General features: G+C 63.4%; 52 protein-coding genes and 1 tRNA gene (2 of these 53 cut by a window edge). 37 read left to right on the top strand and 16 right to left on the bottom strand.

Features of this window, described 5'->3' with window-relative positions; translation table 11 throughout:
- From ACFVHU_RS02895 to pyk, 9 genes are all read left to right on the top strand, one after another.
- A protein-coding gene (locus ACFVHU_RS02895) for an HGxxPAAW family protein (protein ID WP_105656709.1) crosses the window boundary here: on the top strand, window positions 1-192 show its 3' portion. It extends 57 nt beyond the left edge of the window; only the last 192 of its 249 coding nucleotides appear in the window; the start codon falls outside the window, past its left edge; its stop codon occupies window positions 190-192.
- A gap of 1 nt (window position 193) precedes the next feature.
- Window positions 194-1018, top strand: coding sequence for an indole-3-glycerol phosphate synthase TrpC (trpC, locus tag ACFVHU_RS02890; RefSeq protein ID WP_105656708.1), 825 nt, complete (start codon window positions 194-196; stop codon window positions 1016-1018).
- Window positions 1019-1128: 110 nt separating this feature from the next.
- Window positions 1129-2460: a tryptophan synthase subunit beta gene (gene trpB / locus ACFVHU_RS02885; protein ID WP_105656707.1), complete on the top strand. Its 1332-nt coding sequence runs from the start codon at window positions 1129-1131 to the stop codon at window positions 2458-2460.
- The gene (gene trpA, locus ACFVHU_RS02880) at window positions 2461-3243 is read left to right on the top strand and encodes a tryptophan synthase subunit alpha (protein ID WP_388022350.1); all 783 of its coding nucleotides are present in this window, start codon (window positions 2461-2463) and stop codon (window positions 3241-3243) included.
- Window positions 3243-4259: a prolipoprotein diacylglyceryl transferase gene (gene lgt / locus ACFVHU_RS02875; RefSeq protein ID WP_286134569.1), complete on the top strand. Its 1017-nt coding sequence runs from the start codon at window positions 3243-3245 to the stop codon at window positions 4257-4259. Before trpA ends, lgt begins: the two co-directional genes overlap by 1 nt.
- 92 nt (window positions 4260-4351) lie before the next feature.
- Entirely contained in the window at window positions 4352-4516 is a 165-nt protein-coding gene (locus tag ACFVHU_RS02870; protein ID WP_181149008.1) for a hypothetical protein, read from the top strand.
- A 305-nt stretch (window positions 4517-4821) separates the two neighbouring features.
- Window positions 4822-9441, top strand: a complete 4620-nt coding sequence (gene gltB, locus ACFVHU_RS02865; protein WP_388022346.1) for a glutamate synthase large subunit — start codon at window positions 4822-4824, stop codon at window positions 9439-9441.
- Complete coding sequence (locus tag ACFVHU_RS02860) at window positions 9434-10903, top strand: glutamate synthase subunit beta (RefSeq protein WP_105656705.1); 1470 nt, start codon at window positions 9434-9436, stop codon at window positions 10901-10903. Before gltB ends, ACFVHU_RS02860 begins: the two co-directional genes overlap by 8 nt.
- A gap of 86 nt (window positions 10904-10989) precedes the next feature.
- Complete coding sequence (gene pyk / locus ACFVHU_RS02855; RefSeq protein WP_133834232.1) at window positions 10990-12501, top strand: pyruvate kinase; 1512 nt, start codon at window positions 10990-10992, stop codon at window positions 12499-12501.
- A gap of 182 nt (window positions 12502-12683) precedes the next feature.
- Here pyk and ACFVHU_RS02850 read toward each other — a convergent pair.
- A tRNA-Leu gene (locus ACFVHU_RS02850) sits at window positions 12684-12768 on the bottom strand.
- A 189-nt stretch (window positions 12769-12957) separates the two neighbouring features.
- Here ACFVHU_RS02850 and ACFVHU_RS02845 point away from each other — a divergent pair.
- The 4 genes from ACFVHU_RS02845 to ACFVHU_RS02830 all read left to right on the top strand — a co-directional run bounded on the left by ACFVHU_RS02845 (window position 12958) and on the right by ACFVHU_RS02830 (window position 15983).
- Window positions 12958-13575, top strand: a complete 618-nt coding sequence (locus tag ACFVHU_RS02845) for an ANTAR domain-containing response regulator (RefSeq protein WP_105656703.1) — start codon at window positions 12958-12960, stop codon at window positions 13573-13575.
- Between the two features lie 290 nt (window positions 13576-13865).
- Window positions 13866-15098 carry an inorganic phosphate transporter gene (locus ACFVHU_RS02840; RefSeq protein ID WP_105656702.1) on the top strand — a complete coding sequence of 411 codons (1233 nt, stop codon included), beginning with the start codon at window positions 13866-13868 and terminating at the stop codon, window positions 15096-15098.
- The gene (locus tag ACFVHU_RS02835) at window positions 15095-15343 is read left to right on the top strand and encodes a hypothetical protein (RefSeq protein ID WP_105656701.1); all 249 of its coding nucleotides are present in this window, start codon (window positions 15095-15097) and stop codon (window positions 15341-15343) included. Before ACFVHU_RS02840 ends, ACFVHU_RS02835 begins: the two co-directional genes overlap by 4 nt.
- Window positions 15344-15437: 94 nt before the next feature.
- On the top strand, window positions 15438-15983 hold the full coding sequence (locus tag ACFVHU_RS02830; protein ID WP_105656700.1) for a dihydrofolate reductase family protein: 546 nt from the start codon (window positions 15438-15440) through the stop codon (window positions 15981-15983).
- Between the two features lie 84 nt (window positions 15984-16067).
- Here ACFVHU_RS02830 and ACFVHU_RS02825 read toward each other — a convergent pair whose 3' ends face one another.
- Window positions 16068-16553 carry a hotdog fold thioesterase gene (locus ACFVHU_RS02825; RefSeq protein ID WP_105656699.1) on the bottom strand — a complete coding sequence of 162 codons (486 nt, stop codon included), beginning with the start codon at window positions 16551-16553 and terminating at the stop codon, window positions 16068-16070.
- Window positions 16554-16638: 85 nt separating this feature from the next.
- Here ACFVHU_RS02825 and polA point away from each other — a divergent pair, with 85 nt between their 5' ends.
- Complete coding sequence (polA, locus tag ACFVHU_RS02820; protein WP_388022960.1) at window positions 16639-19251, top strand: DNA polymerase I; 2613 nt, start codon at window positions 16639-16641, stop codon at window positions 19249-19251.
- A gap of 93 nt (window positions 19252-19344) precedes the next feature.
- Here the strand turns inward: polA and ACFVHU_RS02815 are convergent, their stop codons facing one another.
- Entirely contained in the window at window positions 19345-19566 is a 222-nt protein-coding gene (locus ACFVHU_RS02815; RefSeq protein ID WP_286134100.1) for a hypothetical protein, read from the bottom strand.
- Between ACFVHU_RS02815 and ACFVHU_RS02810 the strand changes: the two genes are divergently transcribed.
- The 4 genes from ACFVHU_RS02810 (at window position 19553) to ACFVHU_RS02795 (ending at window position 24870) form a co-directional block, all read left to right on the top strand.
- Window positions 19553-20236 carry a polysaccharide deacetylase family protein gene (locus tag ACFVHU_RS02810; protein ID WP_388022341.1) on the top strand — a complete coding sequence of 228 codons (684 nt, stop codon included), beginning with the start codon at window positions 19553-19555 and terminating at the stop codon, window positions 20234-20236. The genes ACFVHU_RS02815 and ACFVHU_RS02810 overlap by 14 nt on opposite strands.
- Window positions 20237-20305: 69 nt before the next feature.
- The gene (locus ACFVHU_RS02805; RefSeq protein ID WP_166650792.1) at window positions 20306-21619 is read left to right on the top strand and encodes a GNAT family N-acetyltransferase; all 1314 of its coding nucleotides are present in this window, start codon (window positions 20306-20308) and stop codon (window positions 21617-21619) included.
- A gap of 218 nt (window positions 21620-21837) precedes the next feature.
- A complete protein-coding gene (gene rpsA / locus ACFVHU_RS02800; protein WP_013349277.1) occupies window positions 21838-23313 on the top strand; it encodes a 30S ribosomal protein S1 in 1476 nt (491 codons plus the stop codon).
- 246 nt (window positions 23314-23559) lie between these two features.
- A complete protein-coding gene (locus tag ACFVHU_RS02795; RefSeq protein WP_388022338.1) occupies window positions 23560-24870 on the top strand; it encodes a hypothetical protein in 1311 nt (436 codons plus the stop codon).
- Between the two features lie 28 nt (window positions 24871-24898).
- Here the strand turns inward: ACFVHU_RS02795 and ACFVHU_RS02790 are convergent, their stop codons facing one another.
- The 3 genes from ACFVHU_RS02790 to ACFVHU_RS02780 form a co-directional block, all read right to left on the bottom strand.
- Window positions 24899-26575: an HNH endonuclease signature motif containing protein gene (locus ACFVHU_RS02790; protein WP_388022335.1), complete on the bottom strand. Its 1677-nt coding sequence runs from the start codon at window positions 26573-26575 to the stop codon at window positions 24899-24901.
- A gap of 62 nt (window positions 26576-26637) precedes the next feature.
- The gene (locus tag ACFVHU_RS02785) at window positions 26638-27822 is read right to left on the bottom strand and encodes a class I SAM-dependent methyltransferase (protein ID WP_388022332.1); all 1185 of its coding nucleotides are present in this window, start codon (window positions 27820-27822) and stop codon (window positions 26638-26640) included.
- Window positions 27819-28493: a YigZ family protein gene (locus ACFVHU_RS02780; RefSeq protein WP_105656693.1), complete on the bottom strand. Its 675-nt coding sequence runs from the start codon at window positions 28491-28493 to the stop codon at window positions 27819-27821. Before ACFVHU_RS02780 ends, ACFVHU_RS02785 begins: the two co-directional genes overlap by 4 nt.
- Before the next feature lie 25 nt (window positions 28494-28518).
- On the opposite strand from ACFVHU_RS02780, the gene coaE reads away from it, so the two are divergent.
- The 5 genes from coaE (at window position 28519) to ACFVHU_RS02755 (ending at window position 33365) form a co-directional block, all read left to right on the top strand.
- Window positions 28519-29115: a dephospho-CoA kinase gene (coaE, locus tag ACFVHU_RS02775; RefSeq protein ID WP_332502773.1), complete on the top strand. Its 597-nt coding sequence runs from the start codon at window positions 28519-28521 to the stop codon at window positions 29113-29115.
- 2 nt (window positions 29116-29117) lie between these two features.
- On the top strand, window positions 29118-29366 hold the full coding sequence (locus tag ACFVHU_RS02770; protein ID WP_105656691.1) for a hypothetical protein: 249 nt from the start codon (window positions 29118-29120) through the stop codon (window positions 29364-29366).
- A gap of 72 nt (window positions 29367-29438) precedes the next feature.
- The gene (uvrB, locus tag ACFVHU_RS02765) at window positions 29439-31526 is read left to right on the top strand and encodes an excinuclease ABC subunit UvrB (RefSeq protein ID WP_105656690.1); all 2088 of its coding nucleotides are present in this window, start codon (window positions 29439-29441) and stop codon (window positions 31524-31526) included.
- 245 nt (window positions 31527-31771) lie between these two features.
- The gene (locus ACFVHU_RS02760; RefSeq protein WP_105656689.1) at window positions 31772-32812 is read left to right on the top strand and encodes a TerC family protein; all 1041 of its coding nucleotides are present in this window, start codon (window positions 31772-31774) and stop codon (window positions 32810-32812) included.
- A gap of 100 nt (window positions 32813-32912) precedes the next feature.
- On the top strand, window positions 32913-33365 hold the full coding sequence (locus ACFVHU_RS02755; RefSeq protein ID WP_105656688.1) for a MarR family winged helix-turn-helix transcriptional regulator: 453 nt from the start codon (window positions 32913-32915) through the stop codon (window positions 33363-33365).
- A gap of 82 nt (window positions 33366-33447) precedes the next feature.
- Here the strand turns inward: ACFVHU_RS02755 and ACFVHU_RS02750 are convergent, their stop codons facing one another.
- Both ACFVHU_RS02750 and ACFVHU_RS02745 read right to left on the bottom strand, forming a co-directional pair.
- Complete coding sequence (locus tag ACFVHU_RS02750; protein ID WP_388022326.1) at window positions 33448-34734, bottom strand: alpha/beta fold hydrolase; 1287 nt, start codon at window positions 34732-34734, stop codon at window positions 33448-33450.
- Window positions 34734-35222 carry a GNAT family N-acetyltransferase gene (locus ACFVHU_RS02745; protein ID WP_133834222.1) on the bottom strand — a complete coding sequence of 163 codons (489 nt, stop codon included), beginning with the start codon at window positions 35220-35222 and terminating at the stop codon, window positions 34734-34736. Before ACFVHU_RS02745 ends, ACFVHU_RS02750 begins: the two co-directional genes overlap by 1 nt.
- A gap of 62 nt (window positions 35223-35284) precedes the next feature.
- Between ACFVHU_RS02745 and ACFVHU_RS02740 the strand changes: the two genes are divergently transcribed.
- Window positions 35285-36037 (top strand): metal-dependent hydrolase, encoded by a 753-nt coding sequence (locus ACFVHU_RS02740; RefSeq protein ID WP_105656685.1) that lies wholly within the window; start codon window positions 35285-35287, stop codon window positions 36035-36037.
- Window positions 36038-36114: 77 nt separating this feature from the next.
- On the top strand, window positions 36115-37053 hold the full coding sequence (locus tag ACFVHU_RS02735) for a phosphotransferase (RefSeq protein ID WP_388022322.1): 939 nt from the start codon (window positions 36115-36117) through the stop codon (window positions 37051-37053).
- Window positions 37054-37069: 16 nt separating this feature from the next.
- Here ACFVHU_RS02735 and ACFVHU_RS02730 read toward each other — a convergent pair whose 3' ends face one another.
- From ACFVHU_RS02730 to ACFVHU_RS02720, 3 genes are all read right to left on the bottom strand, one after another.
- Window positions 37070-37261, bottom strand: a complete 192-nt coding sequence (locus ACFVHU_RS02730; RefSeq protein ID WP_332498565.1) for a hypothetical protein — start codon at window positions 37259-37261, stop codon at window positions 37070-37072.
- Window positions 37262-37335: 74 nt separating this feature from the next.
- Window positions 37336-37803: an NUDIX domain-containing protein gene (locus ACFVHU_RS02725; RefSeq protein WP_332486769.1), complete on the bottom strand. Its 468-nt coding sequence runs from the start codon at window positions 37801-37803 to the stop codon at window positions 37336-37338.
- Complete coding sequence (locus ACFVHU_RS02720) at window positions 37803-40337, bottom strand: RNA helicase (RefSeq protein WP_105656681.1); 2535 nt, start codon at window positions 40335-40337, stop codon at window positions 37803-37805. Before ACFVHU_RS02720 ends, ACFVHU_RS02725 begins: the two co-directional genes overlap by 1 nt.
- Before the next feature lie 77 nt (window positions 40338-40414).
- Between ACFVHU_RS02720 and ACFVHU_RS02715 the strand changes: the two genes are divergently transcribed.
- Entirely contained in the window at window positions 40415-41206 is a 792-nt protein-coding gene (locus ACFVHU_RS02715; protein ID WP_388022318.1) for a methyltransferase domain-containing protein, read from the top strand.
- A 47-nt stretch (window positions 41207-41253) separates the two neighbouring features.
- On the opposite strand, the gene ACFVHU_RS02710 is transcribed toward ACFVHU_RS02715, so the two are convergent.
- The gene (locus ACFVHU_RS02710; protein ID WP_388022315.1) at window positions 41254-41895 is read right to left on the bottom strand and encodes a phosphatase PAP2 family protein; all 642 of its coding nucleotides are present in this window, start codon (window positions 41893-41895) and stop codon (window positions 41254-41256) included.
- A gap of 111 nt (window positions 41896-42006) precedes the next feature.
- The gene (locus tag ACFVHU_RS02705) at window positions 42007-42660 is read right to left on the bottom strand and encodes an MBL fold metallo-hydrolase (protein WP_388022313.1); all 654 of its coding nucleotides are present in this window, start codon (window positions 42658-42660) and stop codon (window positions 42007-42009) included.
- A gap of 82 nt (window positions 42661-42742) precedes the next feature.
- On the opposite strand from ACFVHU_RS02705, the gene ACFVHU_RS02700 reads away from it, so the two are divergent.
- The 5 genes from ACFVHU_RS02700 (at window position 42743) to ACFVHU_RS02680 (ending at window position 45847) form a co-directional block, all read left to right on the top strand.
- Window positions 42743-43120: a GntR family transcriptional regulator gene (locus tag ACFVHU_RS02700; protein ID WP_105656678.1), complete on the top strand. Its 378-nt coding sequence runs from the start codon at window positions 42743-42745 to the stop codon at window positions 43118-43120.
- Window positions 43121-43400: 280 nt separating this feature from the next.
- A complete protein-coding gene (locus tag ACFVHU_RS02695) occupies window positions 43401-43526 on the top strand; it encodes a hypothetical protein (protein ID WP_388022310.1) in 126 nt (41 codons plus the stop codon).
- 760 nt (window positions 43527-44286) lie between these two features.
- Complete coding sequence (locus tag ACFVHU_RS02690; protein WP_388022307.1) at window positions 44287-44685, top strand: hypothetical protein; 399 nt, start codon at window positions 44287-44289, stop codon at window positions 44683-44685.
- A 193-nt stretch (window positions 44686-44878) separates the two neighbouring features.
- Window positions 44879-45313 (top strand): GNAT family N-acetyltransferase, encoded by a 435-nt coding sequence (locus ACFVHU_RS02685; RefSeq protein ID WP_388022304.1) that lies wholly within the window; start codon window positions 44879-44881, stop codon window positions 45311-45313.
- Between the two features lie 147 nt (window positions 45314-45460).
- Window positions 45461-45847 (top strand): hypothetical protein, encoded by a 387-nt coding sequence (locus tag ACFVHU_RS02680; RefSeq protein ID WP_388022301.1) that lies wholly within the window; start codon window positions 45461-45463, stop codon window positions 45845-45847.
- Between the two features lie 353 nt (window positions 45848-46200).
- Here the strand turns inward: ACFVHU_RS02680 and ACFVHU_RS02675 are convergent, their stop codons facing one another.
- Window positions 46201-46488, bottom strand: coding sequence for a hypothetical protein (locus tag ACFVHU_RS02675; protein WP_388022298.1), 288 nt, complete (start codon window positions 46486-46488; stop codon window positions 46201-46203).
- A 160-nt stretch (window positions 46489-46648) separates the two neighbouring features.
- Window positions 46649-47587 carry a ketopantoate reductase family protein gene (locus tag ACFVHU_RS02670; protein ID WP_388022296.1) on the bottom strand — a complete coding sequence of 313 codons (939 nt, stop codon included), beginning with the start codon at window positions 47585-47587 and terminating at the stop codon, window positions 46649-46651.
- A gap of 370 nt (window positions 47588-47957) precedes the next feature.
- Here ACFVHU_RS02670 and ACFVHU_RS02665 point away from each other — a divergent pair, with 370 nt between their 5' ends.
- On the top strand, window positions 47958-48326 hold the full coding sequence (locus ACFVHU_RS02665) for a hypothetical protein (protein WP_388022294.1): 369 nt from the start codon (window positions 47958-47960) through the stop codon (window positions 48324-48326).
- 200 nt (window positions 48327-48526) lie between these two features.
- On the opposite strand, the gene ACFVHU_RS02660 is transcribed toward ACFVHU_RS02665, so the two are convergent.
- On the bottom strand, window positions 48527-49339 hold the full coding sequence (locus tag ACFVHU_RS02660; RefSeq protein ID WP_388022291.1) for a CPBP family intramembrane glutamic endopeptidase: 813 nt from the start codon (window positions 49337-49339) through the stop codon (window positions 48527-48529).
- Window positions 49340-50381: 1042 nt separating this feature from the next.
- Here ACFVHU_RS02660 and uvrA point away from each other — a divergent pair.
- The 5 genes from uvrA to rapZ all read left to right on the top strand — a co-directional run.
- The gene (gene uvrA, locus ACFVHU_RS02655; protein ID WP_388022288.1) at window positions 50382-53252 is read left to right on the top strand and encodes an excinuclease ABC subunit UvrA; all 2871 of its coding nucleotides are present in this window, start codon (window positions 50382-50384) and stop codon (window positions 53250-53252) included.
- Between the two features lie 86 nt (window positions 53253-53338).
- Window positions 53339-54043 carry an HAD hydrolase-like protein gene (locus ACFVHU_RS02650; protein WP_388022285.1) on the top strand — a complete coding sequence of 235 codons (705 nt, stop codon included), beginning with the start codon at window positions 53339-53341 and terminating at the stop codon, window positions 54041-54043.
- Entirely contained in the window at window positions 54044-54715 is a 672-nt protein-coding gene (locus ACFVHU_RS02645) for a 1-acyl-sn-glycerol-3-phosphate acyltransferase (protein ID WP_105656671.1), read from the top strand. It begins immediately after the preceding gene.
- Between the two features lie 3 nt (window positions 54716-54718).
- On the top strand, window positions 54719-56662 hold the full coding sequence (gene uvrC / locus ACFVHU_RS02640; protein ID WP_388022282.1) for an excinuclease ABC subunit UvrC: 1944 nt from the start codon (window positions 54719-54721) through the stop codon (window positions 56660-56662).
- A gap of 9 nt (window positions 56663-56671) precedes the next feature.
- Window position 56672: a 1-nt sliver of an RNase adapter RapZ gene (rapZ, locus tag ACFVHU_RS02635; RefSeq protein ID WP_105656669.1), read on the top strand. 893 nt of this gene lie beyond the right edge of the window; just 1 of its 894 coding nucleotides falls inside the window; only part of the start codon is in view: it crosses the right edge, with 1 base visible at window position 56672; its stop codon lies off the right edge, out of view.

The raw sequence follows: 56672 nt of genomic DNA, 5'->3' as shown, positions 1-56672 counted from the left end.
TCCATCGCAGCGTGGGCCTGCGTACTGACCATGATTGCCGGTTCAATCGTGGCCGGCATCGCCTTCGCCTACTTCGCCTGGTCCATCGTCTGGGTCGGTTGCGGCATCATGGTGGTTGGCCTGCTCCTGGGCTGGATCCTGAAGGCAGCCGGTTTCGGCGTGGGCGGCGCTCGCAGCGGAGCATCGCACTAAATTGACTGTTCTTGATGAGATCATCGCAGGCGTCCGGGAAGACCTGGGCGCCCGTCGCGCAATCACCAGCCTGGAAGCGATCAAGCAGGCCGCGGCAGCGGCAGCTCCTGCGCGCGATGCTTTCGCCGCGCTCGGTGGCCACGCCGACCAGGCCGCCCGCGACACCACGCTGCGTGTCATCTCCGAGGTCAAGCGCAAGTCCCCGTCCAAGGGCGCGCTGGCAGATATCCCGGAGCCTGCCGTACTGGCCGCAGAATACGAGGCCGGTGGCGCCTCGGTGATTTCCGTGCTCACCGAAGCCCGCCGCTTCGGCGGTTCGCTCCAGGATCTCGACGCGGTACGCGCTGCCGTGCAGATTCCGGTGCTGCGCAAGGATTTCACGGTCGACGAGTACCAGATCTACGAAGCCCGCGCCCACGGCGCTGACCTCGTGTTGCTCATTGTTGCGGCGCTGAATGATGAATTGCTGGCATCTTTCCTAGAATTGACTCACCAGCTGGGAATGAACGCCCTGGTGGAGACCCACACCGAGGAAGAAATCGCCCGCGCCAGCAAGGCCGGAGCGAAGATCATCGGCGTGAACGTGCGCAACCTGAAGACGCTGGACGTCGATCCAGCCACCTTCGGCAAGCTCGCTCCGCTGCTGCCGGCCCAGGCGGTGATCGTCGCCGAGTCCGGTGTGGAATCCACCGAACAGGTCGTCCAATACGGTGCGGCCGGCGCCGACGCGGTCTTGGTCGGCGAAGCGCTGGTGAAGCATGCCGATCCGCGCGCTTCGGTCGCCGCGTTCATCAAAGCCGGTACCGGCGCCAAGCCGCAGCGCTAGCCGCGCACGGCGGCGAAGGACCCAGAACTGCTTTTCGTGCCCCGCAGGAGTTTCCGGCGGGGCACGAGACTTACCACGAATCAAGCTCCGTACGAGGAAAGAGGGAATCGATGAGCACTCCGGAAAACTCCGAGCACCGCCAGTCGATCGATGCACAGTCGCTAAGGCACGCAAGCGGCCCGTACTTTGGTGCCTACGGCGGGCGATGGATGCCCGAGTCCCTCATGGCCGCCATGGACGAGCTGAACGAGACCTTCGAAGCGGCCAAGAACGACCCCGAGTTCATCGCCCAGGTCAAGGACCTGAACAAGAACTACTCGGGGCGCCCCTCCCTGCTCACCGAAGCCAAGCGCTTTTCCGAGCAGTACTGCGGCGGGGTGCGGATCTTCCTCAAGCGCGAGGACTTGAACCACACCGGCAGCCACAAGATCAACAACGTGCTCGGCCAGGCGCTGCTGGCCAAGCGCATGGGCAAGACCCGCATCATCGCCGAGACCGGTGCCGGCCAGCACGGCGTCGCCTCGGCCACCGCCGCGGCCCTGATGGGCCTGGAATGCGTGGTCTACATGGGCGCGGAAGACACCCGCCGGCAGGCGCTGAATGTCGCGCGCATGCGCCTGCTCGGCGCTACCGTCATCCCGGTCACCGTCGGCTCCCAGACGCTGAAGGACGCGATCAACGAGGCTTTGCGCGACTGGGTGGCCAACGTGGATAACACCCACTACCTGCTGGGCACTGCCGCCGGCGGCGCACCGTTCCCGGCCATGGTCCGCTACTTCCACGAGGTCATCGGCGACGAGGCCCGCGAGCAGATCCTGGCCCAGGCCGGCCGCCTGCCCGACGCGGTGACCGCCTGCATCGGCGGCGGATCGAACGCGATAGGCATCTTCCACGGCTTCCTCGACGATCCCGAGGTGGAGATCTACGGCTACGAGGCCGGCGGCGACGGCGTGGACACCGACCGCCACGCCGCGACCATCACCCTGGGCCGCCCGGGCGTGCTGCATGGCGCGAAGTCCTACCTGATGCAGGACGAGGACGGGCAGACCGTCGAATCGCACTCCATCTCCGCGGGCCTGGACTACCCGGGCGTCGGCCCGGAGCACGCCTACCTGGCCGACATCGGCCGCGTGAAGTACGAGCCGGTCACCGACACCGAGGCGATGGACGCGTTCAAGGCGCTGTGCCGCACCGAGGGCATCCTGCCGGCGATCGAGTCCGCGCACGCCCTGGCCGGCACCATCCGCCTGGCGGCGCGCAAGATCGCCGAAGGCGCGGTCCCCGAAGAGACCATCATCATCGCGAACCTCTCGGGCCGCGGGGACAAGGACGTGGGCACCGCTGCCGCCTGGTTCAACATGATCGATGAAAAAGACGCCGAGGCCGAAATCAACGCGGCCACTGCGCAGAACTCCGGCTCGCAGAAATCCGAGGAGAAGTAGATGACCCGCGTGACCAGCGCCCAGAAGATCGCCGCAGCCCGCGCCGAGGGCCGCCCGGCCCTCATCGGCTACCTGCCTGCCGGCTTCCCCGACGTCGCCACCAGCATCGAGGCCGCCGTGGCGCTGGCCGAGAACGGCGTGGATGTCATCGAGATCGGCATCCCGTACTCCGACCCGGTGATGGACGGTTCGGTGATCCAGGAAGCGACCGTGCAGGCGCTGGCCAACGGCTTCAAGGTCCCGCAGATCTTCGACATCGTGCGCGGAATCACCGAACGCACCGACGTGGCCGTAATGGTCATGACCTACTGGAACCCGGTGCTGCGCCTGGGCGTGGACGAGTTCTCCCGGCGCTTCGCCGAAGCCGGCGGCGCCGGCCTGATCACCCCGGATCTGGTGCCCGACGAGGCCGCCGAATGGATCCAGGCCAGCGAGAAGCACGGCCTGGAGCGCGTGTTCCTCATTGCCCCTTCGTCCACCGAAGCGAGGGTGCAGCGCACCGTGGATGCGTCCTCCGGCTTCGTCTACTGCGTGTCGCTGATGGGCGTCACCGGCGCCCGTACCGAGGTTTCCTCCGCCGCGCAGGCAGTGGTCGCCGCCGCCCACAACGCCGGCGCCGAGAATGCCTGCGTGGGCCTGGGCGTCTCGCGCCGCGAGCACGTGGAAGAAATCGGCGCCTACGCCGACGGCGTGATCGTCGGCACCGCGCTGGTCGCCGCCCTGTGTGACGGGGGAGTGCCGGCCGTGGGCGCCCTGGCCGCCGAACTGAGCGGACGGGCCTGATGGCTTTTGCCGCGCAGCTGGCGCTTGCCTTGCCCGCCTCCATCCCTTCGCCGCCGCCGGAATTCGCCAGGATCTCGATCGGCCCGCTGACCATCCACGCCTACGCGCTGTGCATCCTCGCGGGCATCCTGATCGCGCTGTGGCTGACCAACAAGCGCCTCGGCGCCCGCGGCGGCAACTCCGACATGCTCTGGGACATCGCCATCTGGACGATCCCCTTCGGCATCATCGGCGGACGCCTCTACCATGTGCTGATCACCGACCCGATGTACTACTTCGGGCTCGGCGGGCAAACCGCCCACCTGGCCGAGATCCCGCAGATCTGGCTTGGCGGGCTGGGCATCATGGGCGCGGTGTCGCTCGGTGCACTCGGAGCGTGGATCGGTTGCCGGAAAGCCGGCATCCGGCTCTCGGCCTTCGTCGACGCGGCCGTGCCCGGCCTGCTGCTGGCGCAGGCGGCCGGGCGCTGGGGCAACTGGTTCAACCAGGAGCTGTTCGGCGCGCCGACCGACTTGCCGTGGGGCCTGGAGATCGATGCGGACAGCTACAACTTCCCGGCCGGGCTGCCCGCGGACACGCTCTTCCACCCGACCTTCCTGTACGAGTCGCTGTGGAATGTGCTGGGCGCCTTCGTGCTGATCGCGCTGGACCGGAAGTTCAAGCTGCGCCGCGGCGCACTGTTCTGCTGCTACATGATCTGGTACGGCATCGGCCGCACCTTCACCGAATCGCTGCGCCTGGACCCGGCCGAAATCATCGCCATCGGGCCGCTGGCCCTGCGCGTGCACCAGTGGCTGGCGATCGGCATCGCCATCGCCGGCATCCTCGCGCTGATCGTGGTCCTGGGCAAGCTGCGCAAGCAGCAGGTCGATCCGTTCTACCTGCCAGGCAGGGCCCCGGCGCAGCCGGTCGAAGCAGATCGCGCCAAGCCCGCCGCGCACTCACCGGCGGAGTCCAGCTCCGATCCGGGCACCAGCCCCGATCCGGGCAACGACGCCACAGAGCGGCAGCAATAATTCCATAGCACCATTCCGGTGGCCGGCAAGCATCCACGCTTGCCGGCCACCGGTGGTTTAAGCCGCGCCAGCAGCTGCCCGGATCCGCTTTCATGACGCGCTCTGGCCCCAATATGGCGAAATGTCCGGAAAATCTGGGCAGTTTTCCGTCCCTCGGGCGCAACATGCCCGAAACATTGGGCGGCTATCAAAACCGGCTGGCAAAACCGGTTTTCGCGATCCCCGCCCGCAAAAAACTGCTTTTTCCGCGCCGGTAGCGGCAGAAGTTTTTAACATTCCTGAAACACAAGCACGCGCATGCGAGAAACAAAACCTGCGTAACGTGTGATCCACGCGCCACGCTGGTCGATCGACCCCTGGAAAGGCCAGCTGGTGTAGCACCACAACGAGGTGGGAAATGTTCGTCCCCGAAACCTCGATGCGCAAGCAGACCCCGCTTAGCACTGTCGAAAAGTTTCAGCTAGATGAAACATCCAGGCGGCCGGAAGCCCTTGCCAAGAATAAGCCCTTTACCGGGGGCTGCCGCGCGCCTATCCTGCATGAACCACAGAAAGGCACGCTCATGAGCATGACCGGAGTCCAGATGAACGCCTCGCCAGGTTTTGGCGAGGAGGTCCCCTCGCCCTACACCCGTTTTTCCGCGCTGCCTGGCGCGCAGGGTCTGTATGACCCAGCGGCCGAAAAGGATGCCTGCGGCCTGGCGATGATCGCGTCCCTGAAGAACGATGCCAGCCACGAGATCGTCGCCCACGCGCTGACCGCCCTGCGCCGGCTTGAGCACCGCGGCGCCATCGGGGCCGATGAAGGCACCGGCGACGGCGCCGGCATCCTGCTGCATCTGCCCGACGCCTTCCTGCGCAGCGTCACCGCATTCGATCTTCCCGCCGCCGGCTCCTACGCCGTGGGCATGGGCTTCCTCCCGGCCGACGCCGGCGAACGTGCCTTCGCCCAGGAAGAACTGGAAACCATGGCCGCCGAGGAGAACCTGGCGGTGCTCGGCTGGCGCGAGGTACCGGTTGATTCCGACGTGCTCGGCGCCTCGGCCCGCAAGGTGATGCCGTACATCGCCCAGATCTTCATCGGCGCCCACGCTGGCGCCCCGGCCGCCACCCGCCGCGAGCTGGACGCCGCCGCCTGGCGCATCCGCCGCCGCGCGCACAACAAGATGGGCGTGTACTTCGCCTCGTTCTCCTCGCAGTCCATCGTCTACAAGGGCATGGTCTCCACCGCGCAGCTCGAGCCGTTCTACCCGGACCTGTCCGACGCCCGCTTCACCAGCCGCTGCGCGATCGTGCACTCGCGCTTCTCCACCAACACCTTCCCGTCGTGGCCGCTGGCCCAGCCTTTCCGCACCATCGCGCACAACGGCGAGATCAACACCGTCAAGGGCAACCGCAACTGGATGCGCGCCCGCCAGTCGACCCTGGAATCCGAGCTGCTCGGCGAGGTGCCCGAAGAACTGTTCCCGATCTGCACCGCCGGCGCCTCGGACTCGGCCTCCTTCGACGAGGTCGCCGAAATGCTCATGCTCTCGGGCCGCAACGTGACCGAGACCATCATGATGATGATCCCGCAGCCGTGGGAAAACGACGATCAGATGGACGCGGACCTGCGCGCCTTCTACCAGTACCAGTCCATGCTCATCGAGCCGTGGGATGGCCCCGCCGCCGTCTGCTTCACCGATGGCGCGATGGCCGGCGCGGTGCTGGACCGCAATGGCCTGCGCCCAGCCCGCTGGTGGGTCACCGACGACGGCCTGGTGGTCCTGGCCAGCGAGGTCGGCGTGATCGACGTCGACGAAGAGCACATCGTGAAGAAGGGCCGTGTCGCCCCGGGCAAGATGTTCGCCGTGGACCTGGACGCCCAGCGTATTGTCGAGGACGCCGAGATTAAGGCCGAAGTGGCCGCCGCCAAGCCATGGCGCGAATGGGTTTCGCAGAACCTGAAGACGCTGGCCGACTTCCCGGACCTGGAGCACGTGCGCCACAACTCCGCCTCCGTGGCCCTGCGCCAGCTGACCTTCGGCTACACCACCGAGGAGCTGCGCGTGCTGCTCGCTCCCATGGCCGCCACCGGTGCCGAACCGCTGGCCGCCATGGGCACCGACACCCCGATTGCCGCCCTGGCTGACCGGGCGCGCCTGCTGTTCGACTACTTCACCCAGTCCTTCGCCCAGGTCACCAACCCGCCGCTGGATGCAATCCGCGAAGAGCTGGTCACCTCGATGGGCACCGCGATCGGCCCCGACGGCAACCTGCTGTCCCTGGACCGTGTCCCGCAAACCCAGATCGCGCTGGACTACCCGGTGCTGACCAACGACCAGCTGGCCAAGATCGTGCACCTGCGCGACGAATCCGGGTCCAAGTACTCGCTGAAGGTGCGCGGCCTGTACCGCCCGGCCGGCGGCGAATCCGAGCTGCGCGCCCGCCTGCAGGAAATCTGCGAGAAGGTTTCCGCCGCGGTGAACCGCGGGGTGCGCTACATCGTGCTCTCGGACCGCGATTCCTCCGCGGCCTGGGCGCCGATCCCGTCGCTGCTGCTGACCTCCGCGGTGCACCACCACCTGCTCAAGAGCTCCAACCGCACCCGCGTTTCGCTGATCATCGAGTCCGGCGACGCCCGCGAAGTGCACCACATCGCCCTGCTCATCGGCTACGGCGCCAGCGCCATCAACCCCTACCTCGCCCTGGAATCGGTCGAGCAGATGGCCGAGAACGGCGAGCTGCCCGGAGTTGACGGGCACCAGGCCAGCAGCAACCTGATCAAGGCGCTGGGCAAGGGAGTGCTGAAGATCATGTCCAAGATGGGCATCTCCACGGTCTCCAGCTACTGCGGCGCGCAGACCTTCGAGGCCGTGGGCCTGTCCCAGCGCGTGGTCGACCAGTACTTCACCGGCACCGCCACCAAGCTCTCGGGCATCGAGCTGGATGTGGTGGCCGCCGAGGCCGCCGCCCGCCATGCCCGCGCCTACCCGGAGATCGACGGCGGCGCCCAGCCGCTGGAACTGGAAACCGGGGGAGAGTACCAGTGGCGCCGCGAAGGCCCGCCGCACCTGTTCAACCCGGAAACCGTCTTCCGCCTGCAGCACTCCACCCGCACCCGCCGCTACGACGTGTTCAAGGAGTACACCAAGGCCGTCGACGACCAGGCCGCACAGCTCAAGACCCTGCGCGGGCTGCTGAAGTTCAAGACCGAGGGGATCACCCCGATCGCCATCGACGAGGTGGAGCCGGTCAGCTCCATCGTGAAGCGCTTCGCCACCGGCGCGATGAGCTACGGCTCGATTTCGGCCGAGGCCCACGAAACCCTGGCCATCGCGATGAACCAGCTGGGCGCGAAGTCCAACACCGGCGAAGGCGGCGAGGATCCGGAGCGGCTGCTCGATCCGGTGCGCCGCAGCGCGGTCAAGCAGATAGCCTCGGGCCGCTTCGGGGTGACCAGCTTGTACCTGGCCAACGCCGATGACATCCAGATCAAGATGGCCCAGGGCGCCAAGCCCGGCGAAGGCGGCCAGCTGATGAGCGCCAAGCTCTACCCCTGGATCGCCAAGACTCGCCACTCCACCCCGGGTGTCGGGCTGATCTCCCCGCCGCCGCACCACGACATCTACTCGATCGAGGACCTGGCCCAGCTGATCCACGACGCGAAGTGCGCCAACCCTTCCGCCCGCGTGCACGTGAAGCTGGTCTCCGAGTCCGGCATCGGCACCGTCGCGGCCGGCGTGGCCAAGGCCAAGGCCGACGTCGTGCTGATTTCCGGGCACGATGGCGGCACCGGCGCCTCGCCGATGAATTCGCTGAAGCATGCCGGCACCCCGTGGGAAATCGGCTTGGCCGAAGCGCAGCAGACGCTGATCCTCAACGGGTTGCGCGACCGCGTCACCGTGCAGGTCGACGGCCAGCTGAAAACCGGGCGCGACGTGCTGATCGGCGCCCTGCTGGGTGCCGAGGAATTCGGCTTCGCCACCGCGCCGCTGGTGGTCTCGGGCTGCATCATGATGCGCGTGTGCCACCTGGACACCTGCCCGGTGGGCGTGGCCACGCAGAATCCTGCGCTGCGCGAACGCTTCACCGGCAAGGCCGAGTTCGTGGTGAACTTCTTCGAGTTCATCGCCCAGGAGGTGCGCGAGCTGCTCGCCTCGCTGGGGGCGCGCACCCTGGACGAGGTGATCGGCAAGGTCGAACTGCTCCAGGCCGATCCCGCCCAGTTCGCCGCGCACGACAAGGTCTCCGGGCTGGCGCTGGATGCGATCACCCACGTGCCGGATACCGAGCTGGCGGCGCGCCGCCGCCGCATCGGCCAGGACCACGGGCTGGACACGCACCTGGACCAGCAGCTGCTCGCCGCGGCCGGACCGGCGCTGGCTGACCGCCTGCCGGTCAGCATCGACGCGGCGATCGTGAATACCGACCGCTCCACCGGCACGCTGCTGGGCCACCATGTGACCAAGACCTTCGGGCTGCAGACCCTGGAGCGGGACACCATCAAGGTGAACCTCTCGGGCCGCGCCGGCCAGTCGCTGGGCGCCTTCCTTCCCGAGGGCATTACGCTCAAGCTCTCGGGCGACGCGAATGACTACGTCGGCAAGGGATTGTCCGGCGGCCGGATCGCGATCCACCCGCCGCACACCACCCTGTCCAAGCCCGAGGAGCAGGTCATCGCCGGCAACGTGGTCGGCTACGGCGCCACCAGCGGCGAACTGTTCATCAACGGCATGGTCGGCGAACGCTTCGCGGTGCGCAACTCCGGGGCCACAATTGTCACCGAAGGCATCGGCGAGCACGGCTGCGAGTACATGACCGGGGGACAGGTGCTGATCCTGGGGGCCACCGGCCGCAACTTCGGCGCCGGGTTCTCTGGCGGCGTGGCCTGGGTGCTGGACTTCGATGCAGCCAAGCTGAACCCGCTGGCTGCCGGGCAGTCGGACCTGCTGGTAGCGCCGATTACCGATGCCGAAGCCGAACGCATCCACGAGCTGCTCACCGAGCACATCGCATTGACCGCATCCCCGCTGGCCTCCCGCCTGCTGCTGGACTGGGAACGAACCCGCAGCCGGCTGACCAGCATCACCCCGCGCGACTTCGCCGCCGTGCAGCAGCTGCGCAGCGACGCAGTAGCCAACGGGCAGAACCCGGATTCGCCGCAGGTATGGAACAAGATTTTGGAGGTGACCCGTGGCTGATCCACGTGGATTCCTGAAGGTGACCGAACGTGTCACCCAGCCCAAGCGCCCGGTGCCGGTGCGCCTGATGGACTACAAGGAGGTCGTCGAGCGCCAGAAGTCCGGCATCCTGGAGGAGCAGGCCGGCCGTTGCATGGACTGCGGCGTCCCGTTCTGCCATTCGGGATGCCCGCTGGGCAACCTGATCCCGGAGTTCAACGACCTGGCCTACAGGGGCCGGATGGATGATGCGGCCGCCCGGCTGCTGAGCACCAACAATTTCCCGGAGCTCACCGGCAAGCTGTGCCCGGCCCCGTGCGAGTCCTCCTGCGTGCTGGGCATCAACCAGCCCGCGGTGACCATCAAGCAGGTCGAAGCCGAACTCGCTGGCCACCTGATGGACGCCGGCGACTTCGTGCCGCAGCCGCCTGCCCGCCACACCGAGCACCGCGTGGCGATCGTCGGTTCGGGGCCGGCCGGATTGGCCGCCGCCCAGCAGCTGACCCGTGCCGGGCACACCGTGGCCGTCTACGAGCGCGACGAAGCCATCGGCGGCCTGCTGCGTTTCGGCATCCCGGACTTCAAGCTGGAGAAGCAGGTCATCGACCTGCGCCTGGCCCAGATGGAAGCCGAAGGAACGATCTTCCGCACCGGCATCGAGATCGGCAAGGACATCTCCTGGAAGCAGCTGCGCCGAGACTACGACGCGGTCATCGTGGCCACCGGTGCCACGGTGCCGCGCGAGCTGCCGGTGCCGGGCAACAAGCTCGAGGGCGTGCACCATGCCATGGAGTTCCTCACCGAGAGCAACCGCGTGGTCGCCGGCCAGCTCGATGCCCCGCGCATCGATGCGGCGGGCAAGCACGTGATCGTGCTGGGCGGCGGAGACACCGGCTCGGACTGCATCGGCACCGCCCTGCGCCAGGGCGCGGCGAGCGTCACGACGCTAGCCATCGGCCAGCAGCCGGGCACCGAGCGCCGCGAAGACCAGCCGTGGCCGATGATGCCGGTGCTTTTCGAGGTGCAGACCTCCCATGAGGAAGGCGGCGAGCGGACCTACCTGGCTTCGACCGTGAACTTCATCTCCGGCGAGGGAACTGAGCAAAACAAGGTGATCGGTGTTACAGTTGCAGAGACAGAATTTGTTGCTGGCAAGCGCCTCCCGAAGCCTGGAACCGAACGCGTAATCAAAGCGGATCTGGTTCTGCTTGCCCTCGGGTTCACCGGTCCGGAAGTTTCCGGATTGGACGAACAGGTCAGTATCGAATTCGACAACCGGGGCAACGTCGCCCGAGATGGCTACTACATGACGAACACCGAATCGGTATTCGTCGCCGGAGACGCCGGTCGGGGACAGTCGCTGATCGTGTGGGCTATCGCCGAAGGACGCGCTTGCGCGGCCGCGGTCGACAAGTTCCTCATGGGTTCGACTACCCTTCCTGCACCGGTTGCTCCAACCGATAGGGCCATCAGCATCATTTGAGTGACATAGGCTTGAATGCGGCGCACCCGGATGCCGGGTGGGCCGCATTTTGCCTATGTGAACATGAAAGGCATTTGGCTGACGGAATGAGACGCGCAAAGATTGTGGCAACCTGGGGCCCGGCCCTGGCAAGTTATGAAAATACTGTAGCGGTACTGAAGGCGGGCGTAGACGTAGCCCGCCTGAACATGAGCCATGGAGACCACTCCATGCACGCACAATCCCTGGCGAATGTGCGCAATGCGGCCGCGGAGATCGGCCGCGCGGTTGGCATCTTCGCCGACCTGCAGGGTCCGAAGATCCGCCTTGGCCGCTTCAAGGACAACGCCAAGTACATCCTCGAGGCTGGTGAGGAATTCACCATCACCATCGAGGACATCGAAGGTACCCGCAACCTGTGCTCCACCACCTTCAAGGGCCTTCCCACCGATGTCCAGCCGGGCGATTTCCTGCTGATCAACGATGGCAAGGTCAAGCTCAAGGCGCTGGCAGTTGACCAGACCTCGGTGCGTTCCGAGGTTGTCGTCGGAGGCGAGGTGTCCAATAACAAGGGCATCAACCTGCCAGGCGTCGCGGTGAACGTTCCCGCATTGAGCGAAAAGGACGAGGACGACCTGCGCTGGGCACTGCGTGCCGGCATCGACATGGTCGCACTGTCCTTCGTGCGCAACGCCGAGGACATCGAGCGCGTGCACGAGATCATGGACGAAGAAGGCCGACGCGTGCCGGTGATCGCCAAGATCGAGAAGCCGCAGGCCGTGGCCGCGCTGGAAGAAATCATCAATGCCTTCGACGCCATCATGGTCGCCCGCGGCGACTTGGGCGTGGAGCTGCCGCTGGAAGAAGTTCCGGTCGTGCAGAAGCGTGCCGTGGAGCTGGCACGCCGCTGGGCCAAGCCGGTCATCGTCGCCACCCAGGTGCTCGAATCGATGATCGAATCGCCGACCCCGACCCGCGCCGAGGCTTCGGACTGCGCCAATGCGGTGCTCGACGGCGCCGACGCGGTCATGCTCTCGGGGGAGACCTCCGTGGGCGCGTACCCGGTGGAAACCGTGGAGACCATGTCGCGCATCATCTCCTCGACCGAGCAGCACGGCCTGGATCGCATTCCCCGCTTGGGCTCCCAGCCGAAGACCCGCGGCGGCGCGATCACCCGTGCCGCGGTGGAGATCGCCGATCAGCTCGACGCGAAGTACATCGTCGCCTTCACCCAGTCCGGCGACTCGGCACGGCGCCTCTCGCGCCTGCGCCCGAAGAAGCCGGTCCTGGCTTTCACCCCGCTGCAGCAGACCTACAACATCATGACCCTGATGTGGGGTGTGCAGGCACGCCTGGTGGCCTACGCCGACCACACTGACAAGATGACCGCCCAGGTGGACGAGGCGCTGCTCTCCGAAGGCCTGGCGGAGCTCAACGACATCGTGTGCATCGCCGCCGGGTCCCCTCCGGGACAGGCAGGGTCCACCAACTCGCTGCGCGTGCACAAGGTCGGCGACCTCGCCGATGCCGGCCAGCTGGTCAATGGCAAGCCGATGCCTGCTCGCGAGAAGGTCGGTCCGTGGGCACCGGAAAACGTCTCCACGCCGAAAAACCTGTAGACGCTCTTTCGCGCACTAGCTGAGGCAAGAAAATCCGCCCTGCTCCAGAATTCTGGAGCAGGGCGGATTTTTTGCCTTGGCGCCCGCAAAGCGCGATTGTGAACTCGAGCACGTGCCCTGTGGTTGCGCGCGCAAAAAAAGGCCGTTGAACCGGACAATTTCCGATCCAACGGCCTTCATGCTGGTGCCCAAGGTGGGACTCGAACCCACACATCTTTCGATACCGCATTTTGAGTGCGGCGCGTCTACCGATTCCGCCACTTGGGCTGGCACTTTGACTACTTTACTAGAGGTTTTCCAGATTTCCTAATCAGGAACCTCGCGTCTTCGCCTCAACAAGAGTACATGCCAGTAGGCTTAGATGTGAAACCGAGGCAACGTGGCTTCGCTGAACTGAAACCATCTAGATACTGCCCATTCAGCGGGCAGGATTTCTGACCATGGAGGAAGGCGCCAATGAGCGAACTACCTGAAATCACCCGCATCCCATCCGAGGTGCAATCCACTCCGCGTCGAGTGGTCGTTGCCGAGGATGAAACCCTGATCCGCTTGGATATCGTCGAAATTCTCCGTTCCGAAGGGTACGACGTCGTCGCCGAAGCCGACAACGGCCAGACCGCCCTGGAGAAGGCGCGCGAATTGAAGCCCGATCTGGTGCTCATGGACGTGAAGATGCCGGTCATGGATGGCATCACCGCCGCCGAAGCCATCGTCAAGGAACGCATCGCCCCGGTCGTCTTGCTGACCGCCTTCAGCCAGAAGGAACTGGTGGAGCGTGCCCGCGAAGCCGGTGCCATGGCCTACGTGGTCAAGCCGTTCACCCCGGCAGACCTCACTCCGGCCATCGAAATCGCGATTTCCCGCAATGACGAGCTGCGCGCGCTGGAGGAAGAAGTCAGCAACCTGGCCGAGCAGTTCGAAACCCGCAAGCTGGTTGATCGCGCCAAGTCGCTGCTCATCACCAAGATGGGCTTGACCGAGCCGGAAGCGTTCCGCTGGATCCAGAAGACCTCCATGGATCGCCGCCTGAGCATGCGCCAGGTTGCCGAGACGGTCGTCGACCAGGTCAAGTAGGGACCGCCAAGCACTGGATTGTGCGCCAAGCCACTTATGGTTTGGCGCACATTTTTTATGCCTGCGATGCGCCGATACCGCGCTTGGAGGCTAGTTAACCCTCTGGTAACCAGTTGTTCATCCGAGTTTTCCCCGGATGGGGTTGAAGTTCCGGATTGACGTACTGCGCCGTACGCCTAAGATGGAAATTGCGCTTAGAACGAAGTCCTGCACGCCAATGCCTTTCGCAGGATCCTATTTCTGGCCCGTTCTCTTTTTCCTTGCCGTTCGACCCCTCAGGCTGGTATTCAATGGATTTGACGCTTATCGTCGTCCTGGTCATTGCCTTGGCGTTGTTTTTCGACTTCACCAATGGTTTCCATGACACGGCCAATGCGATGGCCACCCCAATCGCAACCGGAGCAATTTCCCCTAAGAAGGCAGTTGCCCTCGCCGCAATTCTGAACCTGGTTGGCGCATTCCTCTCCACCGAGGTAGCGAAGACCATTTCAGGTGGCATCATCAACGAAGACCCGACCTCGGGCGTGGCTATTGGGCCGGCGATGATTTTCGCCGGCCTGATGGGCGCCGTGATCTGGAACCTGTTCACCTGGTTGCTGGGACTGCCTTCGAGCTCCTCCCACGCATTGTTCGGCGGCCTGGTAGGCGCCGCGATCGTCGGTGCAGGCTTCGCCTCGGTGAACTACAGCGTGCTGCTCTCCAAGGTGCTGCTTCCGGCCCTGTGCGCGCCGGTGATCGCCGGCATCTCCGCGTACCTGTGCACCAAGCTGGCCTACGCGATCACCAAGCGCGAGAATGGAGCGGCGCCCAAGCGCGGCGGCTTCCGCTACGGGCAGATCTTCTCTTCCTCGCTGGTCGCGCTGTCCCACGGCACTAACGATGCGCAGAAGACCATGGGCATCATCACCCTGACCCTGGTGGCTTCTGGCCTGCAGGATTCCGACTCCGGCGTGCAGTTCTGGGTTGTTGCCACCTGTGCCTTCGCCATCGCGCTGGGTACCTACACCGGCGGCTGGCGCATCATCGCCACCATGGGTTCGGGCCTGACCGACGTGAAGCCCGCGCAGGGCTTCGCAGCCGAGATGTCCACCGCTTCGGCGATCCTGACCTCCTCGCACCTGGGCTTCGCGCTGTCCACCACCCAGGTAGCCTCCGGCTCCGTGATCGGTTCGGGCATGGGCCGCAAGGGCGGCGAAGTCCGCTGGGGCACCGCAGGACGCATCGCGTTGGGCTGGCTGTTCACCCTGCCAGCAGCCGCGGCCGTTGGCGGCGTGGCCGCAGCGATCACCCACCTGGGCACCATCGGCATCGTGATCGTCGCGATCGCCGGCACCGGCGCCATGCTGACCATCTGGTTCCTCTCGCGCAAGCAGCCGCATGACCACGAGTCGAACATTTCCGACATCGATAACTCGGGCGCAGCGGTGAACATCCTGACCAAGAAGGAACGCCGTGCCAAGGCCAAGGCGGAAGCCAAGCTGGCCAAGGCTGCCGCAGCGCAGAAGGAAGCCGATAATTCATGATTGACTGGACAGCCTTTCTCATCGTCGCCGCCATCACCTGGTTTTCCGCGATGGCGATCGTGGCGGCCTACTCCTTCGGCGTCCGCCTGCTGGCAGTTGCCAAGGACGAGGGCCGCAACCAGAGCCTGAGCAATGCCGGAGCCTACGCTTGCTTCGCGATTTGCGGCCTGATCGTCCTCTTCGGCGTGGTGCTGATCGTGCCGCAGCTGAGCGAAGCGATCCTGGGCTTCTCCTCGAGCCACTAGGAACTGCTCGCGGCTGCGGGTGGATCCGACACGATTTTCGGGTCCCTCGACAACTTGATATTGCCTTCGATGGAGGCACCCCTAGACTGGAGCCATGACTAGCTTCAAGTACTACGTGGGTGCCTCCATCGATGGTTTTATCGCCGATCGCAGCGGAAGCGTCCAATGGTTCATCCCCTATGCCACGCAGCCGGGAGTGAAAAAGCATTTCGACGAGTTCTTCGGGAGCGTCGGCGCCGTAGTGATCGGTGGCAAGACCTACGAGAACATCGTCCGTGATGCTGCCGAGGGAACCGTGCCGTGGGTGTTCGGCGAGAAGCCGGTGTGGGTCTTCACACACCATGAACTGCCGACACTGCCCGGAGCGGACCTGACCTTCATCCGCGGCGAGGTGGGCTTCTGGAGCCGGGACATCGCCCAGAGCGCAGGGGCCGGGGACGTGTGGGTGGTTGGCGGTGCCGACCTGGCTGGAGCGTTCGTCGAAGCCGATGCGCTCGATGAGCTGCTTCTGGTCACCGTTCCGGAGGTGCTGGGCGACGGGGCCAATATCTTTGGCCGCGGGATCAGCACGCAGCTCTCGGCCCTGGGGATCACCGAGCTCGGCGCGGATATCTTCCTCTCGCGCTACGCGATCGGCTAAACGGCCAAGGGGACCAGCCGGCCAGGGCCAGCGCTCCGGAAAAGCCGGATCCGCCGCGCTTGGCGCGAACGGCGCCTGCGGGGATCAGTTTTCGACCGGCAGCAGCATATTGGTGATGCGAGCGGTCGCGACACGCTGGCCCTGCTCATTGCTGATCACGATCTCATGGCAGGTGCTGCTGCGGCCCAGATGCACCGGCGTGCATACCCCGGTGACCAGCCCGGTGCGCCCGGCCTTGTGGTGGGTGATGTTCAAATCCACGCCGACCGGGTTGGCCCGGCCGGCACCGTGCAGCGCAGCGGCCATCGAACCGAGGGTTTCGGCAAGTGCCGCCGAAGCGCCGCCATGCAGGATGCCGTAGACCTGGGTGTTGCCCGCCACCGGCATGGTGGCGGCAACGCGCTGGGGTTCGAACCCGGTGAAGATGATTTCCAGTTTCTCCACGAGTTCGCCCACGCCATTGTGCAGCAGGTAGGGCCACATGGATTCGGGAATGCCGTGGCGGGCCAGCTGCGCGGCAAACGGATGTGCCGAAGATTGCGTGGTTCGAGAAGTGAAATTGTCGCTCATGGCAACTAGGCTTTCAGGTGTGAGCGAAACTACCAAACCGACTGCCTCGTCGGACAAGAGACTGCTGATTATTGACGGACACTCCATGGCCTTCCGCGCGTTCTATGCGCTGCCTGCAGAGAACTTCGCAACAAGCACCGGCCAGCACACCAATGCCGTGCACGGATTCGTATCGATGCTGCTGACGATGATCCGCCAGCAAAAGCCCACCCACGTTGCGGTGGCCTTCGACTTGGACACCCCGACTTTCCGCTCGCTGGAGTACACCGAGTACAAGGGCGGACGCAATAAGACGCCCGAAGAGTTCTACGGGCAGATCGATCTGATCCAGGAAGTCATGAAGGCGATGAACATCCCTTCGATCACCCTGGAGAGCTTCGAAGCCGATGACATCCTGGCCACGCTGGCCACCCAGGGCGAAGAAGCCGGTTTCAACGTGCTGGTGGTGTCCGGCGACCGCGACGCCTTCCAGCTGATCACCGACAAGACCCTGGTGCTGTACCCGAAGAAGGGCATCAGCGATATCCCGCCGATGGATGCCGCAGCGGTGGAAGCCAAGTACTTCGTGCGTCCCGAGCGCTACTCGGATTTGGCGGCTCTGGTCGGCGAAACCGCGGATAACTTGCCCGGTGTGCCAGGCGTGGGGCCGAAGACCGCCGCCAAATGGATCAACCTCTACGGGGACCTGGCTGGCATCCTGGAGAATGTGGAGAACATCAAGGGCAAGGTCGGCGAGTCGCTGCGCGAGCACGTGGACAACGTGACCCGCAACCGCCGGTTGAACCAGCTCAAGCACGACCTGGAACTCCCGGTCACGCTCGATCAGATGGAACTCGAAGCCCCGAACCGCGAAGAGATCGAGAACCTGTTCGACGCGCTGGAATTCAACACCCTGCGCAAGCGCCTGTTCGACCTGTTTGCAGCCCAGGAAGAGGAAGCGGCACCCGAAGTTGCCGAATTCTCCCGGGTGCTCGGCGCCGATGCCGACGCACTGGGCGGATTCATCGGGGCCGGGAAGGGCGCGCCGATCGCAATCCAGCCTGCTGCGGTTGACGGCGAAGCCGTGGGTCTGGCCCTTTTCCGCGGGTCGGAAGCCCTCTGGCTGGAACTGGCCGAACTCGATGAAGCCACCGAAGGCGTGCTTGCGCAGTTCCTGGCCGATGAGAACGCGCCGAAGCTCTTCCACGATGCCAAGGCCGCCATGCACCTGCTCATCGAGCGCGGGCTTCGGATCGCCGGCATCAAGGACGACACCTTGATCAGCGCCTACCTGATCCAGCCCGATCGCCGCAGCCACGACCTGGTGGACGTGGTGCAGTACCACCTGAAGTACGCCGTGCCGGTGCATCAGGCCAAGAGGGGCGAACTGGATCTGGGGCTCACTTCGGATCTTGCCGAGCCAACGTTGGCCCAGGCGCAGGCCATCCACGACCTCTCCGCCTACCTGGCTACCAAGCTGGCCGAGAAGCACGCGGACAAACTGGCTGCCGAGATGGAGCTGCCGCTGATTCCGGTGCTCTTCGAGATGGAACGCGCCGGCGTGGCAGTGGACGTGGATCGCCTGAACGAACTGCGTGCCCACTTCACCGAGCAGGTGGACCAGGCCACCAACGACGCGTTCGCCGCGATCGGCCACGAAGTCAACCTCTCCAGCCCGAAGCAGCTGCAGGTGGTGTTGTTCGAAGAGCTGGATCTGCCGCGCACCAAGAAGATCAAGACCGGTTTCACCACCGATGCCGAGTCGCTGCAGGATCTGCTGGTCAAGACCGGGCACCCGTTCCTGGTCGCGCTGATGGCCTACCGCGACGCGATCAAGCTGCGCCAGACCGTGGACGGCCTGCTCAAGGCCACCCACGATGATGGCCGGATCCACACCACCTATGCGCAGACCGTGGCCGCGACCGGGCGCCTCTCCAGCCTGAACCCGAACCTGCAGAACATCCCGGTGCGTTCGGAAGAGGGACGTCGCATCCGCGACGTCTTCATGGTCGGGGCCGGCTACCAGAGCCTGCTGACAGTGGACTACTCGCAGATCGAAATGCGCATCATGGCGCACCTGTCCGAAGACGAGGGGCTGATCGAGGCCTACCAGAACGGCGAGGACCTGCACCGCTATGTCGGTTCGCGCGTGTTCAACGTCGAGCCGGACGAGGTCACCTCGGAGATGCGCTCGAAGGTCAAGGCGATGAGCTACGGCCTGGCCTATGGGCTGAGCAGCTTCGGGCTGTCCAAGCAGCTGAAGATCGGCGTGGATGAGGCCCGCAAGCTGATGAAGGACTACTTCGACCGCTTCGGTGCCGTGCGCACCTACCTGCGTTCGGTCGTCGACCAGGCCCGCAAGGATGGCTACACCGAAACCATTTTCGGACGCCGCCGCTACCTGCCGGAGCTGAACAGCTCGGATCGCCGGCTGCGCGACATCGCCGAGCGTGCCGCGTTGAACGCCCCGATCCAGGGTTCGGCCGCCGACCTGGTGAAGGTGGCCATGCTGCGCATCGATGAGGGACTGCGCGCTGGGCAGTACAAGTCCCGGATGCTGCTGCAGGTCCATGACGAACTCATCCTGGAGATCGCCGAGGGGGAGCTGGAAGCAGTGCAGGAGCTGGTGACCCGCGAAATGGGACAGGCCGCAGATCTGCTGGTGCCGCTGGATGTCCAGCCGGGCATCGGCCGGACCTGGCACGACGCCGCGCACTAGGGGCAGCAATCGAAAGGGGCAGGGGCACCGCGGGTGTTCCTGCCCCTTTCGGCAGGATCGAATGGGCTTGGGGAAAGAGACGAACTTGGAGCACTACTCGCGCCGTTGGGCGCTGAAAACCGGAAGCCTGGGGCTGGGGGCGCTGGCCGCCGCGGTGGTCTCCGGTTGCAGTACCGGCGGACCGGCGGAACGAGCCGGGTCCGCGTCGGCCTCGGCAATGGCGAGTCCTTCGCCCACCGCCACTGCTTCGCCCCGGCCTACCGCCAGCCTCCAGACGGTGTATCCGAGCCGGAGCCAGGTCATGGAAAAGTTCAAGAATGTTCCTGCAGGGCAGTTCGGGCTGGAAGTCCCGGGCATCGAGCTGGGCCTGCCCAAGGGCAATGCCGCCGCGGCGTTGACCTTCGATGCCTGCGGGGGACCCCGGGGCTCGGGAGTGGATGGGGCCCTGCTGGACGCCTTGCGTGCCATGCAGGTGCCCGCGACCCTCTTCGTGAACGAACGCTGGGCACGCGCCAATGCGCGGCTGATGGACGAGCTGGTAAGCGACGAGCTGTTCGAGATCGCCAACCACGGAACCAGCCACGCCCCGCTGGCCACTTCCGGGCAGGCAGCCTACGGCATCGGGGGCACGGAGTCGATCGGCCAGGCCTACGACGAGGTGATGGGTAACCAGCGGTATCTTGCCGACCAATTCGGCATCACCGCGAAATTCTTCCGCTCCGGCACCGCCCATATGGACGAAGCCGGCGCGGCAATGTGCCGGGACCTGGGCGTGGTGCCGATGAACTTCACCGTCAACCTGGACGCCGGGGCGACCTTTGGCGCGCAAGCCGTGGCCGCCCAGGTCCGCCAGCTGGCCGCCGGGGACGTCGGCATCGGGCACTTCAACCAGCCCGCCTCGGGTACTGCCAAGGGCGTGGCGCTCGGGCTGGGGCAGGTGCTGGATTCCGGCCTGCGGTTCACCACGCTCTCCGCTGCCTGGTGAATGCACCCCTTGCGCCGGCCGGACAGGCGCATAGACTGTGATCAGCCGATTTCCTCGCCAAGGAGCACGATGAGACCAGAGACCCCGCCGCAGCTGGAAACCCGGACCTGCCAGGCTGCGATCCGCAGTCCGGAACTCGACGAATCGATCAAGCTGTTCCATCAGGCCACCGGGATCGGCTTCTACGAGCAGCTGCCCGAAGAGCCCAATTGGACGCACTACCTGGACCTGACTTATGCGCAGAAAATGCGCTTCTCCCTGGTGTTCGATCAGCAGGCCGAACCGCACTCGCGCCATGCAACCTACCCGGTGCACACCTATGGAGCATTCCCCGGGCTGCTGAATGCCGGCGGCGAGGCGCCGGTGGCAACGCACAAGATCTCCGCGGTCACCGTCGCGCCGAGCTATCGGCGCCGCGGCATCCTGTCCAGGCAAATCACCGCCGACCTGGCCTATGCCCAGCAGGCGGGTTTCCCTATTGCGGCTTTGACCGCGTCGGAAGCGACGATCTACGGGCGGTACGGCTTCGAGCCAGCTACCTACCAAAGCCGATTCACGCTCAAGTGCGCCCACGGGGTGAAGTTGCGCGTGCAGGTACCCGGCCGGGTGGTGGACGCCGATCCGCAGCATTTCGGGCCCGGTTATGCCGCGCTGGCCGTGCGCGCGCTCGAGCAGACGTTCGGATCCGTGGACAGCACCGAGTTCGACAATGGCTTTGCCCTGGGCCGCTGGGACACCTGGGAGACCCTGGAGAAGCCGAAGAACCTGCGTTTTGCCGCCTACTACGATGACGCTGGCCAGCTCGGCGGATTCGCCACCTACAAGTTCGGCGGCTGGGACGAGCCCAAGGCGAAGCTGGTGGTGCACAAGTTGGTGGCCACCAGCGACGCCGCGCGCATCAAGCTCTTCGAGTACCTGGGCAACCATGATCTGGTCGAAGAAGTGCATGGCCAAGGCCCGGTGGCCGATCCACTGCGCCAGGTGCTGGAGAACGTGCGGGACTACCACGTGCGTTCCATTGACGATGTGCTGTGGCTGCGCGTGCTCGATGTTGTTGCCGCCTTCCAAGCGCGCGGCTACCAGCGCGATGCCCGGCTGCTATTGAGCGTGAGCGACCGGCTGGAGCTGATCTCCGGAACCTACCTCTTCGAGGTGTCCGATTCCCGCGCCACGGTGAGCCGGATCGAGGACGGGCAGGCCGACTCCGGGCTGCCGCGCGTGGCGCTTTCGGAGCGGGAGCTGGCTGGACTGTACCTGGGCACCGTGCAGCTGGACCAATTGCTGGATTCGGGACGCGCCGAACTGGTCGGCGGGGGAGCTGCGGGGGACTGGGTTCACTTGTTCAGCGTGGCTCGCGAGGGTTTCACGCCGCACGGTTTCTAGTGGGACGGGTCGCATTATCCGGTTGATATGACGAAGTTCACAAAATGCTGGCGAGGATGTTAGCGGGTTACGCTTTGACCCGCGGTGTGCTAGGCGCGTAGACTTGAACAGCGTGCCATGGCTTCGTCATGTCCGCATTCATGTTCTACCCCCTTCGAAATTCCGGGACTTCCGGGGTTTCGACTGATCAAATCTATCCACATCGGAGTCCCTACTACATGACCATCACCTCGAACGAGAACAACAGCGCACCAGTCGTCGCAATCAACGACATTGGATCTGCTGAGGACTTCTTGGCCGCAGTCGACGCCACCATCAAGTACTTCAACGATGGTGACCTCGTCGAAGGCACCGTCGTCAAGGTTGACCACGACGAAGTTCTGCTCGACATCGGTTACAAGACCGAAGGTGTCATCCCTTCCCGCGAGCTTTCCATCAAGCACGACGTTGACCCAGGTGAAGTTGTCACCGTTGGCGACAGCGTCGAAGCCTTGGTCCTGACCAAGGAAGACAAGGAAGGCCGCCTGATCCTGTCCAAGAAGCGTGCGCAGTACGAGCGCGCTTGGGGCGACATCGAAAAGATCAAGGAAGAGGACGGCGTCGTTACCGGTACCGTCATCGAGGTTGTCAAGGGTGGCCTCATCCTGGACATCGGCCTGCGTGGCTTCCTGCCAGCATCGCTCGTCGAGATGCGCCGTGTGCGCGACCTGGCTCCATACATCGGCCAGGAAATCGAAGCCAAGATCATCGAGCTGGACAAGAACCGCAACAACGTTGTGCTTTCCCGCCGTGCATGGCTCGAGCAGACCCAGTCCGAGGTTCGCTCGACCTTCCTCAACAAGCTGGAAAAGGGCCAGGTTCGTCCGGGCGTTGTTTCCTCCATCGTCAACTTCGGTGCATTCGTGGACCTGGGCGGCGTAGACGGCCTGGTACACGTTTCCGAGCTGTCCTGGAAGCACATCGACCACCCATCCGAGGTTGTCGAGGTTGGCCAGGAAGTAACCGTAGAGGTTCTGGAAGTCGATCTGGACCGCGAGCGCGTTTCCCTGTCGCTGAAGGCTACCCAGGAAGATCCTTGGCAGACCTTCGCCCGCACCCACGCACTGGGTCAGGTTGTACCGGGCAAGGTTACCAAGCTGGTTCCATTCGGTGCGTTCGTACGCGTCGAAGACGGCATCGAAGGCCTGGTTCACATCTCCGAGCTTGCAGTTCGCCACGTTGAACTGGCTGAGCAGGTTGTCTCCGTTGGCGACGAACTGTTCGTCAAGGTCATCGACATCGACCTGGAGCGCCGCCGCATCTCGCTGTCGCTCAAGCAGGCTAACGAAGGTGTTGACCCAGAGGGCACCGAGTTCGACCCAGCACTCTACGGCATGGCTGCAGAGTACGACGAGGCCGGCAACTACAAGTACCCAGAGGGCTTCGACCCAGAGTCGAACGAATGGCTCGAGGGCTTCGACACCCAGCGCGCTGCATGGGAAGCACAGTACGCTGCTGCCCAGGAGCGTTGGGAAGCACACAAGAAGCAGGTTGTTGCCGCTATCGCTGCCGACGCAGAAGCAGAGCCTGCTGCTGCCGGTGGTTCCGAGCCAGCTCCAGCTTCGTACTCCTCGGAGGCACCAGCCACCGATGCAGGCACCCTGGCTTCGGACGAAGCACTGGCTGCACTGCGCGAGAAGCTGACCGGCAACTAATTCCGGCTTCTGCCTCGTGCAGAGATCGTGATTAGCTTTAGCTGATTCACGAAGGTCCAACCCTGCAAGGGTTGGACCTTCGTTGTTTAACTGGTTTTTTGCTTGCCGGCATGGCTGGCACGTCATTATTTCTGCTGACATCCGCCGGACAGGAATAGCTCCGAAGAAGCACTGCTCTTAATACTTGCTGAGGTTAGACTAAAAGTGCACCGATCAGGTGGACTCACTAACGGCAGGTAGTAGCACATGGCAACGACAGGAAATTCGCCGGCAGACTATGCGGCAGGCGCAACTGCCGGACAGCAGATCCCGGTGCGCCAGGTCAGCCACGAGGAGTGGGAGACTGTACCGCGCACTATTCCCAATTTCTGGGTTGCCGCAGCGACCTGGCTTCCGCTGGTTGCACTGGTGGTCCTCGTCCGTTCGGATCTTCTGCATTCCCCGTACCTGGACAAGGGCATCATGGACATCCTCTCCTTCTCCATGGTCGCTACCGTCCTGGCCATGATCTTTGGCGGCGGACGGCAATCACCCTGGATGGGCTTGGGCGTAGCCGCCGGAATCTATTTCCTGCTGGCTCCTGCCGGGGACCTGCAAAGGATCCTGATGCTGGCGCTGGGCTATTTCCTGCTGCTCGCACTGTCCGTAGGTCTCATGGACGCACGGTTCCGACGCCTGCTGAGAACCTGGAAGCGTGAAGCCTCAGGAGGCATCGCCTTGGCGCCGGGGCAAAAGAGCGATTTTGGAATCACCAAGCAAATGTCGCCCATGGTATGGAAGCTTGCGGTAGGAGCACTGATCTACCCGCTGCTCCGGCTGGGCTGGGAACTGGTCAGCACGGAAGTTCATTCGCTGCATGACTTGGATGAAGGCTACCGCCTTGACGTGTATGCCGCGGCCGTCCTGCTGGGCATCAGCCTGCTGCTGAGCATGCTGCGCTGGATGCGCTTGAAATCGATGGGACTTTTCGCACTCGAAGTTCCAGCGGACCACCGAATTGGTCCAACGTCATTGCGGGCCTATGGCAACGCGATCCTCATCGAAACGGAAGAAACCGGGGCCTGCCTGTGCCGCAACGACGACAAGAACGGATCCAAGCAGAAATTTGAGGATCCGCGATTCATTTTCTGCTCAGAGGTGTGCCCGGTGCACGGGGTGCATGCGGTCAACCAGCGCTCGGCCGAAGAGTTCCTGGGCATCGCCTCCCAGCCCTGGGTCTATGGGGAGAACCTGAATGGGAAACTGCTAGAGGCAACCGGCCAGCGCTTGGTCATTGCAGGGCTCAGCGGCTGGGGCTCACGCCCGGTCGCGGTGCGCGCTTCATGGCTCTACGGTGGAGGGAAGCAGGCCAGCGCCTACTACGTCCCGGCATCGGCACGCGAGCCTCTGGCCAGAAACAAGCGCCGCCTGGCGGTTCTGACCCCTGCCGGTGATTCGGTTACGGCTGATACTTTCGAGAATAATGAGCGGGGCGAGATCGATCGGATCGACCTTCGTCCATTGGGGATCAACGCCCAAGCCGTCCGCGTGCACGGTGGACGCCCTTTCTTGATCTAGCCGGATGGCGCCGGCGCATTGCCGCGAACTAGGCGGCCTTGGCCATGTGGTAGCTGTTGCGCACCGGGGTCTGGGTGGGATCGACGAAGCTGGGCAGGATGACCTTGGGTACGCCATCGTCGGCAATGACCTTGATCAACCCGGCATGAACGTCATGATGATGCGTGTCGCAGAGCATCGCGCTCCAGTAGACCGCAGTGACACCGCCCTCGGACCAGAACCAGATGTGGTGGATGTTGCAGCGTTCGGGATCCATGGTGCACCCGGGAACTATGCAGCCGCGATCGCGCACCGCAACACCCAGGCGCATGTAGTTCGGATGCTTGCGCTGGCTGCGCCCGATATCAAGCAGCTCGCCCCTGCCGCCGAGCACCATCGGGATGATGCGTGCCCTGGACAGGGTCTGGCGCAGGTCAGTTGCATCGAGCTTGAAACCGTGCTGGGTGATGCCATGGGTTCTCGCGCGGCCTTCCAACTCGTCCAAGGTCAGCATGACCACGACCTGCGGGGTGATGGTGGGGACATCCACGGTGCCTGCATCATTCCCATCGGCGCCCTTGGGGGTCCCGCCATTGCGCGCGGCATCCAGCAGCTCCTGGAGCCGCTTCGTGTTGATCTCCAGCAGATTCATCAGGCCGTTGAGGCGGCGTGCCGCGGGAGAAAGCGGTGGGGAAACAGGATCTTCGCTGGCGGCAGCTTCCTCATCGGTCAAGAAATCCGGATGGCCTCCGGCGTCGGCCTGGTAGGAAGTGCCAGGGGCAGCATCCTGCTCTGTACGTTGTCCCGGAGACTGGGCAAAAGCCTCCCGTGCGGCTTGGCCGGAACCGGAGCGGGGATTGTCGCTTTGCGAAATGCCCGATTCGAAGAGTTCTGCGCGCGTAGGGCGCAGGGCGAGGTCGTAGTGGACCAGGCCGCCGCGTTCGCCCCGCCGGTACAGGCCTTCCTGGGCTTCGGGCCGCTTCTTGCCCAAGCGTTCCTTCTGGGATTTCAGGAAGCTGTTGACCAATTGCCTGCGGGTGCCGGGGTCGGGCTCGTCCAATTGCTGGTTGACGATGGATTCAAGCAGCTCGCCATCTTCGGTGAGCGCCGAGGCGGTGGCCGGTGCGGCGTATTCGTCGCGTTGGGGTTCCAGAGCGCCCAGGCGCCGGGCCGCGCTGAGCACTTCGGCTGGCGGCTGGCGCAGATCGGCGAAGCGCCGCGCCAGCAGCGGGAACTGTGCCTGGTGCCGCTGATGCTGGTAGTCGTATTGCGCAAAGACGTGGCTGGCGGACTGGATGCGGCGCTTGGCCTCGAAATGGTCGGTGCGCAGCCAAGATGCCAGCAGTGCCGCAGGGCCGGTGAAGCTGGGCCGCATTCCGGTGCGCTGGGCAGGGACGGAGAAATCGGTGGTGCCCTGGCGGGCCGCGGCGAGTTCAACCTGGGCCAGGGTGTGCGCCGCGGTGTCATCGACCAGATGGGCTGCGTAGATCTGGGTGCGAAGGGCCTGGTGGGCCGAAGCTTCAGCCGCGGTGGCCAGGGCCAAGGCGTAGCGCGGATCGTGCAGGTAGTGGGGTTCGGGGCCGGTGGCTGGATCGGGGCAGAGCAGGGTCTGGTGCAGGACGGGGATGAACGCGGCGACGGCCAGGGCGTCGTCCACCGCGAGGGCCGGCGCGTCCTTGATCGCTTGGGCAAGCCCGGCTAGCGCCTGGCTGACAGTTCTGTTCATGGCCCCAGCATGCGCCAAGCGGTGCGCGGCGTGCCGGCCGGCAATACGGCCTGTGGAAAAGCCTAGTGCGCGCGGGTGGATGCAGTCACGGTGAAGGTCCTGTCGCGGGCCAGCTGTTCGGTGGGGCCAACGCGGCGGGCCAATTCGCTGCGGTAGCGCAGGTGCGAGTTGAACACGCACAGCAGGGTGCCTCCGGGAGCGAGCACGCGGGCGGCGTCGTCGATCAGCTTGAACGCGATGTCGGCGGTGACGGTGTTGCCGATGTGGAAGGGCGGGTTCAGCGTGACCAGGGTGGCGCTGGCGTCGGGCAGGCGGCCCAGGGCGTCATCCTGCACGGCGGTGAGGCGACCGTCCAGGTTGTTGCGTTGAGCGGCGGCCAGGGTGGAGGCGACCGCGGAGGCCGAATGGTCCGAGGCGTCCACGCGCAGCTGCGGGTTTTCCAGTGCTGCGCAGATGCCGATCGCGCCGTTGCCGCAGGCCAGATCGACCAGCGTGGCGTGCCCGGAGAGGTCCGGAAGGTTTTCCAGCAGCAGCCGGGTGCCCGGATCCAGCCGGGCGGCACCGAAGGTCCCGGCACCGGCATGCAGCGTGAAGCTGGTGCCGCGCACCTGGTGGGTGGCAGTGGCCGGGAAGCTGCTGGCGGGCTGTTCGGCGCGCGGGGTGCTGGCGGTGAGCACCCGGGATTTCTGCCGGGCCAGCGAGACGTCGACGCGGGTGAAATGCTCCGCGAGCACCTCGTTCATGGAACGGCTCATGTGCTTGATGCGGCCCCCGGCGAAAAGCATTGCGCCGGGATCGGCGACGGCTGCTGCCGCGGCGGCCTGTTCGCCCAGCACGTCCAGTCCGCGAGGCAGGGCCAGCAGGATCGAACTGGCGCCCTGGGCAACCTGTTCCAGGGTGCAGAATTCGAGGTGTCCGGCCCGCTCGGGCATGAGCCGGGCGAGGTTGGCCTCGATGGCCCGGCGCGCGGTGAGCGAATCGGTGTGCACGCGCACGCTCGTGCTGCCTAGTGCCAGTGCGCCCAGGGCCAGCGCGCCGTAGTGGTCGCCGATGACCGCGATGGCATCCGGCCAGCGGTCCGAGGGTCCGGCCGCGGCGGCGCAGGTGTCCAGGATGAGCCGGTCGCAGGCGTCGGCGGCGTAGAGGTTGGCGGCTTCGACATCGGGCCAGCGGCGCAGGGCGGGCAGCAGGGCCTGGAGGCTGCTGACGGCAGCGGGCGTGCCTTCGGGATTGGCGGCGGAGTTCAAATCAGATCAACCCATTGCGTGTTGGCGGCGGCCAGTTCCCCGGCGCCGGAGGTGAGTGAGGCGATGCCGGTGCGCAGCTGCGCGGCGGCTTCGGGCGTGTCCGGGATGCCGATCTGCACGATTGCGGCATCGGCCTGCCAGAGGGTCGGTTCGACCTGGTAGCCGGCGGCGCGCAGCTCGTTCTCGTAGCGGGCCGCGTCGGCGTGGGCGGCGGCGAAGGTGAAGATCCGCATGCGCTGGCGCAGGTGCAGCTGCGCATTGTCCAGCCCGGAAGATACCGCCTCGGAATATGCGCGGACCAGTCCGCCGGCGCCAAGCTTGATCCCGCCGAAGTAGCGGACCACCACGGCCAGCACGTCCGAGAGCACGCTGCCGTCGGCGATTTCGCGCTTGGCCAGGGCATCGAGCATCGGGATGCCGGCGGTGCCCGAGGGCTCGCCGTCGTCGTTGGAGCGCTGGGCCATGCGATCGGGGCCCAGAATGAACGCGCTGCAGTGGTGGCGGGCATCGAAGTGGGTCTTGCGCAGGGCCGCGATCTGCGCGCGGGCGGCGGCCTCGGTTTCGACCCGGTAGAGGTAGGTGATGAATCGCGAACGCTTGATTTCCAGCTCGTGCACGCAATCGCTGGTCAAGGTCGTGTACCGTGTCGCGGCCGAGTCGTTGGTGTTCATCCCTCTTAGTTTATAGGGTGGGAACATGATGCATGTGGGACTGACCGGGGGAGTGGCCTCCGGAAAATCTGCGGTCGCGGCCAAATTGGCCGCCCTGGGAGCCGTAGTCATCGATGCCGACGCGTTGGCGCGCCAGGTGGTCGAACCCGGCACGCCCGGGCTGGCTGCGATCAAGGACACGTTTGGCGAAGCCGTTTTGCTGGCCGACGGGTCGCTGAACCGTCCCGCATTGGGCGCGATAGTCTTCGCCGACGAGGCGGCGCGGGCCAAGCTCAACGCGATCGTGCACCCGCTGGTGCGGGAGCAAGCGGCGAAGTTGCGCCAAGGAGCGCCAGCCGGCTCGCTGGTGGTCGAGGACATCCCGCTGCTGGTCGAGACCGGCCAGCTGGACAGCTTCGACGCGGTGGTCGTCGTGGCCGCCCCGCACGCCGAACGCATTCGCCGCATGGTCCAGGACCGCGGCTGGACCCGGGAAGACGCCGAGGCCCGGATGGCCGCGCAGGCCACGGATGACCAGCGGGCGGCCGTAGCCGACTACCTGCTGGATAATTCCGGTACCTTGGAAGAACTGGAGGTGCAGGTTTCTGCCCTCTACCGCCAATTGGCGCCAGCACAGGAGTAGGAATGTACAAGATCTGCAAGTGGAGCACCCTGATCGCTTTCGCCGTCGCCTTGGTGCTGTGGCTCGGTTTTGGCGGCCGCGCCGAATTCGTTGCCAGCGAATCCGGGCCGTATTCGCCGGTGGTCTACATTTCCGGCTGCCTGGCCTTGCTGGGGCTGATTGCCGCCACCATCATGACCGTGGGATTCTTCGGCAGCAGCATCCAGCGCACCGTCAAGCGCAATGCGATCCGCTACGGGATGCGCAAATAGCACCCCGGGTTTAAGCTGAAAGCTGGCTAGGGCGCAGCCCCAACTGTCGGGGCAAGTGGATATGCTGGAAGCATGAGTCTTGCACAGCCGATCAAGCGCGTGGTCGCCCCCTTCGAAGTCATCAGCGAGTACCAGCCTGCCGGCGACCAGCCGCAGGCCATCAAGCAGCTGACCGAGCGGATCAACGCCGGCGAGAAGGACATCGTGCTGCTCGGTGCCACCGGTACCGGCAAGTCCGCGACCACCGCCTGGCTGGTGGAGCAGGTGCAGCGCCCCACCCTGGTGCTGGTGCAGAACAAGACCCTGGCCGCCCAGCTGGCCAACGAGTTCCGCGAGCTGATGCCCAATAACGCGGTGGAGTACTTCGTCTCCTACTACGACTACTACCAGCCCGAGGCCTACGTCCCGCAGACCGATACCTTCATCGAGAAGGACTCCTCGATCAACGAGGAAGTCGAGCGCCTGCGCCACTCGGCCACCAACTCCCTGCTCACCCGCCGCGACACCATTGTGGTCGCCACCGTTTCGTGCATCTACGGCCTGGGCACTCCCGAGGAATACGTGGCCGGGATGGTCACCGTGCGCACCGGCGAGGAACTGAATCGCGACGCGATGCTGCGGCAGTTCGTGGCCATGCAGTACACCCGCAACGACATGGACTTCCACCGCGGCACCTTCCGCGTGCGCGGGGACACGGTGGAGATCATCCCGATGTACGAAGAGCAGGCCGTGCGCATCGAGTTCTTCGGCGACGAGGTGGAAGCGATCCACACCCTGCACCCGGTCACCGGCGAGGTGATCCGCGAGGAGACCGAGATGTACATCTTCCCGGCCAGCCACTATGTGGCCGGTGCCGAGCGGATGCACAAGGCGATCAAGCGGATCGAGGACGAGCTGGCGGTGCGCCTGAAGGAGCTGGAATCGCAGAACAAGCTCGTCGAGGCCCAGCGGCTGCGCATGCGCACCACCTACGACCTGGAAATGATGGAGCAGATGGGTTTCTGCAACGGCATCGAGAACTACTCGCGCCATATCGACGGCCGCGATGCCGGCAGCGCCCCGCACTGCCTGATCGACTATTTCCCCGATGACTTCCTGCTGGTGATCGACGAGTCGCATGTCACCGTGCCGCAGATCGGCGCCATGTACGAGGGCGACATGTCCCGCAAGCGCACGCTGGTGGAACACGGCTTCCGCCTGCCAAGTGCCATGGACAACCGCCCGCTGAAATGGGATGAGTTCCTTGAGCGCATCGGGCAGACCGTGTACCTTTCGGCCACCCCGGGCAAGTACGAGCTGGGCAAGTCCGACGGGTTCGTGGAGCAGATCATCCGCCCCACCGGGCTGATCGACCCCGAGATCATCGTCAAGCCCACCAAGGGCCAGATCGATGACCTGCTCGATGAGATCCGTACCCGTGTGGATCGCGATGAGCGCGTGCTGGTCACCACGCTGACCAAGCGCATGGCCGAGGACCTGACAGACTACCTCACCGAGCACCAGGTGCGGGTGCAGTACCTGCACTCCGATGTGGACACGATCCGCCGCGTGGAGCTGCTGCGCGAGCTGCGCATGGGTTCCTTCGACGTGCTGGTGGGCATTAACCTGCTGCGCGAGGGCCTGGATTTGCCCGAGGTTTCGCTGGTCGCGATCCTGGATGCCGACAAGCAGGGCTTCCTGCGTTCGGCCACCAGCCTGATCCAGACCATCGGCCGTGCCGCGCGTAACGTCTCGGGCCAGGTGATCATGTATGCCGACAAGATCACCGATGCGATGGACCAGGCGATCGAGGAGACCAATCGCCGACGGGCAATCCAGGAAGCGCACAACAAGGAGCACGGGATCGACCCCACGCCGCTGCGCAAGAAGATCGCTGACATCACCGACCAGCTGGCCCGTGAGGATGCCGACACCCAGGAACTGCTGAACAACAACCGGTTGGCGAAGAATGCCAAGCGCACCAAGGCCTCGTCCGCCGTGCGCAAGGACGGGCTGGCCGCCGCCCCGGCCGAGGACCTGCTGGCCCAGATCGGGGAAATGACCGAGCAGATGCACGCCGCGGCCGCTGAATTGCAGTTCGAACTGGCCGCCCGGATCCGCGATGAAGTTTCCGAGTTGAAGAAGGAATTGCGCCAGATGAAGGCTGCCGGGCACGCGTAGCCCTGCTGCTGTCCAGCGCAGTATTGGGACATGCGCCAAGCCTGTGCAGTTCCTGTGCGCTACACTTGATCACTGGACGTAGGGGAGTATCCCAATGCTGTGGACGTCAACACGCGAACCAATGATGTTTCGCCGGGCACAGCAGCCGATCACTGAGCCAGCTATCTAAGCGTTTCGAATTCTGGTGTGGCGGCGGAGAGACTTGCGGCGATTTTCCATACCCTCCAACGAAAGGTCGCTCGTCCGTGGGCACTAATGGGTTAACTATTCAATTCGAGATCATCGCGCTGATTGTTCTGTGCGCGGTGCTCATCGCAGACCTGCTGTACGTCACCAAGCGTCCGCACATTCCTTCCATGAAGGAAGCAGGCATTTTTGTCGGCATCTACATCTCCTTGGCATTGATCTTCGGTGCCGTGATCTGGACGCAGGCTGGACCCCAGCTTGGCCAGGAATTCTACGCCGGCTGGGTCACCGAATACGCGTTGTCGGTGGACAACCTGTTCGTCTTCATCATCATCATGGCGCGCTTCTCGGTACCGCGTAAGTACCAGCAGGAAGTGCTGATGTTCGGCATCATCATCGCGTTGGTCCTGCGCGCAATCTTCATTGTGCTCGGCGCCGCGATCATCGAGCAGTGGTCGTGGGTCTTCTACATCTTCGGTGCCTTCCTGCTCTGGACCGCATGGAACCAGCTCAAGGACGAGGATGAGGACGAGGAAAGCGGCCTGGTCAAGAAGCTGACCTCCAAGCTGCCGATTTCCAAGGACTTCGATGGCGCCAAGCTGCGCACCGTGGTCGACGGCAAGAAGCTGTTCACCCCGATGGTGCTGGTCTTCGTGACCATCGGCATGACCGACCTGCTGTTCGCCTTCGACTCGATCCCGGCGATCTTCGGCCTGACCAAGTCCGCGTTCATTGTGTTCACCGCGAACATCTTCGCGCTGATGGGCTTGCGCCAGCTGTACTTCCTGCTCGGTGGCCTGATGAACCGCCTGGTCTTCCTGAAGCACGCACTGAGCTTCATCCTCGCTTTCATCGGCGTGAAGCTGGTCTTCCACGCCCTGCACGAGAACAGCCTGCCGTTCATCAACGGCGGCGAGCCGCTGCATTACGCGTGGCTGGACATTTCCGTGGGTGTTTCGCTGCTGGTCATCCTGGGCGCGATCGTTATCGCAACCGTGCTGTCGCTGTGGAGCCCATGGGGCAAGCGCGCCGCTGCTTCGGCTGAAGCCGCGGAGCTCGCCGGCGCAGCGGAAGCTGCAGAGCAGGACGCGGCTAAGTAATCCGCACAATTACCCGCCGGGACCAGTTGCTTCCAACTGGCCCCGGCGGGTTTTCCGCACCCGCATAGTGTGCCTATGCTGTTCTGCTAAGGTATTTTCCATGAGCGACCTATCGACAGAAGCCAGTGGCATTGCCACCGGCGTAGCACTAGCGTCGGGCACCATGTCCCGGCTGCTTGGACGCGCGGCCGGGCAAGGCCGATCGGTGACCGCTTGGCGGGTGCTTTCCACCCTGGATCGGTTGGGCCCCCAGCGCGTGGGCGACTTGGCGATCGAGCAGCGCGTGGCCCAGCCGACCATGACCGGTCTGGTCATCCGCATGGAAAACGACCAGTTGGTCCAGCGCCAACCGGACCCTGGGGACGGGCGCGCCAGCCTGGTGAGCCTGACCGGCGACGGCAAGGAGGCCATCGAAGCCTACCGGCAACGCGCGATTTCCTCGCTGGCCGGCGGCATCGATTCCTTCAGCGCCGAGGAACGGCGGATTCTGGCGCAGGCTGTGCCGCTGCTGCAACGGTTGAATGACCAGGTTGCCGCGAAGCTGGACCATTAGCAGCCGAAGGCTTAACGCGCAGGGCGCTTGAATCCCCCGGGGGATTCAAGCGCCCTGCGCGTTAACCTAGCCGGTGCGCGGGCTAGCTGTCCTGGGCCGCGGCGTCCGGGTCTTCGCCGTTGGCCATGGCCAGCAGCCGGCGGAAGATCGCCGGGCCATCGTCGCCGATGCCGTCATGGTGGAATTGATCGGTCACCCAGGTCTGCAACCCGGCCACCTGCGAGGCGGTGCGCAGCGAGAGCTCGCGGTCCACATAGACGTCGTCATGGTAGACCGCGGCGGCCACAGGCACGGTGTTCTTGGCCAGGACGTCCAGATCGTAGAGCGGGCCGAAGCCTTCGTGCTCGGCCAGGATGCGGGCCACGTCCTCCAGGGGGCGCAGGGCAGGATCTTCGGCGAAGTGCCAGCTGTAGATCATCTCGCCGGTCAGCAGCGGGGTCGCCGCGTGGCGGGTGAAGTCGGCGAATTCCGGCAGGACTTGTTCGGCCGCGAAATTGGTCGGCTCGCCTTGGGCATAGATGGTTTCATGCATCAGCGCATAGAGCGGGTTCGAGGCGAAAGAGCTCTGGGCCAAGAGCGCTTCGAGGAAGTGATCCGAGAGGCGGTCGCCGCCCGGGGTGTGGCTGAAGGCCTCCTCGAAGATGTGATGCAGCAGGTGCACCCGGGTGTTTCCGCCCAGGTACATGCCCAGCATCTGCACCATCGGCACGGTGACGCGCTGGCCGTTGGGCAGCAGCTCATCGTCATTGGTGCGCACATGCTCGTAGATCCTGTGCAGGGTCTGGAAGTCCTCGGGGTACCAGGAGAAGTACTCGCGGTTGCGTTCTGCCATCCGCTGGTAGGTGGCGCGGTAGACGGTCTTCGCATCGGCATCCAGCGAGGCCAGCCCGCCGGTGACCAGGCAGCGGGTGAGCGACTGCGGGAAGAGCGAGAGATAGGTCAGGGTGCAGAACCCGCCGTAGCTCTGCCCCAGGGTGCTCCACTGCTCGATGCCCAGGTGCTCGCGCAGGGCTTCGGCGTCGCGCACAATCGAGTCGGCGCGGAAATGCGAGAGGTAGCGGGCCTGGGCGGCCGAGTCCCCGCGCAGCGGCAAGGACTTGCGGTTAGCCGGGGTGGACAGTCCGGTGCCGCGCTGGTCCAGCAGCAGCACGCGGAAGTGCTTGGTGGCTTCGGCCAACCACCCCGACAAGGAACCGGGGCGCGGGGATTTGCCCCCTGGACCGCCCTGCAGGAACAGCAGCCAGGGCTTGGCCGTGCCGGTGCTGATCTCGCGGGCGAAGACCGAGATCTTTTCGCCCTGCGGATCGGCGTGATCCAGTGGAACCTCGATGCGATGGTCGGTGACATCCATACCGCGGTAGTGGCGCATTAGCTCGCTCCTTGCATGCCAAGTTGTTGCAGTGCTTCGCCGTCCAGGCGCCGGGTGCTCCAGCCGTCCATGGAGCTGGAACCGATGGCGTCGTAGAACCTGATGGCCGGCTCATTCCAATCCAGCACTGACCATTCCAGGCGCTTGTAGCCGCGTTCGACGCAGATCTGCGCCAGCGTGCGCAGCAACGCGGTCCCGGTGCCTGAACCGCGCTGGGATTCGCGCACATACAGATCCTCCAGATGGATGCCGTGCCGGCCTTCCCAAGTGGAGTAGGTCAGATACCACAGGGCCATGCCCCTGAGCGTCCCGGTTTCATCCTCGGCAACATGGGCGAAGACCTGGGGATTGGGGCCGAACAGATGGGATTGGAGGTCTGCTGCGGTGTTGAGCACCGCATCAGGTTCCCTTTCATAGTCGGCCAATTCCTGGATCATTGCCAAGATCTGCGGGCAGTCGCCCGGAACAGCTTCACGCACAATACTCATGTGTTCCAGCTTACCTCCGTCGCACCGCTAAAACGTCGGTGACCAGACCTAAGGTTGAATGCATGATGGGTGGACACCACGCGGTGAGCGGCGCAGCCGCATGGTTGGCAATTACAACTGACGTCACTGTGGGTTCGGTGAACCTGGGGCTGGGAACTTTCCAGATGGACCGCTGGGAAACCCTGGCCGGCGCGATCGTCTGCGCTGGCGCGGCCCTGCTGCCCGACGCGGATCACCATGGGGCCACGATCGCCCGCTCGCTGCCCCCGTTCTCCAGCATTTTCACGCGGATTGTCGGTTCGGTTTCGGGCGGGCACCGCAACGGCACCCATTCGCTGATCGGCATCGCCTTCTTCATCTTCCTGGCCTGGCTGGCCAACGGCTGGGATGTGCAGACCGCGGCGTTGGGCACGGTCTACCCGGCCGCGGCGCTGTTCGCGATCCTGCTGATTTCCTTCGCGGTGAAGACCATGAAATTCATGCCGCCGCTGCTGTGCTGGATTATCGCCTTGGCCGCCGGGACTTTCGTCGGGATGAATGCGCCGGAGCAGAACCTCTGGTTCCTGATGGCAGTCTCCCTGGGCGCGATCGTGCACGTGCTGGGCGACATGCTGACCATCGGCGGCTGCAATCTGCTGTGGCCGATCAAGATCGGCTCGCCGCGCTGGTTCCGCCGGCTGCCGCTGATTGGCGGCTGCTGGAAGTCCAATGGGCGGGTGGCATTGCCGATTCTGGCCGAGACGGGCTCCACCGCAGAATGGCTGCTCGCGACGCTGCTCACTACCTATGTGGGCATCGCGCTGATCGTCGCCTGAGGGCCCCGGCCCGCTGCCGGCTCGCCGCAGTGCAACGCGCTTTGGCTGGCAGCCGGTGATCAGGCATGATCCGAACCATGCAGTTTCAATTCACCCGGCGCATCACCTGGGATCAGCTTCCCGGCGAACTGCGCGCGCGGATCGAATCGCACCTTGGATCCCGGGTGATCCGGGCGCTAAGCCAAGCCTCGGGGTTTTCCCCGGGCAGCGCCGATCGGCTGCTCACCGCCGATGGCCAGCGGGTCTTCGCCAAGGCGGTGCATCCGGGCCTCAGCGCCCCGGCCACGGTATTGCACGCCCGCGAAGCGGCAATAGCGGCCAAGCTCCCGGCGGCCTTGCCGGTTCCGCAGTTCCTGGGGCGCATCAGCTGGCAAGGCTGGGAGGCCTTGGTCTTCGCTGAAGGCCCAGGGGCCAGCCCGCAGCTTCCCTGGCCGGCCGGACAGTTGGAACGGGTACTGGACACGCTGGCGCAGCTGGCTCATCAGGCCCCCGATTCCCTGATCGAGCTGCTGCCGACGCTGGAAGAGGAACTGCGCGAGGACGTAGACGGTTTTGCGCGGATCATGCAGGACGGCTGGCTTCCAGCTGATCCCTGGGTGGCGCAGAACCTGGAAGAACTCCATGGGCTGGCCATGGACGGTATCGGGGCGCTGGCCGGAGACCAGCTGGTGCATTCGGATCTGCGCTCGGACAACATCCTGCTGGGCGACGGCGGAGAAGTGCTGCTGGTGGATTGGCCGTGGGCTTCGCGGGGCGCCGCATGGTATGACGCGTTGACGGTGCTGGTTGAAGCGCGGATCTTCGACCCGGCGCTGGATGCGGATGCCATTGCCGCCTCCCACCCGATCTTCGAATCGGTGGGCGCGGACGCGGTCAGCGCGGTCTTAGCTGGACTGGCCGCCTACTATGTGGACGCGGCGCGCAGGCCCGAGGTTCCGGGGCTGCCCACGCTGCGCAGCTATCACGCGAAGCAGGCGGCCGCCACCGTTGGGTGGCTCAAGGCGCGGCTGGCCTAGCTGGCTATTGCAGGGGCTAGCTGAACCGGGCCGGCGTGGCATTTTCCCCGCGGTAGACCAGGGCCAGGCCCAGGACCAGCGAACCGAGCTGGACCAAGGTCGCCAGCCACGCGCCGGAAGCAAAGAGCTCGGACCAGCCGCTGAGCAGCCCGACCAGGACCAGCAGCAGGAGGCCTGCCCCGAGCAGGCGAAGCTTGTACCCGTTCATGGCCATACCCTACGGCACTGTCCGCGGCATTGCCACCGGACTCCGGGAAGATGCCTCGGGCATCGAGTGCGCGACTAGCCCAGATGCCGGGGCTGGTCCAGCGCCGTGCCGGATCCCATGCAGATAATTGGCGGCAAGCCGGAATCCAGCCGGGAAAGTACCAGCTGTTCCTGCGCAACGAGGTTCTGCGGCAGGGCATCGAGCGGGAACCAGCGAAGCTCGCAGGCTTTCTCCGGTTCCATGAGGCGCGGAGTACCGTCCCACTGGCGCGCCAGGAAGAAGAAATCCACAGGGGATTGGGCGCCGCTGCCCGCTTGCAGGTAGCGGTGCACCGTGCACAGCGGCTGGAGCTGGTCTGCCGCGATCCGGATGCCCAGTTCCTCACGGGCTTCGCGAACGGCGGCGGCAACGGCAGCCTCGCCGGGCTCAACGTGCCCGGCGGCCGCCGTGCTCCAGAACCCGTCCATGTAGCCGGTTCCCGACCTCAGTTGAAGCAGGACTTCGTCGGCGCGCCGCAAGATGGCGTAGCTGATGGCGGGCATCAGGAGTCCAGGCGGCCCACCGAAGTCACCTTGACCACAGGTTCGCCCGCCTCGTCCGAGTCATCCAGCGAGATGGTGGCCGTGATGCCCCAGTCGTGGTGCTCGGATGGGTCGGCGAAGATCTGGCGCACCTCCCAGGTGCGCTGGGGCATGTCCTTGATGATGAACAGCTTCGAGCCGCGTCCGGCGGGACCGTCGTCGATGTCCTCGTGCTCGTCGAAGTAGTCGTCCATGGCATCGGCCCAGGTGTCCGCGTCGAAGCCGCTATGCCCGTCGAGCTCGCCCAGGGCCTTGTCCTGCTCGTCGGCGAACAGCTTCACCCGGCGGAACATCTCGTTGCGGACCATCACGCGGAAGGCGCGCACATTGCTGGTCAGCTTTTCCGGTGCCGGAGGCGGTGCGGTTTCCGTTGCCTCGCTCAGCTCGCCGCGGGAGAGCTCTTCCCATTCGTCCAGCAGCGAGGAGTCGATCTGGCGGATCATCTCGCCGAGCCATTCGATCAGGTCTTCGAGGTCCTCGCGCAGCGCGTCCTGGGGAACGGTCTGGCGCAGGGCCTTGTAGGCATCGGTGAGGTAGCGCAGCAGCACGCCCTCGGAGCGGGCCAGCTGGTAGTACTGGACAAAATCGGAGAAGCCCATGGCGCGTTCGTACATGTCGCGCACGATCGACTTCGGCGCCAATTCGAAGTCCGAGAGCCACGGTGCGCCGGAGCGGTACTGCTCGAAGGCGCTCTCCAGCTTCTCGGCCAGCGGCATCGCATAGGTGATTTCATCCAGTGCGTTCATGCGGTCGTTGTAGTCCATGCCTTCGGCCTTCATCGCGGCGATGGCCTCGCCGCGGGCCTTCTTCTCCTGGCCGGAGAGCACCTGGCGCGGCTTTTCCAAGGTCGCCTCGATCACCGAAACGACATCCAGCGCGTAGCTGGCCGAATCCGGATCCAGCAGGTCCAGGGCGGCCAGCGCGAAGGGCGAGAGCGGCTGGTTCAGCGCGAAGTTCTGCTGCAGGTGCACGGTCAGCTCGTAGTAGTTGCCGTATTCGTCTGGCTCATTGCGGCGCACGACCACCTCGGTGGCGATCAGTTCGCGCAGGATCCCGAGGGCACGCAGCTTCAGCTTGCGCTGGGACGCCGGGGTCTCGTGGTTTTCGCTGAGCAGGCGCTGGGCGGCCTCGAACGAATTGTCCTCGCGCTCCAGCAGGTTCAGCAGCATCGAGTGCGAGACCTGGAATGAGGACTTCAGCGTCTCGGGGGCGGCCTCGACGATCTTCTCGAACGTCTTCTCGCCCCAGGTCACGAAGTTCTGCGGCGGCTTCTTCTTCGGGATCTGCTTGAGCTTGGACGAGCCCTCGCCGTGCTTCTTCAACGCCTTTTCCATGGCCTTGTGGTTTTCGATCGCATGCTCCGGAGCCTGCACCAGCACGGTGCCTGCGGTATCGAAACCTGCGCGGCCCGCGCGCCCGGCAATCTGGTGGAATTCGCGGGCGTTCACGATGCGCGTACGGGTGCCGTCGAACTTGGACAGCGCGGTGATCACCACGGTGCGGATCGGCACGTTGATGCCCACCCCCAGGGTGTCGGTGCCGCAGATGACCTTGAGCAGGCCGGCCTGCGCCAGCTGCTCGACCAGGCGGCGGTACTTGGGCAGCATGCCGGCGTGGTGGATGCCGATGCCGTGGCGCACCAGGCGGTTCAGCGTCTTGCCGAACCCGGCGGCAAAGCGGAATCCGCCGATCATCTCGGAGATCTTTTCCTTCTCCTCGCGCGTGGCCACATTCACGCTCATCAGCCCGGTGGCGCGGTCGATGGCATCGAGCTGGGAGAAGTGCACGATATAGATCGGCACCTGCTTGGTCTTGATCAGTTCCTCCACGGCCTCCTGCACCGGCTCCATGGAGTAGTAGAAGTGCAGCGGGATCGGGCGCTCGGTGTGCGCGACCGTCACCGTTGGGGTGCCGGTGCGCTCTTCGAGTTCCTGCTCGAAGCGGGTGACATCGCCCAGGGTGGCGCTCATCAGCAGGAACTGCGCCTGCGGCAGCTCGATGAGCGGCACCTGCCAGGCCCAGCCGCGTTGCGGATCGGCGTAGAAGTGGAACTCGTCCATGATCACGCAGCCCACGTCCGCCTTGGAGCCTTCGCGCAGGGCGATGTTCGCCAGGATCTCAGCGGTGCAGCAGATGATCGGGGCGTCGGCGTTCACCGAGGAATCACCGGTGACCATGCCGACGTTCTCAGCGCCGAAGATCTTGCACAGGTCGAAGAACTTCTCGGAGACCAGCGCCTTGATCGGCGCGGTGTAGAAGCTGATCTGATCGCGGGCCATGGCGTAGAAGTGGGCTGCGATGGCAACCATGGACTTGCCCGAGCCGGTGGGCGTGGCCAGGATGACGTTGTTGCCGCCGGCCAGCGCCATCGACGCTTCGTCCTGTGCGGGGTAGAGGTTGATGCCACGGGTCGCGACCCATTGGCCGAAAGCCTCGTAGATTTCGTCGTCGGATACGTTCTTGGCGTCTGCTGGCAGATAATCGGTGAGCAACATGATGTTCCTAGCCTATCCGTTGAGAACTATGACTGGGGGCTAGTTGTTGCGTGCGCCTCTCGTTTAGGCTCTGGAATATGAAATGGGATCCGACGAAATACACCGAATTCTCCGATTACCGGGGCCGCCCGTACCTGGATTTGCTGGGGCAGCTGGTCTCGGTTGACGCGTCGAAGATCATCGATCTGGGGTGCAGGCCGGGAAACATGACCCGGCTGCTGGCCCAGCGCTGGCCGCAAGCGCAGGTCACCGGACTTGATTCCTCGCCGGAGATGATCGCCAGGGCCACGCAGAGCGAGCATGAGGAGAACCTGGGCTTCGCGCTGGCCGATGCCACGGCGTGGACCCCTGGCTCCGGCACGGACCTGCTGTTCTCCAATGCGATGCTGCAATGGCTTCCGGGGCATCGGGAGTTGCTGGCCGGCTGGCTGCACAATCTGAAGCCCGGCGCGAACGTGGCTATCCAGGTCCCGGGCAATTTCGGCTCTCCGTCGCATGCGGTGATGCGCGCAGTTGCCGACAGCCCGAAGTGGTCCGGCCAGCTGGCAGGAGTTCTGCGCCATGACGATGTAGTGGGAGAACCGGGCGAATACCAGCGAATCTTCCTGGACGCGGGGTTCCAGGCCAATGTCTGGGAAACCACCTACCATCAGCTGCTCGCGGGGGAGGACCCGATCCTGAACTGGGTTCGCGGGACGGCGCTGCTGCCCATTCGCCACACGCTCAGCGACGAAGACTATCTGGAGTTCGAAAACGACTACCGGGCCGAAGTCTCCAAGCACTACCCGTCATTTGCTTCGCAGGACGGTACCGTCCTGACGAACTTCCCGTTCCGCAGGATTTTCATGATCGGGCACAAGCTCGGCTGATTCGCACCAGGCTCGGCATCGTCAGAGCGCTTGGAAGGTGAGCTGGCTCAGCGATTGTTTCCCGCCAGGCACCTTTGCACGATGCCGGGCAGCACACGGACGCAGACCAGGACAACCAGGATGCCCAACGCAACCCCGGAGAAGACATCGTGGACGAAGTGGGCGCCTACGCCCACGCGGGATAGGGCAATCAGCAAGACGGCCGGTATCGCGTACTTGGCCAGCTTCGGAAGGGCCAGCGTGCAGGCTGCGGCGACGCCGGCGGCGAGAACCGAATGGTTGGAGGGCCAAGACCAGTCGCCTGCTTCAGGGCACGCCACTGCGGTGAGAGCATCCAGGGCGCGGCAGGGGCGTTCCTCGGCGACCAGGATCTTGGCCAGCTCGCTCAGGCCATAGGCCGCTACCGCGCCAGTCGCGCCTGAAACCAGGCGCCAAAACGCAACTCGGTCACGGAACCAGCACAGGACCGTGAGCGTGCAGGCCCCGGCCATCAGCATCAAGAGCAAGATCTCGGAAAAGAACACAGCCGCCGCGGAGAGCAGCGCCGACTGGGCAACAGGTCCTGAAATGCCCAGATACAAGGCATCACGCAACGGATAGGCGGCTAGCGCCAGGAAGGCGAGGACCGCGACGATGATGGCTGGTCGTGATGGGGCGATGGCAATTGGTGCGGAGGACGGAGAATTCACAAGTGGTGATTATACGGATCTGATCCGGCGGCAGGCATCAGCCGGAAGAGGTCCCGCACCATTAAACGCTGCTGCCATCGGCACGGATGCCGCTGGCAATGCAGTCAAGGGCTACCACCCGCGTTCGCGCCACTGCTCCAAATTCGGGCGTTCTGCCCCCAGTGTCGTCGAATCACCGTGCCCCGGCAGAACCTGGGTTTCGTCCGGGAAGCGGTCGAAGATGCGTTCGGTGACGTCGGTGAGCAAAGAGAGGAACCGCTGCGGGTCCTTCCATGTGTTGCCCACGCCTCCGGGGAACAAGCTGTCGCCGCTGAGCACCACCGGCTGGCCGGAGGAATCAACCAGCGCATAGCCGAGCGAACCCGGCGTATGCCCTCGCAGATGGATCGCCTCGATGATCACATCGCCCAGCTTCAGCTGGTCGCCGTGATTCAGCGCATGGTCGATCTTGACCCCGGATTCTCCAGCGATGCCGGCCACGTCCTCTGCACCGGCGTAGGTCGGCACCGGGTACTTCTCCACGGCTTCGGCCAGCGCGCGCACGTGGTCCCAGTGCTGATGCGTCGTGGCGATGCCGATAAGGCGCGGATCGCTCGCGTCTTCACTGGCCGCCTGGATGAGCCGCTCGATGGCCGGCATGTCATCCGCCGCATCCACCAGCAGCTGTTCGCCGGTCTTCCGATTAGTTACCAGGTACACGTTGTTTGCCATGTCGGATACTGAGACCCAACGGACGGTCACATCGTTCAGCAATAGTTCGTTCATGCAACCAGACTACGGTGCAGATCCCGGCTGACGCGATAGGCTCGGATAAATGCCAAACACAGTCCAAAGGATGGAGTGCAGGATGACCGAACTGGAATTCATCAAGATCGAGCCGAACTCGGGCGTGGCGCCGTATCAGCAGGTCCGCGAGCAGATCCTCTCAGCAATTGCCAAGGGCAAACTAGCTCCGGGTACCAAATTGCCGTCGGTTCGTGCGCTCTCGGGCACCTTGAACCTCGCGGTGAATACCGTCGCCAAGGTCTACAAGGAACTTGAGCTGCAGGGCGCAGTGGTCACCCGCGGCCGCCACGGAACCGTGGTCCAAGCCGCGGAGAATCGTGCAGAGCAGGAAGTCAGCGATGCGGCCGCCGATCTGGCCCGCATCGCCCAACTGTGGTCGGTCGACGAAGCAACCGCGGTGAAGTACTTGCGCGCGGCATTCAGTTCCCTGCCAAGGTAGCCCCGAAGCGCCTCTGGAAGTGATTCCGGGAACCAGCCACAGGTGGAACCCGATGAATGCGAATCGGAATGAGGGCATTCGTTCCTGCAACAGCCCCGTGGCGATTGACTGGCCATGGGAGCAGGACTAGGAACCTTGCGGGTTCACCCAGCTCCATCTGCCAATAGCCAACGAGCGTAGTTTCCCCATCGGGGTGGGGATTATCCGCGCGCCCGCCGCTATCCGAACCAGTGGTCAATTCAACGGCGAACTGCAAGAGCTCGCCCGCGAAAAGAGGCCATTGGCGATAACTGGAGAGATTGCGGACTGGAGCCTGGGCGACCAGGCCAACGCGCTGCGCCGGGCCGATCGTGGCTGCACCGTCCACGCCTTCGAAGCCACCTGCTGGCATCCATTGGCGTTGTGAATATGTGCGCTCCGCTTCTCGGCCCAGACCCCCTACGTCGCCCTAGGGAGTGGGAGCTTTAGAACCCAGGCATGCTTATTTGAAACGAGTACCATGCACGTGGGGGAGAATGTTCTGGCTTGTCGGCCAGATGGGAAACATGCCGAACGCCGTGGAGCACGGTGAGGTAGTCCGCTTCATAAAAATGAGGCGACACCGGTGGAAAGGTCTCAGCGCAGGATCATGAAACCTAGCTCGTGAAATTACGGCGTTATGCGTTGTATTGCTGAATCATTGCCGGGATGGCAGTTAACATCGTGAAGAGCGCCAAGGCGGCAATGGCGTATCCCACCACGAGCGCAACGATTGCCAACCGGCGGCCGCGTCCGCCCCGTAGGGTGATCTGGCTTAGCGCGACATGGCCTGCGCCCACGGCCAAGATGGCCTGACCTGAATTTCCAAAGAACCATAGGCAACGGAGTACTTGTTCAGTAATCCCGTATCCGTGTATGACGAGACTCTTTGCGTTGCCATGCGGTTCCTCCCTCAATTGCTGTTACGACGGAGTCTAGACGCCTATTCCCTCGAAAGGCCAGGGAGCCAACAAGCTGGAAGGGTTCGTGAGCTTCGGAGCGAAAGTACTAGTACTGGTAGTGCTCGTCCGGCTTGATATTTCGAAATGAGCTTGGTGGTCACGCGCTGCGGGGCAAGAGCGCGGACTGATTGTGGTTGGCCTAGATGCATGAACGAATCCTAAACGAATGATGCTAGATTTTGGCTCATGAAAGATGACCAAAAGGTACTGGACTACCTCGCCCAGCTGAAGGAGCAGCTTGAGAAGGTCATCATAAACTTACCGAAGGAAATTAGCGCTCAAGTCTACGTTCGTAAGCACCATGTTCATTTAGATCTTCAAAGTCACCGTCTTAGTTTCTTCACACTGGTAGTAGGCGGCGAAGCGCCGGAGCTCGTCTATGATGGGCGATATATGGGATTTCGAACGATTCACGAAGGCTTGGACGAAGTCATGGAATTCGTGGAAGAAACGATCGATGACGTTGCGACTTTTGTCCTGAGTACGAAGCCGCTACTAGCTCATAAAAGATCCGTCTTTCGACGCGCTTTTATTTGCATACCGAGCAATCACGGAGCGGAATGGAAGCTCAAGCAGTTCAGTTAACGCATTGGCGACTGGGAACATTGTCCGGGCTGGCCAGCAGTACTGCCCATTGTCCTCCGTTCTGTGTCGCCCGAACGTGAACCCCGGTGCCAGGTGCTCGTCCCCATCCGAGTATGCTCAGGACTACCTTGCGGACGACGCGGTGCTGGCACTTGAACTGATCCGGGAGTCCTCCGAGTACTAGAATTAGGCCATGGTTTCTATCCGCACAGCCGTTGATACCGACTATTCTGCTTTACTTGCGATTTGGCGCCGCTCAGTCGAGGCGACACACGAGTTCTTGACTCCAGCGGATATCGATTCCATTGAACTGGACGTAGCAAAATATTTGCCTCAGATGTCCGATTTGCGCGTTGCCGAAGTAGTTGGGCAACCGATGGGGTTCATCGCGATCGAGAAAGACATTGTTGAGATGCTGTTTGTTGATGCTTTTGCACAGGGGCGTGGGATTGGGAGCGCTCTGCTTAATTCGGTCGTCACCGGCCGTGAATCCGTACGAGTCGACGTCAATGAACAGAACCCATCGGGACGAAACTTTTACGCCGCAAAGGGATTCACGCAAATAGGTCGGTCCGAAACCGACGGGGAGGGCCGAGGGTTCCCAATTCTGCACCTCGTGAGCAGGTAGGCGCATTAACCACAAGGCTATCCGGGACAAATAGATACCGCCCCATTTGCCTGTGCCCTAAACGAGCGCCTGCAAGGGGAACGTCCGACGGGACCCAAAATTGCTAGCGACCGCTAGACCCTGTATTCACTCTGGTAGAACTAATGCATGCGATGGATTGAGAAATGGTTTGACGAAACTGACTGGCCGAGGGATCCTTTCTTGGATGAATTCCGTGATTCAGTTTGGGAGCTCACGCTCGCCGGAGAGACCAGAGGCTGGCTGACCACTTCGATCACTATTATGCGATCGTTCCCGTTTTTCTGGGACAAGCAAGAGAATATGTGGTCCCAAATTCATTGGTTAGACGGCGGGCATGAATTACCGGAGGAGGATTACGCGCCGGGATGGTACTCAGTCGAAGAACTGCGAGAAGGGCATTTCGTCTCCGATGATCCCAGGAATGGTCAAGAGACCAGCTTTACTGCCACCAGAGTCATCGGTACCGAGCGCGACCAATTGTGGAATCAACTGGATCACGGAGTAATTCGATAAACCGTGAGTTGCACAGATTACTGTCCTGTTCAAGAAGCGTTATTGAGACGTTTTCCCTGCACCTTGCCGGGCAGATTGTTCTTCTAGGAGCACAAGGGCTTTTTCGCTCGCATTCCTGATCCGATTCAACGCACCAATGATGCTTATGCTCGCGAAGAGATTAACGAGAATTAGAACAACGAGAAACCAAGTGTTTTCCATGCTGCAACTCTTCCAGATCTCCCCACCGGCGTCTATCGAGGACGCTCAGCACTGCGGAGAGGCCCAATCAGGTCAAATCAGGCATGCATTCCAGTCGCCGAACGTTCAGCGGGATGCTTAGATCGGTAGGATTCCATATTCTCCCTTCATGATCACGGTTCGAGCAATGGGCTTGGCGGCAATGGCGTTTCCTCACCGGTGGGCTCCTGCCCGTGCAACGGGCACATTCCGATTCCGCCTCCATAGTTGTACTCGACCCAGACCACTTCTTGGCGTTCATTCCTATTGGCTTCCGCCCACGCAAGAACGTCTTCCACGCACGCTGCGTTCTCGATCCGGTGCTCGCTGCTGTCGCAGTTTTCATTCCAGAAGTCCACGCGGTACACCGGAGTGAGGTTTTCTTCGCTGACATAGCGCGGATCAATGGGGGATATGTTCATGCAGGAATCCACTCACCGTCCCGCAAGTGGGTCGATGGCCGGTGGACAGATTCTGGGTGAACGCACGCATGAAGTTCAACGCCTGGCCGGTCCGCAAGCGGAACCCTGACCGGGGCAATACTGGCGAAACCACAGCGCCGCCCCAAGAAGGCGAGAGCCGTTAGGCTGTGGCGTGCTCGGCGGCACCGTCGAGCAGGGTCATAGCGCGGTAGATGGTGTGGTGGATGGGGACATGGACTCCGTGATGCTGCGCCAGTCGGACGACGGTGCCGTTTTGCTCCTCAAGTTCCGAGGACCGTCCTGCGGCCAGATCGCGTTGCATGGAGGCGGTGCTGTCCGGGCTGAAGGCGTCGAATTGTGCCATCATCCGGGCCACGTCCGATTCTCCCAGATTTGCCCCGGCATGGCCGGCGAGGGTAGCAACCTCTCGCATGGCGTCTTCGACCAGGGCGCGGGTTTGCGGGTTGGTGCGGGTTCGGCCAACCGGTTCGCGGCATAGTGCGCCGACTCCGCCGTAGGAGGTGATGAGCATGAATTTTCGCCACATGTCGGTGATGATGTCGGCCGAAACCGTGGTTGCGACTCCTGCTGCGTCCAGGGCGTTGGCCAGTTGCGCGGCCCGGGTTGTGGTTGTTCCGTCGAGTTCGCCCAGGGTGATGGCTGGTTGCCCGCCGACGTGGTGGACGGTGCCGGGTTGCTGGAGGTAGGAAATGATCATGGCGACCCCGCCCAGGGCGTGGCCCGGACCGACCGCTTCGGTGATGCGCTCGGAGGCCGTGACGCCGTTTTGCAGCGGCAAGACAGCGGTGTTCTGCCCAATCAAGGCGCGTGCCCCTCTCATGGCGGCGGCGACCTGGCCGGCTTTGCAGGCCAGGATGACCGCGTCGCACGTGCCGATGGATTCTGCCGTGGTGCTGACACTGGCCAGTAGGGTGGTGAAGCCGGGGCTCCCGTCCCCGGTGGTGATGGTGATCCCGTGGTCGGTGATTGGTGCGATGTGGCGTTCGGTGGCCAGTAGGTGCACTTCGGATCCGCTTTTGGCCAGGGCGGCGGCGAAGTATGCGCCGACGCCGCCGGCGCCGATGACTCCAATTTTCACGGTGTTGCTCCTACTTTTTCAGTTTGGGTGTGGTGGCCGATGTCTTGGTCTTGGTGGCACTGGTCTGGCAGGAAGGCGCCAGATGCCGCTTTGCAGTGCGGATGCTTACTATATTAATTTCCGTATTTGACGATTTGACCAGTAATGAAAGGGAAAAGGAAGTAGCAGGTCTTATTACGAGCATATGTATCGGGTTGTACCCATCCATATGCTCATGTGGGGAACGTCCAACGGGACGTTGCCTGGGATGGGAAGACTCTCGTTGAACTGATCCAGAACGGCTTGTTGCAGGCTGCGGTGATCTAAGTGACCAGGCAAGGTGAACGCGAATGAGAAGGCTTATTTATTTCCTAGGCATCGGTGAGACTCCATGATTGATCCGCTGATCGACATCGAACTTGAGATCATCGAAAACGGCGTAGACGACTGGGTCCTGTTCCTCCACATCATGGGGATCATCAACGAAGCCAAGGGCAATGTCCTGAGCGAGGACGAGGCCATTGCAGAGGCCACGGGTACTGTGTTGGCTCTGTGCTCCAAGGGGTATGCCCAGCTCGGCAGATACACCGGACCTACAAGTTTTGTTCCATGGCCCGACACCGGCGAAGAGCTCCGCGCTCGGATGGAGCACCAGCTGGAAAATCCGCCTCCTGGGGAAGGCCCTGTGGGTAATCTGATGTACATCATGCTCGATATCCTGCCTGGTGGGCAGAAAGCCAGAGACGAACAGTCCCAGTAAGCGAACGGTCTACGGGACGGTGTGGTCGCTTGAGGGTCAATGAAGAAATTTGGAGGCGGAGGGGCGGTTAATTTGCGTGAGCAGGTCAATACTTTGTCCTGTGGAGCGTCATTTGATCCATGAGCCCTCTATTCGCGCCGACGGCCCTCAGACCTTCGACGGGGGCGCCCCCTCCATCAACTAGCCCGCTAGCTCACCCATCAAACGGCAAGTCTGGAGCTATCAACCAGGCGCCCGCGGATGAAGAACACTAGGACTAGGCCTACAGCGATAACCACGACGTTACCGAGGCTGGCGATGCTGCCCAGGGCACTACCCGAGGGGTAGGTACCGAGAAGGAAGATGCTGGGGTCGGTACTAGCGTGGAGCAACACCGGCCAGATGAGGTTGCCGGTCACGCGCAGCGCGAAGTACATGAGGATACCGAACATGAAGGTATAACCGAGTTGAAGTAGCGTCGGTCCCAGAGCCTGACCGCTGAGAAGGTTGACCGAGTGAAGCAGCGCGAAAACCCCGGCAGAGACGAGCGCAACTGCGATCTCACCGTGGCCCGCCTTGCGCAACATGTTGACCACGAGTCCACGGGTGAGAACTTCCTCGGCGAAGCCGATCAACAGTCCGATGAGAATCCAAAGCGCCACGACAGTGAAGCCAGCCTTCGCGTAGTCCATCGATGCGAAGCGTAAGACGTTGAACAGCAGCACCGCGATGACGGCGATCCACATCCAGCGCCCACCTCGAATCGGCTGAGGGCCAAAAAGGTCCTTTAGCCACCCGACGGATGCAGCGAAGGCCACCAAAATCAGCCCGCCAATAGCAATCGGTACAAGGTATCCGAGCAGAAGATACTTCGGACTGTTGGGCTCGCCGATGTCACCCCCGACTACAACCCCTATCAAGAGGCTCGCTCCCTCATAGAGGGCGAGGTAGGCAACGGCCAGTCCTATTGCTTTCCACCAAGCTCCGTGGTTCCAGAACCGCGTCCATGGCGAATCAGCGGTCAGAACGGTCATTGGTGCTCCCAAGGTCAAGCGGCACGAAGTTGAGCCACATCCGTTACATTACTCGATCGAATGATCCCTGTTTCCAGGCAGTCTCCAGACGAAAAGTTGTTGGCTAAGTTCATCGCAGAACCACACATAGCCTCGAGAGCCCACCACACGAGGCTGTCCCGTAAGCCGGTCGCATACAGGAGCACACCACATGCTGACTTGAATTGCAGAACTTTCATGGATTCACAGGAAAGCCGGCCGTTTCGTATGCCCCTTCTGGTGTAGTGACAGGCGAGGGGCATGAAACGAAACGATCTGGCGGTACCTCAAGATGTTGAATGCTCGCAAGGAAAAAATTGCTGCTGGATGGCCTCGACACCGCGGATGACGCCACTAGGCGGAACGTTTGGCGAGGTTCGCGATGCAATTGCGTTGCGGATCAGTGATTGCGATGCCCCTGATTGACGGCGTGAACCGAATGACGAACTTTATCCTTTTATCGCTCATGCAACACGGGGTATGCGCTCGCCGCTCATTGGCATCCACGAGATAGCTGCGATCTTCGGGAGGTGTTGCACACGTGGCAGGCGCAGGAGCGCGATGGTTCATGACGTTGCTCAAACGGCTTGAGCCGGAGACGGTCACCTGTTGGGTGAACGCCAGAGTTGAGTGCGGCAGGTTGGCAGCGCTCGGTGGATCCCGAACGGTTAGGTGATTCGCCAGCCAACGTATTCGACCATAGGGCCCGTCGATTCCAGTTCGGAACAGCAGGCTTCGGGGAGGTCCGGCATATGCCGGCGCTGAGGCAGCATGCCAGCGAGAAACTTGGGAGCCGGCCAGTCCATCCCGTGAGCGCGGGTTTCCAAGGGCAACCGGTACCTCGAATGGGTCGTCGTGGTCCGGTCTGGGTTCGCAGGGATGCCGGCTCACCGGTCGACATTTCGGGTGGATGCACGAGCACGCATGGCGCTCGCCGTGTGCCGGATCAGGGGTTTGGAGAATTAACTGTGAGTTGCGTCCATTCGTACACGTATTCGAAGTAGTTTTCGATTAGTATTGCCTCGTGGCTATTTCATCGCAGAGTAAAAGAACTGATCTGACTCGCCTGGTCGTCAAGGGTGCACGCGAGCACAACCTGAAAAACGTGGACATTGATCTCCCGCGTGACGCAATGATTGTCTTTACCGGTCTTTCCGGTTCGGGCAAGTCCTCCTTGGCCTTTGACACCATTTTTGCCGAAGGACAGCGCCGCTACGTCGAATCGCTCTCTGCCTACGCCCGCATGTTCCTCGGCCAGGTGGACAAGCCCGATGTGGATTTCATCGAGGGCCTGTCTCCAGCGGTGTCCATCGACCAGAAATCGACCAGCCGCAACCCGCGTTCCACAGTGGGCACGATTACCGAAGTGTACGACTACATGCGCCTGCTGTGGGCCCGCGTGGGCCGTCCGCATTGCCCGATCTGCCACGAACCGATCTCCAAGCAGACTCCGCAGCAGATCGTCGACCAGCTGATGGAGCTACCGGAGAAAACCCGCTTCCAGATCCTCGCCCCGGTAGTGCGCTCGCGCAAGGGCGAATTCGTCGACCTGTTCGCAGAGCTCTCATCCAAGGGCTTCGCCCGTGCCCGCGTTGACGGCACCACCATCCAGCTGAACGATCCGCCGAAGCTGGCCAAGCAGGTCAAGCACACCATTGAGGTGGTCGTCGACCGCCTGGCCATCAAGGAAGATGCCCGCCAGCGCTTGACTGACTCCATCGAAACGGCCCTGGGCATCGCCGAAGGACGCGTGCTGGCCGACTTCGTGGACCTGGACGAGGATGATCCCCAGCGCGTGCGCGCGTTCTCCGAGAACCTGGCCTGCCCCAATGAGCATCCGCTGGCCATCGATGAGATCGAGCCGCGCACTTTCTCCTTCAACAACCCGTTCGGTGCTTGTTCGGCCTGTTCCGGCATCGGCACCAAGCTGGAAGTCGATGAGCACCTGATCGTTCCGGACGGCGAGGTCACCTTGGCCGAGGGCGCGATCGCCCCATGGTCGCTAGGCAAGGCCACCACCGAATACTGGAACCGCTTGATCGAAGGCCTGGGCCATGAGCTGGGCTTCACCATGGACACCCAGTGGCAGGAGCTGCCGGCTGCCGCCCGCGAAGCGATCCTGAATGGCAAGGACCACAAGGTGGTCGTGCAGTACAAGAACCGCTTCGGCCGCGAGCGCAAGTACTCCACCGGCTTCGAGGGCGTCATTTCCTACGTGCACCGCAAGCACCAGGAAACCGAATCGGATCACGCCCGCGACCGCTACGAGCAGTACATGCGCCAGATCCCGTGCCCTACCTGCGGCGGCGCGCGCCTGAATCCGGCGTCGCTCTCGGTCTTGGTGGGCGGGCGTTCCATCGCTGAAGTTGCCGCCATGGACCTGCGCAGCGCCGCGGAATTCCTCTCCACGATCGTGCTCACCGCACGCGAGGCGCAGATCGCCGCGCAGGTGCTCAAGGAAATCGACGCGCGCATGAAGTTCCTGCTGGACGTCGGGCTGGAGTACCTGACCCTGGAACGCGCTGCCGGCACCCTGTCCGGCGGCGAGGCGCAGCGCATTCGCCTGGCTACGCAGATTGGTTCGGGCCTGGTCGGCGTGCTCTACGTTCTGGACGAGCCGTCCATCGGCCTGCACCAGCGCGATAACCGCCGCCTGATCGACACCCTGCTGCACCTGCGATCGCTGGGCAACACCCTGATCGTGGTGGAGCACGACGAAGACACCATTGCCGAAGCTGACTGGATCGTGGACATCGGCCCGGGCGCCGGCGAGCACGGCGGCGAAGTGGTGCACTCCGGATCCCTGGAGGGCCTGAAGCAGAACACCAAGTCGCTGACCGGAGACTACCTTTCGGGCCGCAAGCAGATCGACATCCCGTCCAAGCGCCGCAAGATCGACAAGGAGCGCAAGCTCAAGGTGGTCGGTGCCAACGAGAACAACCTGCAGAACGTGTCGGTGGAGTTCCCGCTGGGCGTGCTGACCGCGGTGACCGGCGTGTCCGGCTCGGGCAAGTCCACCCTGGTCAATGACATCCTGTACAAGGTGCTGGCCAACAAGCTCAACGGCGCCAAGCAGGTGCCCGGCCGCCACACCCGCGTGCAGGGCCTGGAGCACCTGGACAAGGTGGTCCACGTTGACCAGTCGCCCATCGGCCGGACCCCGCGTTCGAACCCTGCGACCTACACCGGCGTGTTCGACCACATCCGCAAGCTGTTTGCGGAGACCAATGAGGCGAAGCTGCGCGGCTACCAGCCGGGCCGTTTCTCCTTCAACGTCAAGGGCGGACGCTGCGAATCCTGCTCGGGTGACGGCACGCTGAAGATCGAGATGAACTTCCTGCCGGACGTCTACGTGCCCTGCGAGGTCTGCCAGGGCGCCCGCTACAACCGCGAAACCCTGCAGGTGCTGTACAAGGGCAAGAACATTGCCGATGTGCTGGATATGCCGATTGCCGAAGGCGCCGAGTTCTTCAGTGCCTTCACCCCGATCGCCCGCCACCTGCGCACGCTGGTGGACGTGGGTTTGGGCTACGTGCGCCTGGGTCAGCCGGCAACCACCCTCTCCGGTGGCGAGGCCCAGCGCGTGAAGCTGGCTGCGGAACTGCAGAAGCGTTCCAATGGCCGCTCCATCTACGTCCTGGACGAGCCGACCACCGGTCTGCACTTCGAAGATATCCGCAAGCTGCTCAAGGTGCTGCAGGGATTGGTCGACAAGGGCAACACCGTGTTGACCATCGAGCACAACCTGGATGTCATCAAGTCGGCTGACTGGGTCATCGACCTCGGCCCGGAAGGCGGCTCAGGCGGCGGCACGATCCTGGCTGCCGGCACCCCGGAAAAGGTGGCCAAGGTGGGCGAATCGCACACCGGGAAGTTCCTCTCCGAGATCCTGTAATGCCTGGCGGAGAATGTTCGACATATGCGATTTCAGTTATGGATTGCTAACCCGCGTCCGCTTCATGGGAAGATGGCTAGGTGAATATGTCGGTAACAAGTGTGCTCTTCGATCTGGATGGGACCCTCGTGGACCCTGCCGGTGCCATAACTTCGGGTATCCGCCACGCGGTCACCTCCCATGGTTTGGCCGATCCGGGCGAAGCACGAGTTGAAGCGCTGGTAGGCCCGCCCCTCCAAATCGGGCTGCGTACGCTTGACGGCGTCACCGACGAGAACATCGACTCCATCATCGCGGCCTACCGCGCCCGCTATGCCGAGGTGGGCATGGCAGAATCCGTGATCTACCCGGGCATTGCGGCGCTCCTGGACGCGTTGCGCGCGGCCGGGATCTACGTCGCAGTGACCACGGCCAAGCCCATCAACATTGCGCGCCAGCTCATTGCACGCAAGGGGCTGGATGAGCATCTCGATGCGATTCACGGCAACGCGGATGAGCACGGGAGCATGGGTTCGAGCAAGACGCACATTGTCGCTGAGGCTTTGGAGCACGGGCAGCTGGACCCGGCGAGCAGCGTAGTTGTGGGGGACCGCTACTACGATTGGGATGCCGCCCGCGAGAATTCGGTGGCTTCGGTCGGCGTCGCGTGGGGCTTTGCCCAGGACGATGAACTGCAGCAGGCAGGCGCAACTGTGGCGACAACCCGGGACCTTGCTGAGCTCCTGCTCGGAGCACAGCTGGCAAACACGCTGAACCTCGACGATGACCTCATGCAGGAAGGTGCAAAGTAGATGAGCATCTACACCATGACCCGTTCGTCGATTCGGGGCGTCATCCACGGTGTATGCCGTGCGGAAGTGACCGGGCTTGAGAACGTTCCCAAGGAAGGCGGCTTCATTGTCGCCTCCAACCACCTGTCATTCTTCGACTCCTTGATCATTCAGGCGCTGACCCCGCGCGACGTGGCGTTCTTCGCCAAGGCGGAATACTTCACCACCCCGGGACTGAAGGGCAAGGTGATGAAGACCTTCTTCGAATCCGTGGGATCCATTCCGGTGCAGCGTGGCGAACAGGCAGCTTCGGTTGCCGCCCTCGATTCCCTGGTGGAAATCGTCGAAGGCGGCAAGGGCATCGGCATCTACCCCGAGGGCACTCGCTCGCGCGATGGCAAGTTGTACCGCGGACGCACCGGCGTGGGCTGGCTGGCGCTGACCACCGGTGTACCAGTGGTACCGGTGGGCTTGATCGGCACGGAGAAGCTGCAGCCTGCTGGTTCAAAGGGTTTCCGTCCTGCCAAATTCCATATCCACTATGGCGAGCCGCTGTACTTCGACCAGTTGGGACGCAAGCACCCGTTGCCGCAGCGCCGCCAGGCCACGGACCGGATCGTTGATGCGATTGCCGAGCTTTCCGGCCAGGAACGCGTCGATTCCTACAACCAACTGCCACCGGACGCGAAATAGACCATGGCTGATCCGGCAAGTTACCGTCCGAGAACTTCGGACATTCCCACGAAACCGGGCGTGTACCGTTTCCGCGATGAACACGGCCGTGTCATCTACGTTGGCAAGGCCAAGGTCCTGCGCAACCGCTTGACCTCCTACTTCGCCAATCCTGACCGGCTCACGCCCAAAACCCGGGCCATGGTATTCACCGCCGGCAGCGTGGAGTGGACCGTGGTGGGTTCCGAATTGGAAGCGCTGCAGCTGGAGTACTCCTGGATCAAGGAATACAATCCCCGGTTCAATATTGTTTTCCGTGATGACAAGACCTACCCGTACCTTGCTGTCACCTTGAACGAAAAGTACCCGCGCGCCCTGGTCATGCGCGGGGACAAGCGCAAGGGCGTGAAGTATTTCGGGCCGTTCTATCCGGCCAAGGCCATCCGGGAAACCCTCGATACGCTGTTGCGGGTCTTTCCTGTGCGCAGCTGTGCGCCGGGCGTGTTCAAGCGTGCCGAAGCATCGGGTCGCCCTTGCCTCTTGGGGTACATCGACAAATGCTCGGCGCCCTGCGTGGGGCGCATCAGCGAAGAAGACCACCGTCAACTGGCTGATGACCTATGCACCTTCATGAGCGGCGAGGCTACTAAGTTCACCAAGGCCCTGACAGCCAAGATGCAAGAGGCGGTGGCAGAACTCGAATACGAGAAGGCCGCCCGCTATCGCGATGACATTGCCGCACTGAACAGAGTTTTTGAACGCAACGCCGTGGTCCTTGACGACCGTACCGAAGCTGATATCTTCGGCATTCATGGCGATGAATTAGAAGCCGCCGTGCAGGTATTCCATGTCCGCGACGGCCGTATCCGTTCGCAACGAGGCTGGGTCGTCGAAAAGGTTGCGGATACCACCGGCGCTGAATTCGTCGAGCAGCTTCTCACCCAGGTCTACGCAGATCACGCGGACCGGATTCCCAAGGAAATCCTGGTTCCGACTCTGCCCGAAGACATTGAGGATGTCACGACCTGGCTCACCGAGCTGCGCGGTTCCAAAGTCTCCTTGCGCGTCGCCCAACGCGGCGACAAGGCGGCACTGGCATCCACCGTCGTGGAGAACGCCGAACAAGCGCTGCGCCTGCACAAGTCGAAGCGAGCAGGTGATATCACCACGCGTTCGCTGGCGATGCAGGAACTGCAGGATGCACTGGGAGCCGAACAAGCACTGCTTCGCATCGAATGCTATGACGCGTCGCATACCCAAGGCACCAACGTGGTTGCTTCCATGGTGGTCTTTGAAGATGGGCTGCCCAAGAAGAGCGAATATCGAAAGTTCTCCATCACCGGTGATGCAGCACGCGATGATACCGCCAGCATGTACGACGTGATCTACCGTCGCTTCAGCCGCTACCTGAAGGAGAAGGTCGACCCCAAGAGCTTTGCAACCGGGGAAGTGGATGAAGAAACCGGTGAGCAGGAAAAGAAGCGATTCTCCTACCCGCCATCTCTGGTGATCGTTGACGGCGGACCGCCCCAGGTGGCCGCGGCGCAGAAGGCCATGGACGACCTGGGAATCGATGACATTCCAGTGGTCGGCCTGGCTAAGCGCTTGGAAGAACTGTGGCTGCCCGACGATCCGTTCCCGGTGATCCTGCCGCGTGCCTCAGCTGCCCTGTATTTGGTGCAGCGGCTTCGCGACGAGGCGCACCGTTTTGCGATCAACTTCCACCGCGCCAAGCGTGCTAAATCCATGATCGCCTCGGATTTGGACGCGATCCCGGGGCTGGGCAAGTCCAAGCAGGCTGCCCTGCGCAAGCACTTCGGGTCGATGAAGAAGATCCGTGCGGCGAGCATCGAGGAGCTGATGGACGTGCCAGGAGTCGGTGAAAAACTTGCGACTTCCATCAAAGAGTCCCTAGAAGACGCTTCATTAACCGGTGTGAATATGACTACAGGCGAAATTGTCGACTAGCCTTGTGATA

Source organism: Glutamicibacter sp. NPDC127525, assembly GCF_042672105.1.
Taxonomy (GTDB): domain Bacteria; phylum Actinomycetota; class Actinomycetes; order Actinomycetales; family Micrococcaceae; genus Glutamicibacter.
This window is presented reverse-complemented; position numbering and strand designations above follow the sequence as displayed.

Bases quoted from the DNA above. Each gene is read 5' to 3' on its own strand.
- trpB (WP_105656707.1), top strand. From the start codon at position 1,129: ATGAGCACTCCGGAAAACTCCGAGCACCGCCAGTCGATCGATGCACAG.
- trpA (WP_388022350.1), top strand. From the start codon at position 2,461: ATGACCCGCGTGACCAGCGCCCAGAAGATCGCCGCAGCCCGCGCCGAG.
- lgt (WP_286134569.1), top strand. From the start codon at position 3,243: ATGGCTTTTGCCGCGCAGCTGGCGCTTGCCTTGCCCGCCTCCATCCCT.
- ACFVHU_RS02870 (WP_181149008.1), top strand. From the start codon at position 4,352: ATGACGCGCTCTGGCCCCAATATGGCGAAATGTCCGGAAAATCTGGGC.
- gltB (WP_388022346.1), top strand. From the start codon at position 4,822: ATGAGCATGACCGGAGTCCAGATGAACGCCTCGCCAGGTTTTGGCGAG.
- pyk (WP_133834232.1), top strand. From the start codon at position 10,990: ATGAGACGCGCAAAGATTGTGGCAACCTGGGGCCCGGCCCTGGCAAGT.
- ACFVHU_RS02845 (WP_105656703.1), top strand. From the start codon at position 12,958: ATGAGCGAACTACCTGAAATCACCCGCATCCCATCCGAGGTGCAATCC.
- ACFVHU_RS02840 (WP_105656702.1), top strand. From the start codon at position 13,866: ATGGATTTGACGCTTATCGTCGTCCTGGTCATTGCCTTGGCGTTGTTT.
- ACFVHU_RS02835 (WP_105656701.1), top strand. From the start codon at position 15,095: ATGATTGACTGGACAGCCTTTCTCATCGTCGCCGCCATCACCTGGTTT.
- ACFVHU_RS02830 (WP_105656700.1), top strand. From the start codon at position 15,438: ATGACTAGCTTCAAGTACTACGTGGGTGCCTCCATCGATGGTTTTATC.
- ACFVHU_RS02825 (WP_105656699.1), bottom strand. From the start codon at position 16,553: ATGAGCGACAATTTCACTTCTCGAACCACGCAATCTTCGGCACATCCG.
- polA (WP_388022960.1), top strand. From the start codon at position 16,639: ATGGCCTTCCGCGCGTTCTATGCGCTGCCTGCAGAGAACTTCGCAACA.
- ACFVHU_RS02810 (WP_388022341.1), top strand. From the start codon at position 19,553: ATGGAAAAGTTCAAGAATGTTCCTGCAGGGCAGTTCGGGCTGGAAGTC.
- ACFVHU_RS02805 (WP_166650792.1), top strand. From the start codon at position 20,306: ATGAGACCAGAGACCCCGCCGCAGCTGGAAACCCGGACCTGCCAGGCT.
- rpsA (WP_013349277.1), top strand. From the start codon at position 21,838: ATGACCATCACCTCGAACGAGAACAACAGCGCACCAGTCGTCGCAATC.
- ACFVHU_RS02795 (WP_388022338.1), top strand. From the start codon at position 23,560: ATGGCAACGACAGGAAATTCGCCGGCAGACTATGCGGCAGGCGCAACT.
- ACFVHU_RS02790 (WP_388022335.1), bottom strand. From the start codon at position 26,575: ATGAACAGAACTGTCAGCCAGGCGCTAGCCGGGCTTGCCCAAGCGATC.
- ACFVHU_RS02780 (WP_105656693.1), bottom strand. From the start codon at position 28,493: ATGAACACCAACGACTCGGCCGCGACACGGTACACGACCTTGACCAGC.
- coaE (WP_332502773.1), top strand. From the start codon at position 28,519: ATGATGCATGTGGGACTGACCGGGGGAGTGGCCTCCGGAAAATCTGCG.
- ACFVHU_RS02770 (WP_105656691.1), top strand. From the start codon at position 29,118: ATGTACAAGATCTGCAAGTGGAGCACCCTGATCGCTTTCGCCGTCGCC.
- uvrB (WP_105656690.1), top strand. From the start codon at position 29,439: ATGAGTCTTGCACAGCCGATCAAGCGCGTGGTCGCCCCCTTCGAAGTC.
- ACFVHU_RS02755 (WP_105656688.1), top strand. From the start codon at position 32,913: ATGAGCGACCTATCGACAGAAGCCAGTGGCATTGCCACCGGCGTAGCA.
- ACFVHU_RS02750 (WP_388022326.1), bottom strand. From the start codon at position 34,734: ATGCGCCACTACCGCGGTATGGATGTCACCGACCATCGCATCGAGGTT.
- ACFVHU_RS02745 (WP_133834222.1), bottom strand. From the start codon at position 35,222: ATGAGTATTGTGCGTGAAGCTGTTCCGGGCGACTGCCCGCAGATCTTG.
- ACFVHU_RS02740 (WP_105656685.1), top strand. From the start codon at position 35,285: ATGATGGGTGGACACCACGCGGTGAGCGGCGCAGCCGCATGGTTGGCA.
- ACFVHU_RS02735 (WP_388022322.1), top strand. From the start codon at position 36,115: ATGCAGTTTCAATTCACCCGGCGCATCACCTGGGATCAGCTTCCCGGC.
- ACFVHU_RS02730 (WP_332498565.1), bottom strand. From the start codon at position 37,261: ATGAACGGGTACAAGCTTCGCCTGCTCGGGGCAGGCCTCCTGCTGCTG.
- ACFVHU_RS02725 (WP_332486769.1), bottom strand. From the start codon at position 37,803: ATGCCCGCCATCAGCTACGCCATCTTGCGGCGCGCCGACGAAGTCCTG.
- ACFVHU_RS02720 (WP_105656681.1), bottom strand. From the start codon at position 40,337: ATGTTGCTCACCGATTATCTGCCAGCAGACGCCAAGAACGTATCCGAC.
- ACFVHU_RS02715 (WP_388022318.1), top strand. From the start codon at position 40,415: ATGAAATGGGATCCGACGAAATACACCGAATTCTCCGATTACCGGGGC.
- ACFVHU_RS02705 (WP_388022313.1), bottom strand. From the start codon at position 42,660: ATGAACGAACTATTGCTGAACGATGTGACCGTCCGTTGGGTCTCAGTA.
- ACFVHU_RS02700 (WP_105656678.1), top strand. From the start codon at position 42,743: ATGACCGAACTGGAATTCATCAAGATCGAGCCGAACTCGGGCGTGGCG.
- ACFVHU_RS02690 (WP_388022307.1), top strand. From the start codon at position 44,287: ATGAAAGATGACCAAAAGGTACTGGACTACCTCGCCCAGCTGAAGGAG.
- ACFVHU_RS02685 (WP_388022304.1), top strand. From the start codon at position 44,879: ATGGTTTCTATCCGCACAGCCGTTGATACCGACTATTCTGCTTTACTT.
- ACFVHU_RS02680 (WP_388022301.1), top strand. From the start codon at position 45,461: ATGCGATGGATTGAGAAATGGTTTGACGAAACTGACTGGCCGAGGGAT.
- ACFVHU_RS02675 (WP_388022298.1), bottom strand. From the start codon at position 46,488: ATGAACATATCCCCCATTGATCCGCGCTATGTCAGCGAAGAAAACCTC.
- ACFVHU_RS02665 (WP_388022294.1), top strand. From the start codon at position 47,958: ATGATTGATCCGCTGATCGACATCGAACTTGAGATCATCGAAAACGGC.
- ACFVHU_RS02660 (WP_388022291.1), bottom strand. From the start codon at position 49,339: ATGACCGTTCTGACCGCTGATTCGCCATGGACGCGGTTCTGGAACCAC.
- ACFVHU_RS02650 (WP_388022285.1), top strand. From the start codon at position 53,339: ATGTCGGTAACAAGTGTGCTCTTCGATCTGGATGGGACCCTCGTGGAC.
- ACFVHU_RS02645 (WP_105656671.1), top strand. From the start codon at position 54,044: ATGAGCATCTACACCATGACCCGTTCGTCGATTCGGGGCGTCATCCAC.
- uvrC (WP_388022282.1), top strand. From the start codon at position 54,719: ATGGCTGATCCGGCAAGTTACCGTCCGAGAACTTCGGACATTCCCACG.